The sequence below is a fragment of the Rhodococcus ruber genome (genome assembly GCF_027270735.1).
Lineage (GTDB): Bacteria > Actinomycetota > Actinomycetes > Mycobacteriales > Mycobacteriaceae > Rhodococcoides > Rhodococcoides rubrum_A.
This window is the reverse complement of sequence record NZ_JAPWIJ010000006.1, coordinates 284094-341316: the sequence shown is the minus strand read 5'-3', so window position 1 is coordinate 341316 and position 57223 is coordinate 284094. Positions and strand designations below refer to the sequence as shown.

Below are 57223 nucleotides of genomic sequence, written 5' to 3'. Positions count from 1 at the left end.
CCATCTTGCCCAGCTCGACATTGCCGACCACGTGATCGAGGGCCTGGAAGATGCGCTTGGGGGCGCCTTCCGGTCGCTGCAGCGTCGACGTGCGTGGCACATAACCAGGGAGGTACGTGCCGGTGTATCGGGATCGGTCCACCAACGTGTGCCGGGTGTCGCCGTAGGTCGCGATGGATGCGGTGCGGACCGTGCCGTGCTCGTCGGACATGTCGGTCGGCTCTTGCAGTACTCGCGCGCCCTGGGCCCGCGCATGTTCGATGCATCGGTCAACGTCCGGCACCGCGAGCGCGATGTCGACGACGCCGTCGCCGTGGCGCGTGTGGTGTGCCACCAGTTCGCTGTCGGGGTCGACTGCTCCCTTGATGACGAAACGCACTGCGCCCGATTTGAGTACGTATGCGTGGTGGTCGCGTTGGCCGGTCGTGGGACCCGAGTACGCAACGAGCTCCATGCCGAACGCGGACTGGAAGAAGTGCGCGGTCTGCATCGCGTTGCCGACCACCCACACGATGGCGTCCCAGCCACTGACCGGAAAGGGGTCGCGCTTGTCGTCGTACTCGACGAGTCCGACGAGCTGGCGGAGCTGGTCTGCGTCGAGGTCGGCCAGTCTTTCGTCGTCGTTCAGAATATTGTCGAGGCTCATGAAGTCTCCCTGGTTCAGGTGATGGATCGGGCGCGGCGACAAGAGTTTCGGCCGCCTTCGGTTCCAGCTGCGCGAACTGTCCTGATGACTCAAACATCGCCGGTGAGAGGCGTCAATCGACCCAAGTTTTACTATCAGTGCTGTACAGATGGACCAGGACTCAGAGCGGTTTGCTATACAATTCGCATAGCAAACTGGAGGTACGCGATGGAATCCACATTGGACGAGTTGGACCGAGCAATGCTCGCTGCGCTGCATGACAATTCGAGGATCGGCGTACTCGAGCTGTCGCGAACGCTCGGTGTCGCGCGTGCGACGGTGACGGCCCGTCTGCAGCGATTGGAGGACAGCGGCGTCATCACCGGCTATCAGCCTCGAATCGGTTTGGCAGCAGCCGGTTACGGAGTTCAGGCGTTCGTCACATTGGAGATTGCCCAGGGCGCGCTCGGCGACGTCGTTGCCGTCCTGGAGCAGATACCCGGGGTGTTGGAGGCATTCGCAACGACCGGAGCCGGAGACGTGTTGTGCCGGGTCGCAGCTGCCTCGCATGACGACCTACAGCGAACCCTGATCGTACTCAACCAATCTCGTACGATTGCGCGGTCCACGAGTGTGGTCGTGCTCTCGGAGTTGGTCGAGTTTCGAGCCATGCCATTGCTGAATACCGCCGAGCCCGAGAGAGCGCCGAAGGCACCTGCCTACCGGCGAACGCGCGACTGAATCGCGGTAACGAACGGGAAGGGCCCGACGACATGGTGTGCACGGGCAGCTTCGACAAGCCCCAACCGCTTGGAGGGCTCAATGTTCATACGCACCCGACGCTCGGCTCTATTGTGCGGTGTAGTTGCCCTCACGGCCGCTGTGGCGGGCTGCTCCGCGGACTCGCCCACAGCCACCCCCGCTACCCCCACCAGCACCGTCGCTGTCGCCTCGTCCGCTCCAGCCGGCGCATCGCCAACCGAGCCAGGTACCGGTGCAGCCGACCCGACCGCGGATCAGCAGACGACGGAACCCGACGTCGGCACGTTGCCGACCTCCGCATTCGGAGAGGGGTTGGGATACTCGTTCGATACCCCTAGCGGTCAGATTCAGTGTCGGGTGACCAGCTCGACGCTGGGCTGCCAAACACGTGGTCACCCGCATACGGTGACCACCGACAGCCTGTGCAAGATCTACCTCGGCCAAGAGCAGAGCAGGGCGGATCTGTTCGGGTATCTGGAAGGCGGGACGCTTCCGTGTGCAACCGTCACGCAGGGTGAGGCGTACCAGTCGCCACACACGCTGCAGTACGGCCAGCAAGTGACTTTCCCACTCGACCAAGGCATCTCGGTCACCTGTGGATCGGCGATCGACGGGCTCACCTGTACCGACACCGACCGGTCCAACGGTGCTGGGTTCTTTCTGTCGGTCGAGTCGTTCACGCAACTGTGAACTCGGTTGCTGCCTTCAGGCAGGCTGGATACGACCCCGAACGTCGCCGAAGCCGATGCGCGAACCGTTCGGCCCCGGCGCGCTAGCGGCGATGACGACGTCGTCGCCGTCTTCGAGGAAGGTGCGAGTCTCCGAGCCCAGAGTTACAGGCTCTGAACCGCCCCAGGTTAATTCGATGAACGCGCCACGCTGATTCTTCTCGGGTCCCGAGATGGTGCCCGAGGCGAACAGGTCACCGGTTCGGCTGCTCGCGCCGTTGACGGTCTCGTGGGCAAGCATCTGAGCGGGGGACCAGTACATCGCACTGTAGGGCGGGTTGGAGACGATGTGGCCGTTCCACGCGACGGTCAGATCGATATCGAGAGCCCAGGAACGAGTTTCGCGGAGGTACTTGAGCGGCTCAGGATCCTGCACCGGCGTCGAGACTCGCGCCTGCTCCAATGCGAGCAAGGGGACCACCCACGGAGAGATGGACGTCGCAAAACTCTTACCGAGATTCGGCCCCAGCGGCACGTACTCCCAGGCCTGGATGTCGCGAGCCGACCAGTCGTTGACGATGACGGCACCGAACACGTGCTCGGAGAATTGATCCGGAGAGATGGGACCATCCGCGGGGACGCCGACGACGAAGCCCATCTCGGCTTCGATGTCGAGTCGCCGACTCGGACCGAACGTGGGCGACGGCTCGTCGGGTGCCTTGCGTTGCCCTCGAGGCCGGGTGATGTCGGTGCCCGAGACGACGACCGTGCCTGCCCGTCCGTGATACGCGACGGGCAGGTGCTTCCAATTCGGTAGCAGCGGTTCGGCATCGGGCCGGAAGAGTCGGCCGAGATTGGAGGCGTGGTGCTCCGAAGCGTAGAAGTCCACGTAGTCGGCCACCTCGAACGGCAGATGCATCGTGACATCGGAAACGGGCGCGATTGCTTCCGCAGGGGTCTGGCCACCGGTGAGCATGTCGGTGACGGCCGTGCGTACTTCCACCCATCGACTGCGTCCGCGGGCCATGAACGCGTTCAGGCTCGCCGACGCGAATTCGGCGTCATCCAACGCTGCGTACAGGTCGATCACGTTGTCGCCATAGCGGACTCCCACACGCGCATCCGTGCCTCGAGTGCTGAAGATGCCATACGGGAGGTTGTCGATTCCGAACTCGGAATCGGTGGGAATGTCGATGTGCGTCACGAACGGCGCTCCTGATTCACGGGGGTGGGGCTCACTGAGGTGGGACGAGTCCGAGGCGGACGAGATCGTCGAGGGGTTCACTGATGCTGCAGGTGCCGAAGGAGGCGAAGGCGCGTTGGCCCTCGATCCCGGCGACGAGCCCGGCGAGGACGTCGGCATCTCGAATCGCCAGTATCTTCTCGAGCTCACCGACGCGAGCGCCGCTGTGCGCGGCTTCGGCCGCAAGGATCACGTTGAGGAAACCGTGCTGCTCGAACCCGTTGTCGGGATCGGTGTTACGGGCAGCATGGTGCAGACCCGCGGTGGCTTTGAAGTGGACCTCGCGCCGTGCCGCCTCGTAGATGGACGCAGCGAGTTCCCGTTCGTCCGGATACTGGTCGGCCGTGACGCCGCCGGTCCTGAATTTGGCGCGATACCCGAACTCGTCGACGGCGTCGAAGATGTCGTCTCGTCGGGAGTCTCGGGGAATTTCGACATAGATGTCGATGTCCTGAGTGATGGTGCGCAAGGCGTCGATTTTCGTGCCATCGGGTACTGCCACTTCGACGGCAACAACCGTCACCCCGGCGGTACGGTCGGCGACCCGCAGGCCTGCCTCCACGCTGCTCGGCCCTGCCGGTGCGGTCAGCGCCACCTCCATTCGAGCACCGAGGACGAGCTCGTTCACCCGGTCCATCGGAACGACCAACGGGCCGACGACGTCTGCGAAAGAGCTGGCCCGGTACGCGAGATGTTGTGCCACAGCAACATCGAGCGGTGCGTTGCCGGGAGGGAAGACAGCGGCGTCGTCGCACAGGCGATGGAAGAACTTTGGGATCATCGGTTCGGTCCCCGGCCGGCCCAGGTCCACGCGTATCCGGCGTCCTCACATGCGAGAGCACCTTCTCCGAGTTCGAGGGGGCGGAAGGTATCGACCATCACGGCCAGCTCGTCGAAGAACTCGGCACCGATGCTGCGTTCGTACGCACCGGGTTGCGGCCCATGAGCGTGACCGCCCGGATGTACCGAGATGGAACCCTGCCCGATTCCCGAGCCCTTGCGGGCCTCGTAGTCGCCGCCTACGTAGAACATGATCTCGTCCGAGTCGACGTTGGAGTGGTAGTACGGCACCGGAATTGCCAGCGGGTGGTAGTCGACCTTGCGCGGAACGAAGTTGCAGATCACGAAATTCGACCCTTCGAAGGCCTGGTGTGCAGGCGGCGGTTGATGCACGCGGCCGGTGATCGGTTCGTAGTCGGAGATGTTGAACGTGTACGGGTACAGGCATCCGTCCCACCCCACCACGTCGAACGGGTGATGCGGGTAGACGTATCGGGTCCCGACGATGCCCGTCGAACCGCGGTGTTTGACAAGCACTTCGACGTCACTGCCCTCGACGACCAGAGGCTCCGTGGGGCCGTGCAGATCGCGTTCGCAGTAGGGAGCGTTCTCGAGCAACTGGCCGTACTTCGACAGGAACCGCTTCGGTGGCGCGATGTGACTGTTGGCTTCGATGGCGTACGCGCGAAGTGGACCGTCCGGAATCCAACGGTGCGTCGTCGAGCGCGGGATGAGCACGTAGTCACCCTGCTGCGCCTGGAGAGCGCCGAACACCGTTTCTACGGTGGCAGAGCCGGATTCGATGTAGACCATCTCGTCGCCGATCGAATTGCGATACAGCGGTGAGGTTTTCGATGCGACGACATAGGACAGTCTGACGTCGGCATTGCCGAGGACGAGTCGCCGGCCGGTGACGACGTCGGTGTCCGCCACCGCGGATTCGGGAAACAGCTCGTGCAACTTCAGATGCCGCGGCACGAGTGGATGGTTGGGCGTCGTCGATTGATCGGGGAGTTCCCAGACCGTCGCATCGACGATTGCCGACGGTATGTGGCGGTGATAGAGCAGAGACGAGTCCGAGGAGAAGCCCTCTTCACCCATCAGCTCCTCGAAGTAGAGGTTGCCGTCTGGAGTTCGGTGCTGGGTGTGCCGCTTCGGCGGTATAGACCCGAGCTGCCGGTAGTAGGCCACGTCATCGCTCCTGTGTTCTGTTCACCACTTGTAGTAAATACATTAACTAAATAGTCGTGATCTACACAACCCTCAATTGCGTCCGCGGACGTCGAACTGGCTGCGGTTGGTGATGAGTTTGGTCAGCAGCATCACCAGAATCCGCTGCTCGGGTTCGGTGAGCACGCTTGCCCATGCGTTCTCTCGCTCGTTCTGTTCGGCGAAGGTCTCCACCATCTCGGCGTGCCCCTGCTCGGTGAGGGCGAGACGGACCGAACGACCGTCGGACTCGTCGGGCGTACTGGCGAGCAGGCCGGCGGTGATGAGTGTCTTGGACAGGTTCGAGACGGCCGCGCGGCTCATACCGGTCAGCTCCGCCGCGCGCTTCGGTTCGATCGGACCTGCCAGCCACGTGACGAACATCAGTCGAAACGACGACCACGACCAGCCTCGGGGGCGATGAACCGTCGCCTCCAAGTCGTAGGTCACGATGTTCGACGCCCGGTTGAGTGTCAGCAGAACCTCTGTGGCCAGTTGGTGCTCGAACCCGTAATCCCGGGCCAGTGTGGTGTTGGCGGTGTCGATGAACGACCAGAAATCGGGCTCGGGTGCGTCGGTCACGGATTCACTGTAACCACGAACTCATCTGATCAATGCCTTTATTACTCGACCAGGCACAATTCATGTCTGATCCCGGAGGGGCCATGATGGACCCATGAGCTCGAAGAACCTGTTCGGTGGCCCACGGACCCTGCTGATAGTGGCAGCAGTGGTCATCGTGATTGCACTTGTCGCTGCCGCCGCGACGCTGATCGTTCGCGCTGTGCTCGGACCGCCCGAGGGTGAGAACAAGTTCGAGATCAAGGGCTACTCGGTGGTCCAGGTCGATCCGCAGGTCAGCGACCTCGCGCTCGCCACACGCTAGCCGACTCTTCGGCGACTCGCGGGTCGTGTGTCTGCTGAAAGTTTCGCCCTCCGCGCGCGAATGTCTGCAGTGTCGCCGCCGGAACCTCCGCCTCCGGGACGGGCGCGCTCGTCCACTGGCAACTCCGAACGAAGATCATGTTCGACGCCACCGCATCGTCGCTGTGGTCTTCCCGCAGTGGGCCGGAAATTCGGCCGAGGAAGTATTCGCCACGTGCGGTTCGCGTCCAGACGAAGGATCCGTCCGGAACCTGCTCGAAGCGCTCGACCCGTCGTAGCGATCGTTCGTCGTCAGCCGACATTCCGCAGAGTCCGTAGGTGAGGGCACGCTCGACGCCGTCCCGCATCGGTGCGCGATAGACATCCGGCATACAGCCGAGCGTAGGACCCGAGGGGTGTACATACCTGTTGGTCCGTTGCACGATGTTCTCGAACAGCGGACGAATTCGACGAAATGGGGAGCATCGTGTTTTCGAGAAAGACAGCTATTCGTCTCGCGGCGGCACCGTTGGTGGCGGGAGCCCTGGCGCTGGGGTCGGCGGGCGTCGCGTCGGCCGCGACCACTACGGAGCTCAGGCCGGCACAGGCATTCGTTTTCTTCCAACACGGTGTCAGCTTCGGGTCGGGGCCGGTCGAGGCAAGGGCGACGGTGGGCATCGAGGCAGGGGAAGTCACGGTGACGACGGCGAGCAAGATTTCGGGTGCGGGTGACATGGGCTCGTCTGCGGTGAGCCTGCTGCCGGTTCCGGTGACCGTGGTGTGGACGAACATCGACAACGGCCGATCCGGTTCGGCGGGTGGGATATCGACCGAGCCGATCACTCTCGTTACCGGTGCGGGTCGTGTGGATCTCACGATCACGACGGACACTCTCAACCTGCCCGGTGGTGGCCGCGTCGTCGTGGAGTAGCCGTGCCTTCGGCGTGGATGTTGGGTGTAGCGGTAGCAACCTCGCGGACGTGGTGGACCACGTCATCGATACGGTGGGTCGACGCCGTACGGCACTGACGTGAGCGTCCACAATTCGCTCCCACAAACGGGAAAAGGTATTTCAGCACTGATAGTGGACGCTGAGGTCACCCATAGTGTGGTTCGGTCCCGACCGGCTGGTCCGATGTTGTCGTGATTGGACCCGAGTGGTAGGTTGAAGGTTCAACTTAAGCACTCGAAGGACCCCTCATGGCATCTGTCGTAAACCCGCCGATCGCGGGAGCAGCGTTCGACGCGTTTCTCGCCGAAACCGCACCCGCGAGCCGGTCGCAGCAGATGTGGACCCCGAGCGACGGGCCGATGCCCGCCCTGTACATCAGCCACGGTGCGCCCCCGGTCTTCGACGACGCACTCTGGATGGACCAGCTGTTCACCTGGTCGCAATCGATGCCCAAGCCCAAGGCGATCCTCATCGTCAGCGCGCACTGGGAAGAGGCTCCTCTGAGCCTGTCCGCCTCGGCGGCCGCGACCCCGCTGGTCTACGACTTCGGTGGTTTCGCTCAGCGGTACTTTTCGATGGAGTACCGCACACCCGAAGCCGAGGCCTTGGCCGCTCGCGTTGCTGCGGCAATCCCGGCGACGGAAAATCTGCACCGACACACCTCCCGTGGACTCGATCACGGTGCCTGGGTTCCGCTGAAGGTGATGTACCCGTACGCCGACGTCCCCGTTCTCCAGTTGAGCCTGCCGACCCACGCGCCCGACCGGCTGATGGCGATAGGCGCTGCGCTGAAAGAGCTTCGCGCCGAGGGAGTGTTGGTCATCGGTTCGGGTTTCATGACACACGGGTTGCCGTTCCTGTCGCGCGAGAACTTCGTGACCAACACCGTGCCGACGTGGTCGGAGGACTTCGATCTCTGGGCGGCCGACGCGTTGGCGCGTGGTGACGTCGCAACACTGGCGGACTTCCGCAGTGCCGCACCGGGAATGCCGTATGCCCACCCGACCGTCGAGCACTTCACGCCGCTGTTCGTCACGCTCGGTGCCGCCGAGAATCCGGAAGCCCCGGTGACCACGGCGATCACCGGCTTCCAGTTCGGTTTGGCGAAGCGGTCATTCGCGGTCGCGTGACGAACGGGCGCAACCCAGTGCACTTGGGATCGGTTCACTTCTGAATCTCTTTCGATTCGGGGATTGTTATCCACGCCACTTCGCTCTACAGTTCTGAGCACCATCTCGGACATCGGTGTCCAAGATGGACGGATGCGCTGTACGAACCGTCGCCGGGCGCGCGTCCCGTGGATCCCGTCCTCCGGCGCGAAGGAGTACACCCGTGTCTTCTGCCCGCTCTTGGACGCTGCGTACAGCGATCAGCGTGATGACCGCCGCTACGGCTTTCGCCGCCATGGCGACGCCCGCTGCTGCTGCACCCGATTCGCCCGAGGTGGCAATTCAGCCGCCTCTGGCACCGTTCACATGGCCGAAGATTCCGGAATTCGACACCGACTTCTACCTTCCGCCCGCCGACGTGGTGGCCGCGGCCGCGCCGGGCCAGATCATCGCCGCACGTCCGGTCGAACTGGCCACTCTCAACGTCATCCCCACGCAGGTCGACGCATGGCAGTTGTCGTTCCGGTCCAACAACGGTCGCGACGAGCCGATCGCTGCGGTGACCACGGTCATCCGGCCACGTGGCGTCCCCGCGGCATCGCGGCCCTTGATCTCCATCCAGTTGGCCGAGGATTCACTCGCCGCCTACTGCGCGCCCTCGTATGCGATGCGCGCGGGTGCGATTCCCTGGCCGGTGACGGGCGCGGTGACGTCGGGTGCTCAATTCCTCGAAGTACAAGCAGCGTTGGCGCAGGGGTGGGCGGTATCGGTACCCGATCATCAAGGTCCGAACAACTCGTTCGCCGCAGGGCCGGTCGCCGGTCGGATCACACTCGACGGTATCCGAGCGGCCGAGAATTTCGCGCCGATGCAGTTGGCAGGGGAGGCCACCAAGGTGGGGATGAGCGGCTATTCCGGCGGCGCGATAGCGACTGGACATGCAGCCGAACTGGCCGGACGCTACGCCCCAGAGCTCGACATCGTCGGAGTCACCGAGGGTGGAACCCCGGCTGAGCTCGGGGCACTGGTCGACAACGCGAACAACACACTCGGTTCGGGAATCGTCGCTGCCGGGATCATCGGTGCCAGTCGTGAAGATCCCGAGTTGGCCGATTTCGTCGACGAACACATCGATCCGCTCGGCCGGGCGTTGTTCGCGGCGAAGGACAATCTCTGTGTCGGTTACAGCTCGGCACTGCTGCCGTTCGTCAACCTGAAGGGCTTCCTGCACACCGACGGCGACCCGATTCAACAACCGGTGGTGAAGAAGGCCCTGTCTGCGATGCAGCTCGGCGGCACCACACCGAACATGCCGCTCTACGTCTACCATTCCAACCCGGACTGGCTGGTGCCGATCGGACCGGTCAACGCGATGGTCGATTCGTACTGCAGCCGTCCGGGTGCCGATGTCACGTACACCCGTGATCATTTCAGCGAGCACATCACGCTGGAGTTGATCGCTTTTCCGAGCGCGGTGCTGTGGATGCGCGACCGGTTCGCCGGTGTTCCTGTGGAGCCGGGTTGCCGAACGAACGACGTCGGCTCGATGGCGCTCGACACGCGTGCACACCCGCTCTTCGTCGACGCCGTAGGCGAGATAATCGCCGGACTGTTCGGTAAGCCGATCGGGGCGTGAGGGAACCGATCGGCGTACGGCAGGCGAGGTGTCGCTGGCGGTAGACTCCGCCGGTGACTGTCGCCGACGATCAGGGCCGCATCTACGCGGGACGATCGTCCGCCGCGCGAAAAGCCGATCGCCGCGCGCGGTTCTTGCACGCCGGGATCGAGGTCATGGGGGTACGCGGATATGCAGCCACCTCGGTTGCGCATATCTGCGCTGCAGCCGGTCTGGCACGCAGTCAGTTCTACAGTGAGTTCGCCAACCGTGAGGCGCTGCTCGTGGATGTGTACGACCTGATCCAAGACGACGCCCTGGCTGCAGTCGTCGCCGCACTCGACGGGCAACTCGACCGAGATCGACGCGCGCTGGTCGTCGCTGCGATGACGGCTTTGGTCGGATCGATCGGAGGGGACCCGCGCCGAGCACGAATTTCCTACCTGGAGATGCTGGGTGTCAGCGATGCCGTCGAGCAGCACCGGACGCGCCGTCGTGCACAGTGGGTACAGTTCTTCGAGAACACACTGCGCTCGGAAGTCGGTTCCGATTTCGTTCCGCCAGGTGGATACCGTTTGGCCGCAACGGCATTCCTTGGTGCTCTCACAGAGATCGTCTCCGACTGGTCGCGCACCGATCCCCCTCGCCCACCTATCGAGCACATCGTGGAGACGATGGTTGCCGTGCTGGGAGCGTTCGTTCCCGACCTGAACTGAACTGCAGCGTGTCGCGCAATACAGTGGACCGATGACACCTGCCACCGGTCCACTCGCAGGCCTCGTGGTCGCGGACTTCTCCCGTGTGCTCGCCGGCCCGTACGCGACGATGATGCTCGGCGACATGGGCGCAGACGTGATCAAGATCGAGCGACCCGGAACCGGTGACGACACCCGATCATGGGGTCCCCCGTACGACCCCGCCGGTACGGCAACCTATTTCAACTCGGTGAATCGCAACAAGACGTCGAGGTTCATCGACCTGCAGTCCGAGAGCGGCGTAGGCGAGGCGCGCGAGATCGTCTCGCGCGCGGACATCGTGATCGAGAACTTCCGAGCGGGAACGATGGACCGGCTCGGTCTTGGCTATTCGGCTGTATCGCAATCCAACCCGGGCCTGATCTATTGCTCGATCTCCGGCTTCGGCACCGGCGGAGGAGCTGCGCTCCCCGGTTACGATCTGGTGGTCCAAGCCGTCGGCGGGCTCATGAGCGTCACCGGCCCCGATGTCTCGACGCCCACGAAAGTGGGAGTGGCGATGGTCGATATCGTCACCGGTCTGCATGCGCTCAGCGGAATCCTTGCCGCACTGCATCATCGATCACAGACCGGCCAAGGTCAGCAGGTGCACACCTCGCTGATGGCGTCGGTACTGTCTGCACTGAGCAATCAGTCGGCGGCGTACCTCGGTGCCGGCGTCGTACCGGTTCCCATGGGAAACAAGCATCCCTCGTTGGTGCCGTACGAGGTGTTCGAGACCGCCGACCGACCGCTCGCGTTGGCAGTGGGCAACGACCGGCAATTCTCGGCGCTGACGGACGTGCTGGGAATCTCCGAATTGGTTGTGGACGAACGCTTCTCGTCCAACTCGGCGCGCGTCGAGAATCGAGATCAGTTGGTCGAGCTGCTGAACACGGCGTTGCAGACGCGGACCGCGGACGAGTGGTATCGGGAACTGATGGCCTGCAATGTTCCCGCTGGGCCGGTCAATTCGATCGAAGAGGCCTTCGCGTTCGCGGAATCACTCGGGCTGGAGCCACGGGTCCAGGTGCCGGGATCAGCAACCGACGCCGTCCGAAATCCATTGGACTTCTCGGCCACTCCGGTGAACTACCGCTTGCCGCCACCGCAAGCCGAATAGTCGACCTGCAACTCTCGCTCCACTCCGGGGCGTGAGTCGGCGAATCCCCGTCTGCAACCTCTTCAGTGGAGCAACCGTTGCAGCGGCAGCAACTCACTCCGCTAGTTCAACGCCCACTTGACCGACACGGACACGCTGACGGTCTGCTGCCCCGGTTCGATGGGCACCGCCGTGTCGAACGAAGGGGCGGACTCGCGGAAGGTCGTCGGCTGCTCCTGGCCGGTGATCGACTCGGTGATCGACAGAACGTCGCCGAGTTCTCCGCCTGCGAGCGATGCGTACTGCTCAGCGCGATCGCGGGCGTCGGCGAATGCCCTGGACCGGGCATCGGAGATCAGCTGGGAATCGTCGTCGATCTTGAAGGAGACCCCCGAGATGCGGGTCGCGTTTCCGCCGGCCGATGTGGCGTCGCCGAGGACTGCGGAGGCCTTCGACAGGTCCCGAACCGTGACCTGCAGTGTGTTGGTGGCCTGATATTCGGAGATGGCCGAGGTGCCGCCCGGCAGTGCGCCGGAGTACTGCGGATCGATCGACACCTGTTGGGTCTGGATGTCCTCGCGGGCGACGCCGGCTGCGATCACGGCGTCCGTGACGTCACTGACGGCAGAATTGGCCTGTTCGATGGCGGCGGTGACGTCCTCGGCCGTGGCCTGAACCCCGATCTGGGTCGTCAACGTATCCGGTGCACCCTGGACTTCCCCTACGCCGTTGACGTTCACTCCGGGGGGTCCATCGGGGGACGACGTCGCTGGGCTACTGCAGCCCGCGGTCAGGGCTACGGCCAGCAACAGGGCCGATGCGCACGATCCGAGCATCCATCGATTTCGACTCATCGCCGTAGTGTCCACCATGACAGGCGAATTGGAAAGGCTCAGGGCTTGCGGCACTCGGCGTCGAACGTCACGGTCACCTCGTCCACCACCTTCATGGCTCCGAACATCTGCGAATACGGAGTGATCTTGTAATCCGATTGGCGCACAGTAGTTTCGGACTCGATGTGCCATCGATCGCCGAGGTCGGTGGCGGTCACATCCACGGCGATCTCCCTGGACACGCCATGAATTTCTACCGTGCCTGCCAGTCGAAATCCCGAGTCGCCGGCGGTGATCTCCTCTGAAACGAATCGGATCGACGGATATCGGTCGGCGTCGAAACTCTTGAGCGCGTTTGCCTTCGCCACTACTTTCTCCGGTCCGATCAAGGGTGTGAGGCCACCCTCTCCGTGGACCACCTCGAGTGAACCCACCTCGGCGACGAGGGAGACCGCGGTGGGTGCGTCCCCAGACCATTCGACTGTCGCGGTCCAGGAGGTCACCGCAATCGTGAGGCGATGGCCCATCTTGGATGCCCGTCCGGTGACGTCCGTCCGAACGGCCAACTGCCCACCGTCCGATGAGTCGAGCGTCCAGGTCGCGGTAGTCATGCCTCGACTGTATCGGTCCCACAGAACCGAGGAAGGGACGCGACGCAGGTGGTTAGGGTGGAGCCATGTTCTCCAATTCCCCTCGAACATTCGTTGCCGACGCACTCCGCGGCTTCGTCGCCGCCACCGACGACATCACCTGGCATGCCGATCCCGGATTTCTCACCCGCCGGTATCGCATCTCCGACGGTCAGGTTGCCCTCCTGTCCGGTGGGGGATCGGGCCACGAACCGATGCATGCCGGATTCATCGGTCGTGGCATGCTCACCGGTGCGTGCCCCGGTCTGGTCTTCACTTCACCGAACGCCCTTCAGGTGCACGAGGCATCCAAGGCCGTGGACTCAGGCGGTGGAGTGGTGCACATCGTGAAGAACTACACCGGTGACGTGATGAACTTCAAGATTGCCCGAGAGTTGTTGCAGGAGGACGGCATTGTCGCCGACGTTGTTCTCGTCGACGACGACGTGGCAAGCGAGAGCGAGGACGGACCTGGTCGACGCGGCACCGCAGCGACCATCGTCGTCGAAAAAGTATGCGGCGCAGCGGCAGAACGAGGCGATAGCCTGCAGGCGGTCGTTGCGCTGGGGCGTCGAACAGCGGGGAACGCGCGCAGTATGGCGGTCGCGCTGAACCCGCCTACATTGCCTGGAGCGGACGAACCGTCGTTCGAATTGCCCAAGGAGGAAATCGAACTCGGTATCGGGATCCACGGAGAGCGCGGCACCGACCGCGTGCCCCGGCTGCCTGCCCAGGAGATCGTCGCCAAATTGACCGATCCGATTGTGGACTCGCTCGGATTGAACTCGGGTGAATCGGTGATCGCGATCGTCAACGGGCTTGGCGCAACGCACCCGCTCGAACTGCATCTGCTGTTCGGTGAGCTCTCGGCGTACCTGCACGGCAAGGGTGTCGAGATTTCCCGCTCACTCGTCGGAAGTTTCGTCACTGCACTCAACATGGGCGGAGCGTCGATCACACTCGTGCGCGCCGACGACGAGATGCTCGAACTGTGGGACGAGCCGACCGACGCTCCCGGTTGGCCCAACGCTCAGAGCCGGGGCGCGAAGCCGGTGGCCGAACGCGGGGCATTCGGGCCGACGTTCTCACCGTCCGACACCGGTGAGACGTCGGCATTCGTTTCCGAGTGGATCGGGTCGTGGGTGCAGCGTGTGCTGGACGAGGAGCCGGCCCTGACCGAGTTGGATCGCAAGGCGGGTGACGGCGACTTCGGAACGAACATGGTGGCCGCACTCGAACAACTCGATCTCGACGCCATCAAGGAAAACTACTCGGCGGCAACGGTATTCGAGTCCGTCAGCGAGGCATATCTCGGCCACGCAGGCGGTACGTCCGGCGCGCTGTTCGGCATCTGGTTCCGGCAGTTCTACCGGGCGATGCTCGAATCCGAGCCGGATCTCGCGGCTATCGGACAGGCCGCCCGGGCGGGACTGGACAGTATCACCGAACTCGGCGGCGCACGGGTGGGCGACAAGACGATGGTCGATGCCATCGCCCCGGCCGTCGAGGCGCTCGAGAAGGACGGCGGCACCGTGCAGGACGCTGCCGACGCCGCGAAGACCGGAGCCGAATCGACCAAGGACATCACCGCCAACCGCGGTCGCGCCAGCTACGTCGGCGAGGCCGCGCGAGGTGTCGTCGACCCCGGGGCGCTGGTCATGGCCTGGTTCTTCGAGGCGGCAGCTGGTTTTACCCCAGAGAGTTGAGAAAGACCGCCGCGATCGCTTCGAGGCCGGCCTGATCGTCGGCGTCGAAGCGGTTCGGTACAGGGCTGTCCAGATCGAAGACCCCGACCAGGGTCTCGCCCTGGTACAGCGGTACGACGACCTCGGAGCGAGTGTTGGCATCGCACGCGATGTGGCCGGGGAAGGCGTGGACGTCGGCTACTCGCTGTGTCTCGCGAGTGGTCGCGGCAGCGCCACACACCCCTTTGGTCAGAGCGATCCGTACGCAGGCGGGCTGACCTTGAAAGGGACCGACGACGAGTTCGGTGCCGTCGAACAGGTAGAAGCCGACCCAATTGACCTCGGGCAGAGCGTGATAGACCAACGCGGAGAGATTGGCGGCATTGGCGATCAGGTTCGACTCTTCGTATACGAGGCCCTTGGCCTGCTCGGCGAGCTGCTGGTACTGCTCTACCTTGGACCCGTTGAGTTCGGTCGCGGTGAAGGACATGCGCCGAGTCTAAGCGCACACCCCAGCACCACCAGATACGCCGACATGCCGCCCACCTGAACCCGCTGGGCAACACCGAGTCCGTGGTCGCCGGGAAGATTGTCGGCGATCAACAGCCACGCCGTTGCCAGGGTCGTGACCGCCAGCACCGCGACACCGAGCGTCCGAAGCAGGGGATAGCCCTCATAACGGAATGCAGCGAGCGTGAACGCGATCATGACCGTGAAGATCGCGAACACCGCGATGGTGCTGGTGAGTGCGTGCAGGTGATGGAGTTGCGGGAACAATCCGCTGGGCTCGATCGGACAGCTCGGATCGTCGGCGGCCACACACTCGAGAGGAAGTTTCGCGTCGGCGATGGTGGCGATACCGAAGATGCCCGACGCGATCCAGCCGGTGACGACGAGCCGTCGCCGCGCTGTCGCGAGGAAGCCGAGGACAGCAGCGACGATCATCAGTGACCCCGTGACGACGTCTGCGGTGGAAAAGAATTCGCGGTACGGCTGATCGCGGGCGTCGAGTTCGCTGAGAAACGATGTGGTGGGGTCGAGACCGGTGTCCAAGAAGAATTCGGCCACCCATGCGGAATACAGCAGTCCGGCGAGGATCAAGCAGACCGCCACTACGGCTCGGCGGATATCAACGCCTTCAGTTCTCGAACACACCGACCAAGGCTAACCAGTGAGCTCGTCGGCAGCTGCCACCGCCAGTGTGACGGCGGAGTCGCAGTCGTCCGCCATGACGGACAGCTCGGGAACTGTGCGGGCGTAGCGCGCGGCAGAGTCGTCGTTACCGGGCAGGCCGAGAACGGGGTTGCCCAACACGATGTCGGCCGAGCACACCGAATCCGAGTCGCGTGTTTCGACGGTGTAGCCGCCCTGCTGGACAGTCTTGCGGTCCGTCGACCGCAGTTCGGTGTCGACGTAGGAGAGCGTGACGTCGAGCATCATGAGGTTGTCCTCGAACGTTGCCGAGGACGCCGTGAAATGGCAACGGTACGGATCCGATGGAGGGTTCCAACGGCCCACCGTCCACGTTGCGGGTAGGTGTTCGAGGACGGCACACGGATCTTTCATGGCCAGCGGAAGGTTGTACTTGGAATCGGCCCGCAAAGGTGGATCGTCCAACAGGCCGAGTGCGGTCTCGGCGACGGTTGTCGCAGCGGCACACGCGTCCCCGACGGCGCGATAGACGTCGATCGTGGCGAACCCGCGCCCGGATTCGGTGAGGAAACCGTCCATGGCCCCCGGGGTGGCACCGTCGAACTCGCCGCGAAGCGGAAAGCCGACGCGGCACGAACCCGGCGACGAGTTGTCTTGATACACCTGTTCGTCACCGATCATGATCTGCTCGTAGTCCGGATCGTCGGACGTCGGTTGATATCCGTTCAGATCGATGGAGACGGAGTCGGTTGCGCTCGATGTCGCGGGTTTCAGGCTGGCCGAGCACGTGCTCAACTCGCCATCTGGGCGAAGCTGCACCACGGTGCCGAGGGCAGCGAGATCGTCCTCGGTGAGAAAGCCACACGGATCGAGACTGCGTACGAATTCTGCTGTGTCGGCCAGATACCGGTCTGCTTCCGACATCTCGAATCCGTACTTGTCCTGTGGCGAAAAACTGCCGGTGGGCGACGAACTGCCTGCGGGGAACGCGCTGCCGAGCAACACCACCGCGCATCCGCTCGTCGAGACCGACATCGCCAGCGCCACCGCCGCGAGCAACCAATTTCTACGCACCGTCATTCGTCCCCCGTACTCGAATCAACCGATCATGGGGTTGGACGCGCGGGGACGGGAAAGGGTTTCAGTCTCCAGTAAGTTCGTTCTCAACTCGGTCGGCGGCGAGGGCGGGGTCCTCGTGTTCCCAAATTCGTACGACGCGCCAGCCCTCCGCGAGAAGCTTCTCGTCCGTGTCGCGATCGCGCGCGACGTTGGCCGCCAATTTGTCGGCCCACCATTGCGCGTTGTTGCGGGGCTTGGTGGCGTGTATCGGGCAGCTGTGCCAGAAGCAGCCGTCGACGTAGACCGCTACCTTGCGTCTGGGGAACACCAGATCTGCTCGACGCCGCATGCCCTTCAGTGGAGCGCGATCGACGAAATACCGCAGACCTCGGCGGTGCAGTGCCCGCCGCAGCGCGACCTCCGGTTTGGTGTCGCGGCGTCGTTGCTTGCTCAGCCGAGCACTGGTCTTGGCGTCGGTGACGGGGCGTTCGGCCATCACACCGGAACCCGCTCGGCGTATCCGCCCATGCGCTCGAGGTGGGCATCGAGATCGTCGAGAAATCCCGGAGCGAAACGGAGGCTGCCGGCCCGGGCCCGCTTGAGAAATCCGGCGGTCGCGCGCGCGGAGAGCAGCTTCGAGTCGTCCAGAAAGCCGATCAGGTCCTCGTAGGGCTCGTGTACCGGCATGCTCGAGATCGTCACCTTGAACGTCGTCCGGTCGCGTCCCCAGGCCGCCGTCGGCCAGGCCTGGCCAGGCAGAACAGCCACATCTTTCGAGGCGTCGTAGGGCTTCGGGTCGTCCAGAGCGCGTGCTGCCCATGACGCCATCCGCACACTGACGGCATTTCCGACGAGCTTCCAGCGATGCCCACTCCGGACGCCGGGCTGCTGGACGGAAGGCAGCGTCCAGTCCGGATCGAATCCCTGCAGGCGCTCGGCCCCGATGATGCCGGGTGTGACTATCTCCCCGGACGGCAACCGCACGGCCGGGGGACTGGCGATGCCGAGCGAGGATCCGCCCTTGAGCGTGGGGACCGCGTTGACGGCCCAGCCCAATCCGCGGATTCCCTCGGTCCAGTAGAACCCGCACGGCTGGGTGCTCGGATCGCCGTCGGGCAACGGGCCGGCATCCTGGGAGAACAGCACTTCACGAGGATCGTCGGTGCGCGAGGCCAGCATCACCACCCGCTGCCGACGCTGCGGCAATCCGAACGCTCGTGCGTCGACGACGCGATACGCCCACATGTAACCGAGGTCCTCGAGTGCGTCGGTGATGTGCCGCATGGCGGCCCCGCGGCCGAGTTGCAGCATGAAAGGCACGTTCTCGATCAGCAGCCAGCGTGGGCCTTTGCGGCGCGAGACCAACCGAAAGACCTCGTCGACCAGGCCGGATCGGGCCCCGGTGATGCCCGCTGTCCGTCCTGCCTGGGAGAGGTCCTGGCACGGAAAGCCTGCCGCTACCAGTTCGGTGCCGGCGGGCAGGCTGCGGAGTGTGGTGACATCGCTGTGCAGAGGGACGTCGGGCATGCGGGCGGTGAGGACGGCTTGCGCTCCGGGATCGACCTCGCACAGCAACTGCGTCGACCAACCCGCCTCGGCCAACCCCAGCTCGAGCCCGCCGATTCCCGCGAACAACCCGACCATCGACCGTGCGCTCACGTATGCCCTTCTCTCGCCCGACGGTCCTACGGTACTCGAGAGTGGTCGGCCTTGACCTCGACCAAGCTCGAGGTTCCACACTGGAATGACCGGGGCCGAAAATCGGTTGGAAACTGAGCCTGTGCAATGAAATCATCCGGGCACAGCAGAAGGAGAACAACACGTGTCCACGGGTGTGCTCGACACCGAAGCCCGAACCGTCGATCAGCCGAACCCGAAAGTAGTGCGTACCGCCACATCGCTGCAGCGTTTCGCGCCGTTCCTGGCCCCGTACAAGTGGTTCTACATCGGCTCGATCGTGGTCTCGCTGATTGCGACCATGACCGGTCTGGTGATTCCACTGGTGATGCAACGCGTCATCGACGGCCCCATCACCGATCGCAATTTCTCTGCTGTCTGGTGGCCCGCGGCATTCGTCCTGTTGCTCGGCACCATCGACGCGGCCGGAATCTGGGTGCGTCGTTACCTGGTGTCCAGGCCTTCGAGTCAATTCGAGATCACCGCTCGTGCAACAGTATTCGACAAGTTGCAGCGGCTCTCGGTCGCGGCGCACGAAAGTTGGGAATCGGGGCAGCTGCTCTCGCGCGCCATCGCCGATCTCGGTTCGCTGCGCCGATTCATGGCCTTCATCGGCCCGTTCATCATCATCAACGCCGTCACGCTCGTTGTGGGTATCGGCGTATTGCTGGTCCAGTCCTGGCAATTGGGGCTGATCATGCTGGTGACGTCGGTGCCACTGGTCATCGCCTGCACCAAGTTCGAGACGCTGTACCGCGTCGTGGCGCGTGACGCTCAGGATCAGGCGGGCGATGTCACGACGACGGTGGAAGAGTCCATTCAGGGCATTCGTGTTCTGAAGGCCTTCGGTCGAAGTGCGCACCTGGGCAAGCAGTTTCTTCGGCAGGCTCGCACTTTGCGCGACACCGAGTTGAAGAAGGTGCGCTACCTCGCGATCATCTGGGCCGTCATCGTCGGGCTGCAACCGATCACCATCGGCGCGATTCTGGCCGTGGGGACGTACTCGATCGTGCAGGGCACGATGACGGTCGGCACGCTCGTCGCGGCCATTGCCATCGTCACCTTCCTGTTGTGGCCGATCGAGTCGTTCGGCTACCTGTTGGCCGAACTGAACAATGCACGTACGGCAGCGGATCGTTACTGGGAGATCATGGACACTCCCGAAACGGTCACCGATCCCGACGATCCCGTCGAACTGCCCGAAAGGATCCGTGGCCGAGTGCAATTCGACCGCGTGGGATTCACCTTTCCCGACGCGTCCTCGCCGCTGCTCACCGACGTCAGTTTCGTGATCGAGCCGGGGGAGACCGTTGCGCTCGTCGGGAACACCGGCAGCGGAAAGACTGCGCTGACCAACCTGGTTCCTCGCCTGTTCGACGTCACCGAGGGGTCCATCACGATCGACGGTATCGACGTGGCTTCGATGCGATTGTCGGACTTGCGTTCGATCGTGTCGGTGGCGTTCGAGGATCCGGTGCTGTTCTCGGCCAGTGCGCGCGAGAACATCGCGCTCGGTTCTCCCGGCGCGTCCGATGCCGAGATCGCCGAGGCGTTGGAGATCGCGCATGCAACGGATTTCGTCGAGCGGCTGCCGTGGGGTCTGGCCACTCGTATCGGCGAGCAGGGCATGAGCCTGTCCGGCGGACAGCGCCAGCGGCTCGCCTTGGCGCGCGCGGTGCTGGGCAAGCCGCGGGTGCTGGTGCTCGACGACCCACTGTCCGCGCTCGACGTGGACACCGAAGCGAAAGTGCAGAAGGAGTTGCGACGGGTGTTGGCGCATTCGACGACAGTGCTGGTGGCACACCGGCCGTCGACCGCTGCGTTGGCTGACCGCGTGCTCTATCTCGAGAACGGAACAATTGTGGAGCAGGGAACACACGAGGGACTGTTGGCGTCGTCGCCGCGGTACCGCGAGGTGATGGGGTCGATTCATGAGTGATCAGAGCTCCACCGAGGATTGGCGGGGCGTCGGCGGGGAGGAATCCGAGGTCGACGCCACCGGAAACCTGGTGCTGGCCGGACGTTCTCGTCGCTTGCTGGCATCACTGGTGCGCCCGTACAAGAAGCAGGCCCTGCTGTCGTTTCTGATCATCCTGGTCGACAACATCACCTACGTGGCGGGTCCACTGTTCATCGCCTATGCACTGGACAACGGCGTCGGCGCTGCGGGGCAGGGTGATTGGGGTCCGTTGCTGTGGGCGGTCGGCGGCTACACCGGTTTCGGTCTGCTCGGAATGTTCACCACCTATGCGTTTCTCACCGTCTCCGGTCGGCTGAGTCAGAACATTCTGTACGACCTCCGCGGCCGGGTGTTCGATCATGCCCAGAAGCTGAGCCTGTCGTTCCACGAGAAATACACCTCGGGACGGCTGATCTCGCGACTGACCAGCGATGTCGAGTCTCTGCAGACCTTGCTCGAGAGTGCGCTCAACGATGCACTGACGGCCATCCTGTCGATGGTGTCGATCGCGATCATCCTGGTGTATCTCGATGTACCGATGGCGCTGATCGTGCTGGCCGGCTTCGTTCCGCTGGTGCTCGTCACGCGGTGGTCGCAGCGTCGCCAACGCCAGGGCTACCGTCGAACACGGGTGGCGATCGCGCGCGTCGTGGTCCATTTCGTGGAGTCGATGGGCGGCATTCGCGCGGTGCAGGTGTTCCGACGCGAGGGCCGCAACGACGCCATTCTGAGCACCGAGGATTCGGAGTATCGGGACGCCACCACCGCGGCGCTGCGCGGCATGGCGAGCTACACCGGCATCGTGCGCTGGATCGGCAACGTCACGCTGGCGATCATCCTGGTGTTCGGTAGCTGGCGAGTGATCAACGGCCACATGGACATCGGCGTACTTGCGGCCTACGTGCTGTATCTTCGGCGGTTCTACGGCCCGCTCGACGAGTTGGCGATGGTCTTCAACGCGTACCAGTCCGCCGCGGCTGCGCTGGAGAAGATCTCCGGCGTGCTCGAGGAAGAACCGTCGGTGATCGCGCCGAAGAACCCGGTCGAGATCGGAACGGTGAAAGGCGACATCACGTTCGACGACGTGCACTTCTCCTACGGATCCGAGCGCGTCGTGCTGCCGGAGTTCTCGCTACACGTGCCCGCAGGGCAGGTGGTCGCGATGGTCGGGGCCACCGGAGCCGGAAAGTCGACACTGGCAAAGCTGTTGGCGCGCTTCTACGATCCGACGGCCGGAGCCGTGCGACTCGACGGCATCGACATGCGTGAGATCAGCGACGAGGATCTACGCCGCAACGTCGTCATGGTGACGCAGGAGTCGTTCCTGTTCTCCGGTTCGGTGGCGGACAACATCCGTCTCGGCCGCCCGACGGCGACCGATGCAGACGTGCGGGCTGCGGCCGACGCCGTCGGACTGACCGAGTTCATCGCGTCGCTGCCCGACGGCATCGATACCGACGTACGCAAGCGCGGTGGCCGATTGTCCTCGGGCCAAAGGCAATTGGTGGCCTTCGCGCGGGTGTTCCTGGCTGCGCCGTCGGTGATCGTGCTGGACGAGGCAACTTCGAGTCTGGACATCCCGAGCGAGCGGCTGGTGCAGCGTGCGCTCGAGACCATCCTGCAGGGGCGAACGGCGCTGATCATCGCGCACCGCCTGTCGACCGTGTCCATTGCAGATCGCGTTCTGGTCATGTCCGATGGCGACATCGTCGAGGACGGAACTCCCGAGGATCTGATCGCGGGAGAGGGACGCTTCGCTCACCTGCACGAGGCGTGGGAAGACTCGCTGGTCTGATTTCCGTAACGCCTCGTCGGTCTCCGGCGAAATGACCTGTATGAGAAGAACATTTGTAGCGGCAACACGAGTTGCCACCGTCGTCGTCTCAGGTCTGGCCTTTTCAGCAATCATCGGCGCAGGCGTTTCCCATGCTGATACCCAGGATTGCTCCATCGCCCACGATGCCTTCGGCGCGTCGGCAACGTGTCACGACACCGGTGCCCCTCCGGGTAGGGAGTACGTACTGATCACCGAATGCTGGGGCTTTCACTTCGTCCCCAATCGCTTTCCGATCCCGGCGGTCGGTCCCTACACCTCGTCGAGCCGATCTTTCGTGCCGACAGGTCAGGCGTCGGGCAATTGCAGTTCGAGCTGGGGTCAGCCGACGTCGACCCTCGGTGTGGTCACCGGTGCCCACGTGGAGATCTATCGCCAGTGAGATCGGTCCGGTGACCGGCTGATCAGGTCCAAGGGGTGATGGGCGGCTTGACCCACATGATCTTCTCGTCGGCGTGCTGGGGCGTCGCGCCGTCGTGACCGGGGTGTTCGGCCGCCCACGCGGATTTGCGGTCGAGCAACTCGGCCACGATGGTCCAGGTTTCCATCGTGCTCGGTGGGTGCAGGTCTGCCGCGCGAGCGAGCTTCCTGCGGACGGCGTCGGTGAGATCGAGCAGTTCGGCACCGGTGATGCCGCGATCCCAGACGTAGCGCGCCAGTGCCGTCGCTTTGTCCTGTCGACTCTTGGCGGCCTGTTCGGAATGCGCGAAATCGAACTGTCCGCCGCCTGAGTTCTCTGTCGTCACAGTCATCACCTTAAGTAATGTGCGGGAAAAGGCACGTCCGCTTGTTCTCGAGGGGGGTTCGTCGCCTACCGTAGATGGGTGATCACTCAAGAATCGGGTGCCGAGCATGCCTCCGTCCCTGCGTCCGACTCCACCGACGCGAAAACCTGGCCCTCGATCCTGACGTGGCGAGCGCACGATGTGCCGCGCATGGAGTCCGTGCGCGTTCAGCTCTCCGGCAACCGAATCAAGGCTGCCGGACGCATCATCGGTGCCGCGTGCGCCGACCATCCCGCTTTCAGCGCGTCCTACGACCTGGTGACCGACGAATACGGCGTCACCAAGCGGCTGTCGGTGCGCACCTCGCTCGCCTCCGGTGATCGTCAGGCGTCCGTGAGTCGAGACGACGAGGGCTACTGGATGGTGGAGAACAGTGCCAGCCATCAGCGCTCGACCTACAGCGGCGCTCTCGACGTCGACATGGTGCTCAGTCCGTTCTTCAACACGCTGCCGATCCGTCGATTCGGTCTGCACACCCAGGTCCAGGACCTCGAAGTGCCGACGGTGTACGTCAACCTCCTCGACCTCAGCATCCAGGAGGCCACGCTGACCTACAGCAGTGGTTCCGAAGGCATCCACGTCATCTCGCCGGTGTCGACGTCGTCCGTCACGGTCGATGCCGAAGGATTCGTTCTCGATTACCCCGGACTGGCCGAACGGATCTGACGCACGACGCCGCCGCGTCGACCTGCGTCCTGCAGTTTCTCTCGCCACCCCGGCTCGCCCGGGGTGACGTCGGTGATCTCGAAGCGCTGATGCTGCTCGTACTGCATCCGCGCTGCGTTTCCGGCGTCGACCAGCGTTTTCGTCGAGCCGTCGTCCAGTTCCGTGCGGGCCGCCGAGAGAGCGTGCATCGCTTCGTCGAGCGCGGTGCGTAGCGCGGCTGCGTTGCCCTCGGTCATCGCCCGGACGAGAGTCGGCGACGACGACGCCACCCGCGTCCCGTCGCGGAACGAGCCCGCAGCCAGGCCCAACGCCAGCGGTCCGCCTGCCGCCCCCACGATTGCCAGGGCCTCGGCCAGTAGATGCGGTAGGTGAGAGATCCGGGCCACGGCGCGATCGTGCTCGACGCTCTCGGCCGGCACCACCACCGACCCGCAGTCCAGGGCGAGCCGGGCCACGCGGACCCACACGTCGGCGTCGACTCCCGGGTCCGTGGACACCACCCACACCGCGTCGGCGAACAGCGTGGGGTCGGTGGCAGACCAGCCCGAATGATTGGTGCCCGCCATCGGATGCCCGCCGACATAGCGCGCCTGCAGTCCGCGAGCAGTCACCGCGGCCGCAACCTCGGCCTTGACGCTGACCACATCGGTGAGCGGAGCCGAGGGCGCGTGCTCCGCGACGGCGGCCAGAATGGAATCGACAGCGGGCATCGGGACGGCGACGACGATCAGCGCATCTTCCCTCGATGCCCTGGTCAATGCCGCTGTCAGGTCGGTACCGACGTCGTATCCGTCGGCTGTGGCACCGGCGATCGCGTCGGCCGATCGGTTCCACCCCCACGCCTGACGGCCTGCGTCGTGCGCGGCGCGCAGAATCGACCCGCCGATCAGTCCGAGGCCGAGAACGCACACCGAGGAAGAAGTCACCCGACCAGATTGGCACAGGTGGGTGCCGTAGGCGGGAGGTGGACTTCGAATACCGACCCATACCGGACTACCGTTGCGCGCATGGCCGCACAGCGCGCGAAAGACAATCGTGCATCCGCATCGGAGTACGACGACCTCGAGGGATTCGGCGTTGCAGTTGTCCGAGAGGACGGCAAGTGGACCGTGACGCCGCTGTCCGACGACGCATTGACCAGCCTGTCGGCGGCAGAGACCGAATTGCGTGAACTTCGCAGCTCGGGTGCCGTGTTCGGGCTGCTCGACGTGGACGAGGAGTTCTTCGTGATCCTGCGTCCGGCGCCGAACGGCACGCGCCTGCTGCTGTCCGACGCGGTCGCCGCAGTGGACTACGAAATCGCTGCGGACGTTCTCGATGCGTTGAACATCGAGATCCCTGACGTCGACCCCGACGAACTCGACGACATCGAACCGTACGAAGAAGGCGACCTCGCCCTGCTGGCCGACCTCGGACTACCCGAGGCCGTGCTGGGCATCATCGTCGCCGAGACCGACGACTACCCCGACGAGCAGTTGCAGTCCATCGCCGAACGTCTGGGCTTCGAGGACGAGTTCGCCGCAGCGGTGAACAAGCTGCGACGCTGACCGGTGGTGGTATCCGACGCGGACATGATCCGCGCAGCGCTCTCGGCCGCGGCCGAGGCATCGGATGCCGATGTACCCGTCGGAGCCGTCGTGTTCGACGCCTCGGGACGTGAGATCGCCCGGGCCTGCAATGCACGGGAGGCGTCGGGCGACCCCACCGGACACGCGGAAGTGATCGCATTGCGTCGAGCAGCGGCGGTGCACGGTGACGGTTGGCGACTCGAGGGCTGCACCCTGGCCGTCACGTTGGAACCCTGCACGATGTGCGCGGGGGCGCTGGTGCTGGCCCGCGTCGGCGCTGTGGTGTTCGGCGCGTGGGAACCCAAAACCGGAGCTGTCGGCTCGCTGTGGGACGTCGTGCGCGACCGCCGCCTGACCCACCGACCACAGGTTCGCGGCGGGGTACTCGAAGCCGAATGCGCCGAGGTGTTGACGCAATTCTTCTCTCGCCAGAGATAACGATCTCGTCACATGGTGGCCCCGATGTCCAATTTTGTGGAGGGTGGAGGACAGAGCGCAACGCTGCGCTCCGAACTTGCGAAGGAGACACTCATGGGACTCGGCGACAAGATCTCGAACAAGACCGAAGACCTCGGCGGCAAGGCGAAAGAAGCCGCAGGTTCGGCCACCGGAGACAGGGACCTCGAAGCAGAGGACAAGGGCGACCAGACCTCGGCAGCATTCAAGGACGGTGCCGAGAAGGTCAAGGACGCAGCCTCGAACATCAAGGACAAGCTCACCGGCAACTAGCCTGAGCTGGCGATTTAGCCTCAGGCCCGCATTCCGGTACAGTCTTCTGCGGTGGCGTGTCCGAGCGGCCTAAGGAGCACGCCTCGAAAGCGTGTGAGGGTTCACCCCCTCCGAGGGTTCAAATCCCTCCGCCACCGCCAAGAACTCCCCACCCGATCCGTCGGGTGGGGAGTTTTTTTGTGCGCTGGGTGTCGTGGGTGTGCGGCCGGGCCGAGGTCGGGCGCAAACGCGCGCGCATTCGTCGTACGCGTGCGGATTCGCTGCCTAGACCGCGCGCGTATGGCAAACGCGCGCGCGTTTGCGGGATCACCGGGGCCCCCAGCGACTCAGACGCTCAGCATTGCCCCGCACCGGCGGAGTCGAGTCCACGCAGAATCTGTTCCTGATCACTGGGCGGCACGGTGTTCCAACTCGGGGCGGTGGTCATTTCGTTGCGCAGACCCTCGACCGACTTGGCGCGATCGGAGATTCCGGTTTGTTCGAGCGCATCGATGGACGGCAGAAATTGGGTGCAGGTCTGCTGGTACAGCGCTTCGCCGGTGACGCCCGAGGTCGGGGCATCGGGTTCAGCGGCAGGCGGAGCCTCGGGAACCGGAGTGTCGGCAGGGGCGGGGGCCGGAGCGTCGAGCGTGGTGCTGGCGGGGACTGTCGTGGAAGCCGCGGCAGAGGTCGTCGTGCTGGCCGCGGCGGAAGTGCTCGACGCGCCCTCGGTCGACGGATCGTTGCTGCATCCGGCAACCGAGACGGCCACGATCAGCCCGAGCAATCCGGTCGCGATTTTTCCGTTCATCGCAACTGTGTACCACCCCGGCAGAACCGCCGACGTCAGAGCAGGGTCTGCGCACGGCCGGTGATGGTGCTCAATGCCGTCGACCAGGCGCGGTTCTTGGGGTCGAGAAACGCGCCGTGCCCGGCTCCGGGCAGTACGACGAGTTCGGTGTCGGTGCTGCCCGCCTTCGTTGCTGCATCGACGTAGACACGGCTCTGATTGACCGACACCGTCTGATCGGCATCACCGTGCAGCGCAGTCAGCGGGACATCGAGGGGGAGATATTCGATGGGCGACGCGATCTTGTAGCGGCCCGGTACTTCGTTCGGCATGCCGCCGAGGAAGACCGGCACGAACTTGTCGTTTCCGAGTGTGGCCGCCCGCTTCATGTCGAAGACGCCGGCCATGATGGTGGCGCTACGCGGCTTGATCCTCGGTTCCGCTCCCGGCGCATCGACCGGCATCAGGTGTCGAGCGGCCACCCAGGCGGCGAGCTGCCCGCCGGCCGAGTGTCCGGCGATGTGGACGCGATCGAGATCGAGCCTCCCGTCGGCTGCGTCCTGCACGACTGTTGCGAGTGCCTCGGTGGCGTCGTCGACGTCGGAGAGAGTGTTGGCCCAATTGTTCGGTCCGCGCCGATATTCGACGTTCCAGACGGCGATGCCTTCGTTGGCGATGGCCGTCGACATCTGCTGGAAGTACGACAGGTCGAGGTTCTCCTGCCACCCGCCGCCGTGAATCATCACCACCACCGGGAGTGAGGTGGCGTCGTTGTCGGGGAGGTAGAGATCGCCGATGTTGTCCGGATCGAATCCGTACTTCAGTCGGACAGGGTCGCCGACAGGGCCCGAGACCGGTTGCAGTGCAGCCGAATAGGTTTCGGCCGTACTCGGTGAGGAGTCGGTGTCGGTGGAGCTGCAGCCGACCAGCGTCACAGCGAGCAGGCCGGAGAGGAAGTGACGACGGTTCACGCGCGCTGTGCCGTCCAATCGAGCAGGTCGTCGAGCGGCCAGGTGTTGATCACTCGCTCCGCGGGCACACCGCGGGCCTCGGCGCGGATACAGCCGTAGCCCTGCCAGTCGAGCTGGCCGGGTGCGTGCGCATCGGTGTCGATGGAAAACAGGCACTCGCGTTCGAGCGCGATGTCGATGAGGCGCTCGGGTGGGTCCTGGCGTTCGGGCCGGGCGTTGATCTCCACTGCGGTACCGAATTGGCGGCAGCCCTCGAACACCACGGGTGCGTCGAATGTCGATTCGGGCCTGGTGCCGCGACCGCCCTCGACGAGCCGTCCGGTGCAGTGGCCGAGGACGTCGACGTGCGGGTTCGCGATGGCGGTGACCATGCGTTTGGTCATTGTCTTGGAGTCGGCTCGCAAGTTGGAGTGCACGCTCGCTACCACCACGTCCAGCTCGGCGAGCAAGCCTTCGTCCTGGTCGAGTGACCCGTCGTCGAGGATGTCGACTTCGATTCCGGTGAGGATGCGGAACGGTGCGAGCCGTTCGTTGAGTTCGGCGACGATGTCGAGTTGGGCGCGCAGACGCTCGGCGGTGAGGCCGTTCGCGACCTTCAGGCGCGGGGAATGATCGGTCAGCGCGCAGTACTCGTGGCCGAGCCTGGCCGCGGTACGCATCATCTCTTCGATGGGGCTACCGCCGTCGGACCAGTTGGAATGGGTGTGCAGATCACCCTTGAGTGCGGCGCGGAGGTCGTTGTTGCCGATGGGTTCGGCAGCGTTTCGTTGCTCGGCCAGATAGTCCGGAACGTCCTGTGTCAGAGCCTGACGAATGATCAGCGAGGTCTTGGCTCCGATGCCGGCCAGTGAGGACCAGCTGTCGGCCTTTTCGTGCTCGGATCGTTGTGCAGGACCGAGAGATTCGACGACATCAGCGGCTCGCCGATAAGCCTTGACGCGGTGGGTGTCCGAGCGTGAGCGCTCGAGCCAGTATCCGATCTCTCGAAGTGCGTCCACCGGATCCATGCGTTCCATTGTGCCTGTCGGCCCCGACACGTGCGCACGGGGTAAACGGACAAAACTCTCAGGGAGTTGCCAGGTCGCTCATCTCCCATTGGCTTGAAGCTGCAACTATCATCGGCAGTCATGACCAAGAAATGGTGGATCGTAGGCGTTGTTGTCGTTGCGCTCGTAGCGCTCGGGCTGTACTTCGGGCCCAAGATCTACGCGTCGTTCCAAGAAGACGCCGCCCCGGCGGCGACCGTCGACACCTCGGGCGCGCAGGCGGCGACGACCGAGGATCTGAACGGAACATGGACCGTCACCCCAGGCGACGCGTCGAACACCACCGCGGCGGGCTACACCGTCGACGAGGTACTCAACGGCTCCGACGTGACCGTTGTCGGGTCGACGCCCGAGGTCGGCGGTTCGGTCACCATCGCAGACAACTCCTTGACCACCGGTGAGGTTGTGGTGCAGACGAATTCGATCACCACCGACAGTGACCGCCGAGACAGCCAGTTCCGCGGCAACATCTTCGACACCGCGACGTATCCGACGGCGACGTTCACGATCGACTCGCCGATCGATCTGGCCGGCCTCCCCAAGGACGGAACCACCGAAACCGTCACGGCCGAAGGCACATTGACGCTCAAAGATCAGACGCGACCCGTCTCGGTGGAGATGCAGGTACTGCAATCCGGCGACACGCTCATCGCTTCGGGTGCCATTCCGACGACATGGGCCGATTACGGCGTCGAACCGCCGTCACTCGGCTTCGTCACCGTCGAGGACTCGGGCACCGTCGACTTCCTGATCAATCTGAGCCGGCAGTAGCTCGTTCTCGTGGGGCCTGCGGCGTCCATCCCGGCGGTCCCACAAGATATCCGACGCGTTCCTTCCACGACCGCGATGCCGCAACATCCCGTGCGATGTTGCGGTATTCGTGCGTCTGGAGGGTCCAGATGTTGAACGTGTCGACAGGTTTGGTCAATCCGTAGTTCGGCCGCTCGACCTCCTCGGCGTAGCTTCCGAACAGCCGATCCCAGATGATGAGGATTCCGCCGTAGTTCTTGTCGAGGTACTGCGGGTCCCGGCCGTGATGGACGCGGTGATGGGAAGGCGTGTTGAAGACGTACTCGAACGGGCGCGGCAGCCGGTCGATGCGCTCGGTGTGCACCCAGAATTGATAGACGAGGTTGATCGAGAATCCGACGAACACCATCCACGGCGGCATGCCCAACAGGGGGAGCGGCAGCCACATGATGACCTCGCCGCTGTTGTTCCACTTCTGTCGCAGCGCTGCGGCGAAGTTGAAGTACTCGCTCGAATGGTGGGACTGATGCGTCGCCCAGATGATTCGAGTCCGATGCGCGATGCGGTGGTACCCGTAGAACAGCAGGTCGACGCCCAGGATCAGAATCACCCAGGTGTACCAGGCGTCTGCGGGAAGGTGCCACGGCGCGAGATAGACGTAGATGGCCGTGTAGCCGACCAACGCCAGCGCCTTCCATGCGGTGGTGGTCGCGATCGACACCAAGCCCATGCTCAAGCTGGAGCGCGCATCCCTGGTGGAGTAACTGCCGCGTACACCGTCTTCGAGCTTCGCGGCCGCGATCCATTCGATCGTCAGTAGCAGCGCGAACGCGGGGATGGCCAGCGCGACGGGATCGCGCAGCGGTTCGGGCAGTGCATTCCACGCCGAGCCGATCCACTCGCTCATCGAACCTCCAGTGCGTGACAGTAATGGAGGAAGTGTAACGCTGACTGTCCGACTTTCCTACGGCTCGTACCGTGGGATGGGCGCACCTGTCGGCCGAGAGAGCGGAGTGGGACTTGTTGGAGAAAATCACGTCGACGATCGGACAGGTGGGCGAGGCCGCGTTGGGTGTCGTCGGAATTCGGGTCGGTACCGAGGAACCGCCGCACACGAGCCGTCGACTGACCGACGCGGTGGAGATCCGTCGTTACGAACCACGCATCGCGGCGCAGACCACCGTCGACGCAGATGAAGAAGAGGCACGCCAGGAGGGTTTTCGTCGCCTGGCCCGGTACATCTTCGGTGGAAATGGGGGCAAGCAGAAGGTCGCGATGACCGCTCCCGTCAGTCAGTCGCCGAAAGGCTCGCAGAAGATCGCGATGACGGCCCCCGTGTCGAGCACGCCCGGCAGCGGCGGCTGGGTCGTCCGGTTCTTCATGCCGTCGAAGTGGACGATGGACACGCTGCCGAAGCCCGACGACGACCGCGTGACGTTGACGTCGGTTCCGGCGGAGACGGTGGCTGTACTGCGTTTCAGCGGTGGGCGCGGCCGGGACGACGTCGAACCGCAGATGGCGGCGTTGACCGAAGCGCTGCGTGCACACGACATCGAGATGCTGGGTGAGCCGATGACCTGGTTCTACGATCCGCCTTGGACCTTGGCACCACTGCGTCGCAACGAAGTGGTCGTGGTGATACCGGAAGATTCCTGACGGGCAGCTGCTCGCTAATTTCCTACCGAAATGATAGGAATTGACGGTGCACATCACGGCGAGGGCGGACTACGCAGTGCGGACGCTCATCGAACTGGCGGCGGTCGGCGGGCAGGGCCCCGCGAAAGCCGAGGCGCTGGCCGCCGCGCAAGGTATTCCGCACAAGTTTCTCGAGTCGGTGCTTTCGGATCTGCGTCGTGCGGACCTGGTCTGCAGCAGGCGGGGGCCCGACGGCGGCTATTGGTTGGCGCGGGAGGCGTCGGACATTTCTGTTGCCGATGTGATCAGGGCCGTCGAGGGTCCGCTGGCGTCGGTGCGTGGTCAACGGCCCGAGGATGCCGAGTACGCCGGCCCGGCCGAGCCGCTCACCCGGGTGTGGCTGGCGGTGCGCGTCAATTTGCGCGCGGTTCTCGAGGCGGTGTCGCTCGCGGATATCGTCGAAGACGATCTGCCGGGGTTCGTGAAAGAGCTGGTCAGCGAGCCGACAGCATGGGCTCGTCGATGATCTGAGTCACACCGACGGCAAGGTGTGGCGCGATCGACAAAATTGCACGTCTCTGCAAACTTGCAGAACCGTGCAAGTTCCGTACTTTGGTAATCGTGACTTCTCCGACGGGCCTTCGTGATCTGAAGAAGGCCGCTACCCGCGACGCTCTCGGTCTGGCGGCCGTGCGTCTGGGAAAGCTGCACGGCTTCGACGCGGTCACCGCCGACGCCATCGCGCACGAGGCGGGTGTCTCCACCCGCACGTTCCACAACTACTTCTCCAACAAAGAAGAAGCGGTTCTGCATCACATCGAGGTCTCGGCACTCGAATGGTTCGAGCTGCTGCGTGCGCGGCCGTCGACGGAGCCGATCTGGGATTCGTTGCGGCACATAGCAATCAACCTTGTCGCTGATCCCGGCAGGGACCTGGAGGATACCTTCGCGGCGGCCCGCCTCATCGAGGCCAATCCCGCATTGATGGCCCGCAAGCTCGAAATGCATCACTCCCTGACCCGCAAACTCGGCGAGGCCATCGCCGAGCGAACCGGTACGGACATCGACACCGATCTCTACCCCAACCTGCTGCAGATGGCCGTCGGCGGTGCCGTGACGTCTGCATTGAACATCTGGATCACCGATCCCGCAGGTGCGTCGACACCGAAGGCCCTCATCGAAGACGCCTTCGACCAACTCCGCGCTGGACTTCCCGAGCCCAAGGGTCATTCCGCAGGCTCCACTCCCGAGCCCAAGGGTCATTCCGCAGGCTCCACTCCCGAACCTCATCCCAACCCCGACTCGTCCGAACACAACCGAGGAGCTTGACAGTGGCCACCTATCTCTACCGAATCGGAAGATTCGCGTACCGACGCAAGGGCATCGTCCTCGGACTGTGGCTGGCGATTCTGATTCTCGCTGCCGTGGGCGCATCAACGCTGTCCGCGCCGACGGTCAACTCGTTCAGCATTCCGGGAACACCCGCTCAGGCTGCACTCGACCTGCAGAAGGAGCGGTTCGGTGGCGCCGAGGACCCGCTGCAAGCGGTCAACGCCGAGTACGTCTTCCAGGCGCCGGAAGGCCAATCGCTCGATACCCCGCAGTACACCTCCGCCATCGACGCCACGATCGCTGAGATCGAGAAGATCGACGCGGCAAAGCCGGCGGAAGGTGCACCGCCACTTGCCAATCCGGTCGCAGCCAACCAGTCGATCATCGAGCAGTACACCAAGGCGGCCACCGAGGCAGGCACCCCGGCCGACCAGATAGCGGCCGATGCGGCCGCCACCTCGCCGCTGAGCCCAGACGGCAACGTGGGTACCGTCACCGCGCCGATCAATGTCGATCTTGCCGACGTCACCGATCAGATTCGTAGCGATCTCGACGCCGCCGCGCAGCCGGCCCGCGACGCAGGCTTGAACGTCATTCTCGGCGGCACCGTCGCGCAGGAGAATCCGTCACCCGGTGGAAGTTCGGAGATCGTCGGTCTTGCCGTCGCTGCCGTCGTTCTTCTCATCATGTTCGGCTCGGCTGCTGCTGCCAGCTTGCCGCTGATCACTGCGATCGTCGGCATCGGAATCTCGAGTCTGGCCATCACCACTGCCTCCGGGTTCGCGAGCCTGTCTTCGTTCACCCCGATTCTCGCCATCATGATCGGTCTCGCAGTCGCGATCGACTATTCGCTGTTCATCCTGGCGCGATACCGGCACGAGCTCACGCTCACCGACGACCGTGAAGAAGCAGTCGGACGGTCGGTCGGAACCGCGGGCTCAGCCGTCGTGTTCGCAGGCGCAACGGTGCTCATCGCCCTCGTTGCCCTCCGCGTGGTCGGCATCCCGTTCCTGTCTCAGATGGGCCTGGCCGCAGGTTTCGCGGTGTTCGTTGCCGTCTTGATCGCATTGACCTTCCTGCCCGCCATGCTCGGCGTCTACAAGGGCAAGGCCTTCGCGGGCAAGCTCAAGTTCGTCAACACCACCGACCCCGAGGACCCGGAGGCCAAGCCCACCAACGGACTTCGGTGGGCTCGATTCCTGGTCAAGAGGCCGATCCTCGGACTCGTCGGAGGCATCGTGCTCCTCGGCGTCATCGCCGGGCCGACCACCGGGTTGTCTCTCGCACTCCCGTCGATCGCCACCTCGGACCCGTCCACGCCTGCCCGTCAGGCATACGACGTCACCGAAAACGCCTTCGGGCCCGGACGTAACGGTCCGCTGCTCGTCATCGCCGATGCGTCAGGCGTCGCCGAGGCCGATCGCACTGCGTCCTTCGGCAAGGTCATCGAGACGATCACCGCCCAATCCGACGTCACGAATGCGCAGATCGTCGCCGTCAACCCGGCGGGTGACACCGCTCAGATACTCGTCACCCCGTCGAGCACACCCAACAGTGACCAGACGAAGGCGCTCGTCACCAACCTCCGCGACGCCGAGAGCGGATTGGAGGAGAGCTCGGGCGTTTCCTACGGAGTGACCGGCGAGACCGCGATCGGGATCGACATCTCGGAGCGATTGCAGAGCGCGCTGATTCCGTACCTGGCTGTGGTTGTCGGACTGGCGTTCGTGCTGCTGATGCTGGTGTTCCGTTCGATTCTGGTACCGCTCACCGCGACGGTCGGGTTCCTGCTCAGCGTGCTCGCCACCTTCGGAGCGACGGTGTTCATCTTCCAAGAGGGCGGGCTGGGCCTGATCTCCAACCCGCAGCCGATCGTCAGCTTCATGCCGATCTTCCTCATCGGTGTGGTGTTCGGTCTCGCGATGGACTACCAGGTGTTCCTCGTCTCGCGTATGCGTGAGGAGTTCGTCCACGGAGCCGCTGCCAAGGATGCCGTCGTCAACGGCTTCAAGTACGGCGCACGCGTGGTCACCTCGGCTGCAGTCATCATGATCTCGGTGTTCGCCGCGTTCATCGCCGAGCCGGACTCGTTCATCAAGTCCATCGGCTTCGCGCTCGCTGCGGCCGTGTTCTTCGACGCGTTCGTGGTGCGCATGGTGCTGATTCCGTCGGTGATGGCTCTACTGGGCGACAAGGCCTGGTGGCTGCCGAAGTGGCTGGACAAGATCCTGCCCAACGTCGACATCGAAGGTGCCAAGCTGAAGACGGCTCCGGAGAAAACCCTGTAGTTCCTGGGCTGAACCCGGTCGGCCGAAGATTGCCCGCAACACTCGAAAAACGGAGAGACTGTCATCCATGTGTACGAGTAATCTTCGGCCATCATGCTGATTCCGCTGCTTCGCACGTATCTGGCTCCGTACAAGATGCCGATCGTCGCCCTGATCCTGCTGCAACTCGTCGCTACGTTGGCGGCGCTGTTCCTGCCCAGCCTCAATGCCGACATCATCGACAAGGGCGTCACCACCGGCGACACCGGTTACATCCTGTCCGCCGGCGGACTGATGCTGCTGGTCTCGGCAGTGCAGATCATCAGCTCGGTGGCCGCGGTGTTCATCGGTGCTCGCGCGGCCATGGGCGTCGGACGTGACCTGCGCGGTGCGATTCTGCACCGCGTCGGCACGTTCTCGGCTCGTGAGGTCGGCCAGTTCGGTGCGCCGTCGTTGATCACCCGCAACACCAACGATGTTCAGCAGGTGCAGTTGGTGATCGTCATGGGGTTCACCATCGTGGTGATGGCACCGATCATGTGCGTCGGTGGCATCGTCATGTCGCTGCGCGAGGACCTCGGCCTGTCCTGGATCCTGTTGATCGCGGTCCCGGGGCTGGCGATCTCCATGGGCCTGATCATCGTCAAGATGGTGCCGGCCTTTCGCTCGATGCAGAAGCGGATCGACGCCGTCAATCGTGTTCTGCGTGAACAGATCACCGGAATTCGAGTGGTGCGGGCATTCGTCCGAGAGGACTTCGAGGTCGACCGGTTCGGAGCGGCCAACACCGCACTCACCGACACCGCATTGCGTGTCGGTCGGTTGATGGCCTTGATGTTCCCGACGGTCATGCTCATCAGCAACGTGACCAGCGTCGCTGTCATCTGGTTCGGTGGCCATGCCATCGATCAGGGCACCATGCAGATCGGCTCTCTCACAGCTCTTCTGAGCTACATCATGCTCATCCTCATGTCGGTGATGATGGCCTCGTTCATCGCGATGATGGTGCCCCGCGCGTCGGTGTGTGCCGATCGCATCAGTGAGGTACTCGCCACCGAATCCTCGGTCGTGTTGCCGGACAAGCCCAAGACGTTCGCATCCTCGCCGGGAACGGTCGAGCTCGTGAACGCCGAATTCTCTTTCCCCGGTGCCGAATATCCGGTGCTCTGCGGAGTGAACCTGAGGGCCGAAGCAGGCAAGGTCACCGCGATCATCGGCGGTACAGGCTCCGGAAAATCAACGCTCGTCAACCTGATTCCGCGACTCATCGACGTCACCGGCGGCGAGGTACGCGTCGGCGGAGTCGATATCCGTGAACTCGATTTGGATCTGTTGCGCTCCGAGATCGGGTTGATTCCGCAGAAGCCGTACCTGTTCTCGGGCACCATCGCCAGCAATCTGCGATACGGCAAATCCGACGCCACCGACGCGGAACTGTGGGAGGCACTCGAGATCGCCCAGGGTGCCGACTTCGTTCGGGCCATGCCCGAGGGACTGGAAACACCCGTCGCACAGGGTGGTACGACGGTCTCCGGTGGTCAGCGTCAACGTCTCGCCATCGCCCGGGCGCTGGTGCGCAAGCCCAGCATCTACCTGTTCGACGACTCGTTCTCCGCACTGGATCTGACGACCGATGCCAATCTGCGCGCCGCACTGAAGCCGGTGACACGTGATGCGTGCATGATCGTTGTCGCTCAACGCGTCTCGACCATCATCGACGCCGACCAGATACTCGTACTCGACGACGGAAAGCCGGTAGGTGTGGGTACCCACGACCAATTGATGGCCGATTGCCCCACCTACGCCGAGATCGTCGACTCGCAGCGCGCCGTGGCCGGTGCACTGTGACCGCGCAGCAGGAGAAGACGGACGAGAAGGACGACGCAGCCGTCGCGAAGGCTGTGGTGCCGGGAACCAAGGCCCGTAATTTCAAGGGTTCGTTCAAGCGATTGGTCGGCCTACTCGCTCCCGAGAAGGTGCTCCTGTCGGTGATGCTGGCCTTCGGTATCGCCAGCACCGTGCTCACCGTGGCCGCGCCGACCGTGCTCGGCCACGCGACCGACCTGATCTTCAACGGCGTCGTCGGCCGCGAGCTGGATCCCGGTCGGACGAAAGACCAAGCGATCGAGCAGCTGCGGGCCGAGGGGAACGACTCCATCGCCGACCTGCTGTCCGGGACGGATGTCATCCCCGGTGCCGGTATCGATTTCGGTGCGGTCGGAACCGTCCTGATGTGGGTCCTTGCGCTGTACGTGCTCTCGTCGCTGTTGGCCTGGGGGCAGGGCTACATCCTCAACATCGCGTTGCAGCGTCGAATCCTGTTGCTGCGCGGCAGCGTCGAAGCCAAGGTGCATCGACTGCCGCTGAAGTACTTCGACAACAATGCCCGCGGTGAGACGCTCAGCCGCGTCACCAACGACATCGACAACGTCTCGACCAGCTTGCAGCAGACACTCAGTCAGTTGATCACCGGTATTCTCACCGTGCTCGGCATCCTCGGTGTGATGATCTGGATCTCGCCTCTGCTGGCTCTCGTTGCGGTGCTGACCATTCCGGCGTCCTTCGCGGTGACCGCCGTCATCGCCAAGCGTTCTCAGCCGCACTTCGTCGCGCAGTGGAAGCACACCGGAAAGCTGAACGCCCAGATCGAGGAGACCTACACCGGCCACGAGATCGTCAAGGCCTTCGGTCGGCAGGAAGAGGTGGAGCGCGAGTTCGGTGATCGCAACGAAAAGCTCTTCCAGTCCAGCTTCCGAGCCCAGTTCATCTCCGGCATGATCATGCCCGTCATCATGTTCCTCGGAAACATCAACTACGTGGTCATCGCCGTCGTCGGTGGGCTGCGGGTGGCGTCGGGCACGCTCAGTCTCGGTGAAGTGCAGGCCTTCATCCAGTACTCGCGCCAGTTCACTCAGCCGCTCACTCAGGTCGGTGCGATGGTGAACCTCATCCAGTCCGGTGTCGCCTCCGCCGAGCGCATCTTCGAGGTGCTCGACGCCGAGGAAGAGGATGCAGATCCGGCCGATGCGGTGCGGCCCATCGAGCGCCGGGGACGCGTCGAATTCGAAAACGTCTCCTTCGGCTACTCGGCCGACCGCCCACTGATCGAAAACCTCTCGCTGGTCGCCGATCCCGGCCACCTGGTTGCGATCGTCGGTCCGACCGGTGCGGGAAAGACCACATTGGTCAACCTCATCATGCGGTTCTACGAGATCGACTCGGGCCGCATCACTCTCGACGGCGTCGACACCAGGAAGATGACCCGCGAAGAACTGCGCGCTCGCACCGGCATGGTGCTGCAGGACACCTGGTTGTTCGGTGGAACCATTCGCGACAACATCGCCTACGGCGACCCGAGTGCCAGCGAAGAGGAAATCCTCGAGGCCGCGCGAGTGAGCTACGTGGACCGGTTTGTGCACTCTCTGCCCGACGGCTACGACACGATCATCGACGAAGAGGGCAACAACGTCAGCGCCGGTGAGAAGCAGCTCATCACCATCGCCCGAGCCTTCCTGGCCAAGCCGTTGATCCTCATCCTCGACGAGGCCACCAGCTCCGTCGACACCCGAACCGAGCTGCTGGTGCAGAAGGCCACCGCGAGGCTACGCAGCGATCGCACCAGTTTCGTTATCGCGCACCGCCTCTCGACCATCCGGGACGCGGACACGATCGTGGTGATGGAGAACGGCAGCATCGTCGAGCAGGGCAATCACGAGGAACTGCTCGCGGCCAGGGGTGCGTACTTCCGCCTGAATGCGGCTGGCTCCGCAGTGGCAGGAACAAGTGCCTCATAGGGCACTTGACCGCGCCACTGCCGCGCAGCGGCATACTGACGCGGTGAGTTTCTCCAGTTTCGGCTTCGATATCGGCACCCGGCTCGACGGTGAGCTCGGGCGCACCGGCACCATCCACACCCCGCACGGTGACATCGCTACCCCCGCGTTCATCGCGGTGGGCACCAAGGCGACCGTCAAAGCGGTGCTGCCGGAGGCCATGAAGGAACTCGGCGCGCAGGCGGTGCTCGCCAACGCGTACCACCTGTATCTGCAGCCGGGCTCGGACATCGTCGACGAGGCAGGTGGGCTGGGCAAGTTCATGAACTGGGATGGTCCGACGTTCACCGACAGCGGCGGATTCCAGGTCATGTCGCTCGGCGTCGGATTCAAGAAGGTCATTTCGATGGACGCCACGCGAGTGCAATCCGACGACGTCATCGCCGAGGGCAAGGAGCGCCTCGCCCACGTCGACGACGACGGTGTGACGTTCAAATCCCATCTCGACGGCTCCAAGCATCGATTCACTCCCGAAGTGTCGATGCAGATTCAGCATCGGCTCGGCGCCGACATCATGTTCGCGTTCGACGAGCTGACGACGCTGATGAATACCCGCGGCTATCAGGAGATGTCGGTCGACCGAACCCAGGCGTGGGCGAAGCGATGCGTCCTCGAACACGAACGGCTCACGGTCGAGCGCGCCGACAAGCCGTACCAAGCGTTGTTCGGAGTGGTGCAGGGCGCGCAGTACGAGGATCTGCGACGCAAGGCCGCGCACGATCTCGAGACGATCACCGGCGAAACGGGCCGTGGCTTCGACGGCTACGGCATCGGCGGTGCGCTCGAAAAGCAGAACCTCGGCACCATCACTCGGTGGGTGAACGAGGAACTGCCCGAACACAAGCCGCGGCACATGCTCGGAATCAGCGAACCGGACGATTTTTTCACCGCCATCGAGAACGGTGCCGATACCTTCGATTGCGTCAATCCCTCACGCGTGGCACGCAATGCGGCGATCTACGTGCCGACGGGCCGCTTCAACATCAACACTGCCAAGCATCGACGCGACTTCACCCCGATCGACGAGAACTGCGACTGCTACACCTGCGCGCACTACACCAAGGCCTATATCCATCACCTGTTCAAGGCCAAGGAAATGCTCGCGTCGACGCTGTGCACCATCCACAACGAGCGCTTCACGGTCAAACTGGTCGACGACATTCGCGCCTCGATCGAGCAGGGACGCTTCGCAGAATTCAAGACGGAGTTTCTGGGTCGCTTCTATGCGCGGAAGACTGCGTGAGCTGAGCTTCGAGCTCCGAAATCCGCTGTAGCAGTTCCTGTTCCCGTTCTGCAGCTTTGCGCTGGTGCACCTCGGACAGGTCCGCGAGGTAGGCCGCGTCGTAGCGGGGGATGATGCTGCGGGTGCAGTTCCAGTCGAAGGCCTCGACGTCGATGACGACGCTGCGCTCGCAGGTGGCGGCGACTGTGAGATCCCCGATTTTTCTCAGTCGGTTCAGTAGTTCGGGATCATCTGCGGCCTCGATGGTTCGTGCCCGGCCGTAGAGCTTGAGGCGTTGGCGCAGAGGGTAATCGACCAAGAACACGGCGACGCGATCGTCGTGATCGAGATTGGCCGCCGTGACGTACTGATGGTTGCCTGCGAAATCGGCGAAGCCGAGTGTGCGGTCGTCGAGGACCTGCAGGAACCCCTTCGGTCCGCTTCGATACTGAATGTACGGCCAGCCGGTCTCGGCGACAGTGGCGATCTGGAACTGATCCACCGCGCGAATCATGGCCTTCTCACGAGTGTCGAGAGGCGTCGGGCCGTCGTCGGGTCGTTCGGTCTGGGAGCCATAGGCGGTGTAGCTGCCGTCGATCTTCTGCCTGGCAATCGCAGCAGGCCCGAATATCAAATGGTGATAGTGGTTGCTCTGCGGCACGAATGAATTCTATGTGCTCTGTCCCAGTTACGAGACTGGGACAGAGTGTCTCTCAACCAGGTCCTGGGCCAGCTGGCCGATGCGTGTGCGGGCGGTCTCTGGAGCGAGGACCTCGATGTGGTCGCCGAACTGGAGGAGCTGACGAACCGACTCGACGTCGGGGTAGCGGATGACGACGGTGCACAAGCCGCTTTCGGGGTCGGAGACATTTTGGATGCGTTTGCCGAGGATGCGGAGCGCCAGGTCGATGCCATTCTGTGGCAGCCTTACGGTGACGCTCACGCAACCTCGTGTCTCGGTCTGTTCTTTCAGCTCGGCCCATCTGGTGCGGAGGGTTTCGTCTGGTCGGAGAGCAGCTGGTGCGTCGAGTTGTTCGTAGGCAGAGAGCCGTTCCAGAGCGAACAGCCGGCCTTTCCCCTGGTCGTCGGCGACGAGATACCAGCGGCCTGATTTCGCCACGATCCCGTACGGGTCGACCACCCGCGTCGAGGCCTGATTCTCGGAGCTGCGCCGGTACTGGATTCGCAGTCGTCCCCGGTGTCGCAGGGCCGAGGCCAGATCCGATACGTCGACCGCTGCCTCTGAGTCGGCAAACCATGCGGTGCCGTCGACCAGCACTAGGTCCGCCAGCTGCAGCATGTTCGGCGACGTAGGCGCTGCAGCCTGTCGGGCGGCGATCTTGCGCGCGGCCGACTCCCACACTGCAGAGAGGCCCAAGCGTTCGAGTTGTGCGCTGTCCAAACCGGCTACCGAGAGGGCCTCGAGCTCCGGGGGTTCCAGATGGGATGCATTGAGCCGAGCACTGTGCAGCAAGACGATTCCGCCGTTGCGCCCGCGTTCGGCATAGACGGGCACGCCTGCTGTCGAGAGTGCCTCGACGTCCCGCAGGACAGTCCGCCGAGACACCTCCATACGCTCGGCGAGTTCGGTGGTGGTTATGCGCGGGCGTGTTTGTAGGAGCAGCAAGAGGTGCAGCAGTCTCGAAGCCTTCATGCTGATCGATGTTCGCAGAGAAAGGTGACAGGTTCTGTCCTGATCAGCCGATCAACTGGAGCAGTACCGACAATCAGACGATTCGAGGAGCACTTCGATGCCTGCCCCCAACCTGTTCCTGATCGGCGTCTGCGACGCCCAGGCCGCCACCGCTTTCTACAGCGATCTCTTCGAGATCGAACCGACTTTCACCAGTCCCCACTACGTGGCTTTCGAGGCTGCCCCCAGTGTCCTGTTCGCGTTGTGGACTGGCCATAGCGAACACGCTGTCCAGAGCACCCCTCGGACGACCGAGGTCGGACTCATGGTGCCGGGACCACCGGAGGCGATCGACGAGATATTCACGAAGTGGGTCTTGAAGGGAGTTCACGTAATGCAGGAGCCGCACGACGCTGTATTCGGCCGCACCTTCGTAGTCGCGGACCCCGACGGCAACCTCATTCGAGTTTCCCCGGTGGACTGAGCTTCACGACACCTACCAACTACTCAGTTCTCGATGGGCCGACCACGCGTTGGTCGGCCTGTCAGCCTTTCCTGAGCTCAGACATGTCACATCCGAACGGCTGCGCTCACCCGCTGTCAGGCTGCAGAAATCGGCCAGATCAGATGAGAAAAAATGAGCGATATTGTTTTCGAGGCAATCGGCGAACTGCAGGTCGAAGCGACGAGCTCCGCCACATCGGATGACGAGCCACATGCTCAGTGCGATTCTGCCCATCGACGGAGGACATATTGCCGAGAATCTCAGGCATTACCACGTGCTACCGACAGGCTCGCTTTCCCGAATCCTTATGCAGGGCAATAGTTTTCGATTCGACTATCATTGCCAGTCGAATGTATGTTCGATACACTTGACCCCATGACCACCGCGATCTGGCAACTGAGCGAGGCAGAACTCCTCGCCGACGCCACCGCGGTCTCACATCAGATCCAACTCCTCGAAGCCCGCCGGATCGCGCTCGTCGCCGAGATCGACACCCGCGTGAGCCGCGAGAAACTCGGCTTCCCCGGACCCGCAGGGTGGCTCACCTCCACCACCCTGCTCTCCCCGGGCAAAGCCACCAAGATCGTCGCCCTCGCCCGCGGACTGAAGAACTTCCCCGACATCGCCGACGCCGTCAACACCGGGCGCATCTCCGTCGACCACGCCGCCCTGATCCTCACCTTCGCCGAAACGCCACCGAAGAACCTCCCGCAAGAAGGCCAGGACGTCGCCAGAGCAGCATTGCTGACCGCCGCCACCGGGCCCGACGCCCGCACCGGCCCACTGCGCGCAGCGATCACCCGCCTCCACGACACCTACGGCGGCAAGACACCACCTGCCGAAGACACCGACCGCAACGAACTCTTCGCCTCCACCACCCTCAACGGACGTCTGGTGGCGAAGATGGATTTCGATGCGATCACCGGCGAAAAACTGCTCACCGCCCTCTCACCGTTGACCGAACCCCGCCCCGCCGCCGACGGCACCCCCGACGAACGCAGCCCCGCCCGACGCCGCGCCGACGCCTTCGGACACATCCTCGACCGCTACCTCGCCTCCAGTAACCGACCCACCGAAGGCGGAGAAAAACCGCACGTCAACCTGCACATCCGGTTACAAGATCTCACCGACCTCCACGGCACTGCAGCAGGCGCAGGTGTGAACAGCAACGAGAACGACAGCACCACAATCGAATCCGACTGCAGCAATGGTGGCGACGGCATCGGCAGCAGCGATGATTGTGCCAGTGGCATCGGCGATAGTGGAAGTGGCGATGGCCGTGACGGCGCCACTGGCGCCACCGCGGATCGGCGTGCGTATCGGGATTTGTTCGGTGACGGCACCACCGTCGGATGGCTCCCGTGGATGGGACCACTCTCCCGTGAGACGTCTCGGCAACTGGCGTGCGACTGCATTCTGACCGCGATCGTCATGGACGAGAACGGTTCCCCGATCAACCTCGCCCGCACCGCCCGCACCGTCACCGCCAAACAGAAACGCGCCCTCACCGCCCGCGACCACGGCTGCGCGTTCCCCGGCTGCGGCAAACCCGCAGCCTGGACCGAAGGCCATCACATCTGGCATTGGGGTGATGGTGGACCCACCGACATGGACAACCTCGTCCTCCTGTGCGGATTCCATCACCGACTGATCCACCACAGTGACTGGGAGGTGTTCATCGGCACCGACAACCACCCGTGGTTCGTCCCGCCGGCGACCGTCGACCCCTCCCGACAACCGCGACAATCGCACTCCCGAGCAGGTCCCCACATCACCTGACCCGGCTATCGAAACACCGCCCAGAAGACGACACCAGCCCCGCACCGAGAACACGGTGTGGGGCTGGACGAGGTCGGGGCGGAGTGCCTCCGTTGAATTGCTGAGGTAGCCTATTACTACTGAGTGTGTAGTACATGGATTGCAGTGGGGGGACCACGATGTTCGACGACGCCATACCTGTGAGTTCGTCCCAGGCCGACATCTGGCTGGCCCAGCAGTTCATGCCCGACGTGCCTTTCGCCATTGCGTACTTCGTGGACATCGTCGGTGCCGTCGATGTCGACGCGTTGGCCGAGTGCGGTAGCAGGGCGCATCGCGAGTTCTCGTCGTCGACCATGCGGATTGTCGAGGTCGACGGCACTCCGATGCAGCGATTCGTGGACGCGGAGACCGAGGCGGTGGAGATTCTCGACTTCCGTGAACACGACCGTCCAGCACACGCGGCCCGACAGTGGATGAACGACGACTGTCGAACGCCCTTGTCGATGTACGGCCAGTTGGTGCGACTGCGCGTTCTCCGTGTCGGGGACGATCGTGTGTTCTGGTACACCAGAGCCCACCACATCGCGCTCGACGGTTATGCCTCGATGAAGGTGCTCGAGCGGGCGGCGGCCCTGTATGCCGCGGTGCAGGGCGGCGTCGAGCCACCACGGATCGACCCGACGACTCCGGCGGCCCTTCTCGCCGAGGACGAGCGCTACCGCGCGTCGGCCCGTGCGCAGCGCGATCGGTCGCACTGGGAGTCCGCTGACCTGGCTTACGCGGTGCCTTTGGACCCGACCACCCAGCCTGCGTCGGTGCCGATCGTCGTCGGGGAGGATCGTTCCATTTCTCCGACCGTTCGAGGTCATGCGACGTCGACCGTGGTGATCGCGGCATTCGCTGCCTTCCTCTCGCGCATGAACGATGTAGACGACGTCGATCTGTCTCTGCCGGTGTCGGCGCGGCCGACAGCACTGCTGCGCGGGGCTGGGTCATCTTTGTCGCATGTAGTGCCGTTGCGGTTGCCGGGCGTCGGATCGGCGACGGTGAACAACGTGATCAAGTCGACCGAGGTGGCGATCGGTGCCGTACTCCGGCACCAGCGCAGCAGCCCACCGGTATCCGAGAGCGGGAATGCCCTGCACGCAGGGCGTTTCGGTCCGACGATCAACGTGATGATGTTCGCGAACACCGTGGCCGTCGGGGACTTCGACGGCGAGATCGACATTCTGACCACAGGCCCGGTGTCGGATCTTGCCGTCAACATCTACCCAGGTCGAGGTGGAGCGCGTCCGCGCATCGACTTCGAGGCCAACCCTGCCGCGCACACGCCGAGCGATCTCGCTCGTCACCACGAACGGTTCCTGCACTTTCTCGACCGCTTCGCCGAATCCGGTTGCGGTGATACGGCCGTGGCCGATCTCGAACTGTTCCTGCCCGGAGAGCCCGATGCAGCGCCCGCCTCGGTGGGTGCGGCCGTGACCGAGCGTACATCTCTGAACGAGACGCTGGGCGCGGCAATCACCAAGTACAGCAACCGAATTGCGATCCAGGATGCGGAGGTGATGGTCACCTACGCAGACTTGGACACGAGGGTCGCCGCACTCGCATCCGCCTTGAGTGCCCGAGGAATCGGTACCGAGGACCGGGTCGCCGTTCGCATCGGCCGATCCGTGGAGGGGGTCGTGGCGTTCTGGGCAATCGCACGAGTGGGTGCGGTGTACGTTCCGGTCGACCCGAACCACCCCCGCGAGCGAGCGCAGTTCGTGGTGCGTGACAGCGGAGCGGTGTTGGGACTGTGTACGGGCGGCGGCGAGAACGGTGAGGTGGAGTGGCTGAACCTCGATGACGTTCTCGCGGAGGGAGGCCCGGACGATGAAGCCGCGCCGACGACACCGCACCACGCGGCATACGTCATCTACACCTCCGGCTCCACCGGCACTCCCAAAGGCGTTGTCGTCACCCACGGTGGCATCGCCGCTCTGGTGCAACAGATCAGGAGCAGCTACGACCTGAACGTCGAGTCGCGAGTCTGTCACCTCGCCTCGCCCGGATTCGACACCGCCATCGTCGAGGTGCTGGCCGCAGCAACCGCGGGCGCGGCCGTGGTGATCGCGCAGGCAGGGAGCTACGCGGGCGCTGAACTGTCGGGTTTGATTGCTCAGCAGGCGGTTACACATCTGCTGATCACGCCCTCGGCTCTGGCGACGTTGGATCCTGCGGCACTGGCGGGTGTCGGGACTGTCATCATCGGCGGTGAGGCGGCACCGCAGGACACGGTCGACCGCTGGTCGGTGGGTCGTCGACTGCTCAATGCCTACGGCCCCACCGAAACGACGTGCAGTGTCACGATGACGGCATCACTGAACCCGGGCAGTGCGGACGGAATCGGTCGAGCCATGGTGGGGGCGGTGATTCACCTCCTTGATCGCACGCTGCGGCCGGTCCCGTCGGGTGCGGTCGGCGAAATCTACATCGAGACGCCCGGCGTCGCGCGCGGATATCTCGGTCGCACCCCGGATACAGCGGCTCGCTTCGTCGCAGACCCGTTCAGCAGTAACGGGCGTCGGATGTTCCGCAGCGGAGATCGGGCGCGTCTGCGCGGCGACGGCACGCTGAAGTTCCTCGGCCGCACCGACGATCAGATCAAGATCCGGGGAAATCGCGTCGAACTGGGTGAGGTGGACGCAGCGCTGCGGGCGTGTCCGGATGTCGCTGCGGCATCATCGGCATTGCGTCGCAGTCGGACTGGGGATCTGCGTATCGACGGGTATGTCGTTGCCGCGCGCACCGGACACGTGCTCGACACCGAGCGCATGCGCAAGGATCTCGCTGGGCGATTGCCCGCCCACATGGTGCCGGCGACCCTCTCGATTCTCGACGAGATTCCGCTGACGATCAATCGAAAGGTCGATCGCGGGGCACTTCCTGTCCCGAGCCCGACCACTCCGACGACCGGTACTCCGATCGAGCCGTCCGGTGCCACCGAGGAGATGGTGGCGGCGGCATTCGCGCACGTGCTCGGAAGGGACGGCATCGATTGCGCTGCGTCGTTCTTCGATCTCGGCGGCGACTCGCTGGCGGCGACCAGAGTCGTCGCATCGGTGCGGGCCGAGGCCTCTGTGGACGTCGGCGTGCGAGACCTCGCCGGTGCCCCGTCCGTTCAGGCCTTGGCTAGATGTATTGATGAGCGTCGTTTGGTTGGGCGGCAGCAGAATTCGCGGCCCGAACGAGGTATGGCAGAGGGGGTAGTCGCAATTCCGCTCGCGCCGCAGCAACGCCACATCGACCGAAGTGCAGCGCTGCCGCTGTCCAACCTGCCGTTCACGGTCACGATGTCCGGGCAGTTCCACGCAGCGGCAGCCTTGCAAGCGATGACCAATCTGATCGATCGGCACCACACCCTGCGAACGCGCTATCCGGATGTCGACGGGGTTCCGTCGCAGGTTGTCGAGCCGGATTCGGCGAGGGCGGTACCGAACCTGGACGTTGTGGACTTCGATGACGCCGCGGTAGTGCAGACGCTCGAGCACCCCTTCGACGTGCGTACCGAGTTCCCGATCCGGGCTCGACTGTTCGCAGTGGGGCCCGATCACCACGTTCTCGCGTGCACCGTGCACCACAGTGCAGCGGACGGTTGGTCACTGGGGCTGTTGGCGTCGGATTTCGTACTGGCGTATCACGCCAGGATTGCCGGCACGGCACCGTCGTGGCCCGAATTGCCCTTGCAGTACGCCGATTACAGCGTCTGGGCCGACGACCGTGATGTGTCGGCCGACATCGAATTCTGGCGCGGGGAACTGGCGGGTGTCCCCAGCGGCACTGAATTGCCGTTGGACCGCCCTCGTACGCAGGACTGGGACTTCTCCGGCGCACGCACGTCGCTTCGGTTCGACGCAGACACCACCGAGAAAATGGCCGATCTGGCGCAGCGATGCGGGACTGGACGATTCACCGTGCTTCGCGCCGCACTGCTGATTCTGCTCGCCCAGACGACGGAGTCCGCCGACATCGTCATCGGAACCCCGGTTGCCGGTCGCGACGACCCGAGACTCGAGCAGCTCGTCGGTACCTTCACCAATACCGTCGCCATCCGGACGAAGATCACCGCGGCCACGACCGTCGAGGACGTCGTGCAGTTGGCCCGTGCCAGCGAACTACGGGCCTTCGACCATGCCTCCGTTCCGTTCGAGGACGTCGTCGCCGATCTCTCTGCTGGCTCGTCGGATGGGCGGCACCCGATCTTTCAGGTGGCGCTGTCGTTGGACGTCTTTGCGACCCAGACGCTCACCATGGGGGACGTCCGCTTCGAGATCACGCCGCGGCCGATCGATATCGCCAAGTGCGACCTTCATTTCCATGTCACCGAACATCGAGACGGCGAAGGTAACACCGGAGTGGAGCCCGCGGAACGACCCAGGGGCGCTATCGAGACTGCGGTCGATGTCGTCTATCCCACGGCATTGTTCGACGCGAATTCCGTTGTTGCACTGGGGGAACGTCTCGAGCAGATCATGCATGCGATGGTCGCAGAACCCGACTCGGCGTGGCGGGCGCTGGCTACACCCGAACCGTCGGCGCAACTACTACATGGTGTGTAGCATGTTCGGTGCGTGAGGTGCACGCGACTTCGAAGCAAGCGGGAGAACTCATGTCCACCTTCAACGGTCTACCGGCCCACATTCTGCTCGTTCACTTCATCGTGGTGCTGGCACCGTTGACCGCGTTGCTCGCCATTGCTGCCAGTATCTGGTCCGGTGTGCGCAGCAGGCTCGTGTGGCTCATCGCGGCCCTGGCGGTGTTCACGCTGGTGCTGACTCCGCTGACGACCGAAGCAGGTGAGTGGCTCGAAAAGCGCGTCCCCAAGACCGCGGCGGTAGAACAGCACACCGAGATCGGTGACTGGATGATCTACTTCTCCGTCGGTCTGGTCGTCGTCGCCGCGGCACTGGTGTTCCTGCATCTGCGTGAGCGTCGCGGCAACGCGCCTGTGCGGTGGCAGTCGATTGCGGTGGTCGTCTTGGCAGTAGTGATCGGAGCGACCACAATCGTTCAGGTGTACAGAATCGGAGAGTCCGGCGCTCGCGCCGCGTGGGACGACGTATCGGCGACGGCCGTCGATGAGTGAGCCCGAGCCGAGCCTGCACGAGCACGAACCGCACGGAGATCTGTCCGGTCGACTGAACTGGCTGCGGGCCGGAGTGTTGGGTGCCAATGACGGCATCGTCTCCACCGCCGGTCTGGTCGTCGGTGTCGCGGCCGCCACCACCGACCGAGGATCGCTGCTGACCGCGGGTGTCGCCGGCCTTGTCGCGGGAGCGGTGTCCATGGCACTCGGCGAGTACGTCTCGGTGAGCACTCAGCGTGACGCAGAGCGTTCGTTGCTGATCAAAGAGCGCCGAGAGTTGGAAGAGCAACCCGAGCAGGAATTGGCCGAGCTCGCGGCTCTGTACGAGGCCAAGGGCCTGTCGGCCGATACTGCGCAGACCGTTGCTCGCGAACTCACCGAACACGATCCGTTTGCCGCACACGTGGACGTCGAATTGGGAATCGACCCCGATGCGCTGACCAATCCGTGGCAAGCGGCTGCGTCGTCAGCGGTGTCGTTCATCAGTGGTGCGCTCTTGCCGTTGCTCTCGATCCTGCTTCTGCCTGCTTCGCAACGTATTCCGGTCACCTTCGTCGTCGTTTTGCTGGCTCTGGCGTTGACCGGAACCATCAGCGCACGCCTCGGTGGAGCGCCGAGTCGCCCCGCGGTGACTCGAATCGTGATCGGTGGTGCGATCGCGATGGCGGTCACCTATGCGATCGGCCAATTGGCGGGCGTCGCGGGTATCTGACCGAGGTCAGCGGAAGATCGAGGTGGGGGCTTCTCCGGTTTCGGGTGCCACCACGTCTTGGACGACGTCGAACAAGGCCACCGAGATGACGGTGAACGCGAGAACGAGAACCAGTCCGGCGGCGAGGATTCCGCGGTCGGGGCGGTGCCGTGGTGGTTCGCTCAGTGCCTGCACGCGGCGCACGACGTCGCCCCCGGTACTGGCGAGAGTGCGGGTTCCATGGTCGAGGTGGGCCCGCAGCAAAGCAGTTCTGGCAATGGCAGACAACGCATCTCGACGGCCCAGCGCCGCCGCGCTCTCGTCTGCTTGACGCTCGGCCGCGTGCCGCACCTTGGCGGTCAAAGGCCCGAGAATCGGATCGATCAGGGCTCCGATCTCGCACATCTGGATCCACACGCTGTGACGGTGCCGCAGGTGAGCACGCTCGTGTTCGATCACCGCTTGTAACTCGTTGTCCGACAGCGCTTCCGCCAAACCCGTGGTGATCACGACGGCACCTCCGCCGGAAGGAACGGCGAAGGCGTCGGGAACATCGGAGTCGACCACGACGATGCCGCCGGTCGCCCGTGCCTCGTCACCGAATTCGGATGCGATGGACGTACTGACCGCAACGCGTCGAACATGGCGAGCCACCTCGACCGAGCGCCAGAGCATCCACGCGCAGAGGACAAGTCCTAGCGACACCCACACAACCTGAGCCGACGCCAGAAGGACCGCGGCAAGCGCGGCCAGGGATGCTGCGACTGCAAACGCGGTGACCATCGACAGGATGGGGAGCAGAACGACAGCGGTCGACGGGTTGAGTCGACGGTCGATGTGGTCGGCTCCGAATCCCAGCAGCAGCGACAGCACCCACGGCAGCACGGCCACGATCAGGAGCAGAGTCATCGATGCTGCTCGGCTGCGTCCGACTTGGCCAGCAGCTCGCGCAGCGTCGCCTCGTCCTCGGGATCGAGTGCGGCCACGAAGTTGGCCAATACATCCGCTCGTTCGGCTCTCGTGTCGAGTTCGGTGCGCATCCGCATCGCGGCCCGAAGTGCTGGGATCTCGTCGACCGGGGCGTTGAGGGTGTAGACGAAGGAACGCCCGCGCCGCTCGCGATCGACGAGGCCTTTGCCATGCAGACGCACCAGCGCGGTCATGACAGTGGTGTGGGCGAGATCGGAGCCCAGATGCTCGCGGGCCTGGGCCACCGAGAGTTCCGTGTGCTCGCCGAGCAACTCGAGGATCGACTCCTCCAACTGTCCGGACGCTCTACGCACTTCGATTCCTCACTCGAGTCGGCTACTTCGAGGATAGGTGACGGGTGGCATTCGTGAAACCTGATATGTCATAGATCTAGCGGACGGCACGATCCTGTCATACGGTGGACTCACCAGCCCACCACCTCGAGGACGATCCGTGAGCGTCGAAGCCAATACTCGCGCGATAGAAAAGACTGTCGTTACCGACTTCAGTGACCGCATGAGCTACGGCTCGTACCTGGACCTCGACACGTTGCTCAGCGCCCAGAAGCCGGTGAGCATCCCCGAGCATCACGACGAACTGCTGTTCATCATTCAGCACCAGACCACCGAGCTGTGGCTCAAGCTGGTACTGCACGAGACGCTGGCCGCGCGTGCGGCTCTGGATGCCGACGACATCGGCACCGCACTCAAGTGCGTGGCCCGGGTCAAGCACATTCAGAAGACGCTGACCGAGCAGTGGTCGGTGCTGGCCACTCTGACGCCGACGGAGTACTCGCAGTTCCGCGACTTCCTCGGCAACTCGTCGGGCTTCCAGTCCTATCAGTACCGGGCCGTGGAGTTCGTGCTGGGCAACAAGAATGCGGGCATGTTGAAGGTCTTCGAGTCCGATCCTGCTGCGCATGAGCTGCTTTCGACTCTGCTGCACGAACCGAGCCTGTACGACGCCTTCTGGCAGTCGTTGGCGCGTCAGGGGTACGACGTGCCGGCATCGGCCCTCGACCGTGACGTGACAACGGCATACACGTTCAACGAGGACCTGATGCCGCTGATCAAGTTCGTCTACGAGAACCACACCGAACACTGGGCGGTGTACGAGGCCTTCGAGGAGCTCGTCGACTTGGAGGAGAACTTTCAGCTCTGGCGCTTCCGTCACATGCGCACGGTGCTGCGAACCATCGGAATGAAGAGCGGGACCGGAGGGTCGAGCGGTGTCGGATTTCTGCAGAAGGCACTCGAACTCACCTTCTTCCCCGAATTGCTCGCTGTCAGAACGGAAATCGGACGATGACGGAACACGCACTCGAACTCGACGACAAGGATCCACTCCGCAGCTACCGCGACAAATTCCTCGGCAGTGACGACCCGTCGATTACCGCGTATCTCGACGGCAATTCGCTGGGCCGACCCACCAAGGCGAGCGTCGAACGGATCAACACGTTCATGACCGATGCCTGGGGTGGACGTCTGATCCGCGGCTGGGACGAGCAGTGGTTCGATCTCCCCGTCACCATCGGCGACGCCCTGGCCGACGCCACCCTCGGGGCTGCGCCCGGCCAGACCACCATCGGCGATTCGACGACGGTACTGCTGTACAAGCTGGCGCGGGCGGCGATCGCCATGCGGCCGGGTCGCACCGAGATCGTCATCGATCGTGACAACTTTCCCACCGACCGATACTTGCTCGAAGGTATTGCGGCCGAATCGAATATGACTCTGCGATGGATCGAGACGGACCGCCGCGGTGGTATTGAACCGGAACAACTCGCCGAGGTGGTGGGGGAGAACACCGCCTTGGTGGTGATCACCCACGTCGCCTACCGATCCGGCTTCCTCGTCGACGTGACCGAGGCGACGCGTATCACGCACGAGGCCGGCGCGCTGATGCTGTTGGACGTGTGCCATTCCGTCGGGTCGGTACCGCTCGAACTCGATTCCTGGGGAGTGGATCTGGCCGTCGGGTGCACCTACAAGTACCTCAACGGAGGTCCGGGTTCACCGGCCTTCGCGTACGTGCGCAGCGATCTTCTCGACGACTTCGTGCAGCCGATCTGGGGGTGGATGGGCCGGGCCGATCCATTCGAGATGGCGCAGGGTTACGTTCCGGCACAGGGTATTCGGCGCGTCATCAGCGGCACACCGTCGGTCTTCGGGATGATCGCGATGCAGGACACCATCGAGATGATCGCCGAGGTCGGGATGAACGCGATACGCGCGAAGTCCGTCGCGCTGACCGAATACGCCCTCGAGCTGGTCCGCGAGATGCTGGTACCGCTCGGGGTGGAGATCGCCTCACCCGAGGACTCGAATCGACGCGGCGGTCACGTCACCATCGACCATCCCGAGTTCAAGGCCATCACCGCTCGTCTGTGGGAGCAGGGTGTCATCCCGGATTACCGCGCGCCACACGGTATTCGCCTGGGGTTGAGCCCACTGAGTACCTCGTACCAAGAGGTGTATCTGGGAATCGTGGCTATCCGTGACGAACTCCGCGCCTAGCACTGCCGGGGCCATCCTCGACGACTTCGACTCTCGTCCGGGCAGCGCCACCTCGTTGGTGCGCACGGTGCTCGGGGCCTACGTTCGACCGCTCGGAGGGTGGTTCGCCATCGCCGATTTTGTCGTGTGGATGGACGCGCTCGGGGTGCCACCGGAGAGCACTCGCATCGCAGTGACCAGGTTGAAGAAGAAGGGCGTCGTCGAATCCGGTAATCGTGAGGGTCGCACCGGCTATCGGATCACCGAGCAGGCCGACGCGATGTTTGCGCGCGGCGACGGTCGGATCTTCGGCTTCCGGCGGATGGCCGACGGCGATCCGTTTCGGTTGATCTCGTTCACCATCCCCGAGACCCAACGCGCGGCTCGACACCAGCTGAGGCGTCGCCTCACCGGAATAGGCTGTGGCACAGTCTCACCCGGTCTGTGGATTGCACCCGAGTATCTCGCGGCGGAGGCCGCTGCCATCGTCGACGCGTTGGATCTCTCGCAGTACGTGACGACCTTCGTCGCGTCCGAGATCGCGGCTCCCGCCACGCTGCGTAAGAGTGCCGAGTTGTGGTGGGATCTGACCGGCATCGCCGATCGTCATCGGGCATTTCTCAAGGCCTTCGACGGCGGGTCCGCGGCTCGGAATCCCCGCGACGCGTTTGTCACGTTCGTCCCGTTGCTCGACGAATGGCGCGTCATTCCCTACGTCGACCCTGGTCTTCCGCCATCGATGACACCGGAAGACTGGCCGGGCACCCGGGCCGTCGCCACGTTCGAGACGGCCCGGGAGCGTTACTTCGACCTCAGTATGGAATGGGTCGCGTCCTAGCCATCTTGGTACGACGGCTCGCGCTTCTTGATGTAGGAGATGACGCGGTACGTGATCGGCATGACGATGACCTCGGCCAGTGTCTTCCACAGGAATCCGACGATGACGTAGTTGATGAAGTCGGTCCAGGTGCTGATGCCGATGACTCCGGCGGCGATGGAGCAGAAGATCAGAGTGTCGAAGAATTCGCCGACGATGGTCGACCCGATCAGTCGCGCCCACAGGTGCTTTTCCTTGGTGCGTTCCTTGATCTTGACCAGCACGACGGAGTTGAGGAGCTGTCCGACGGTGTAGCCGGCGAGACCGGCGAGGACCAGTCGGGGCACGACGCCGACGACGCTCTCGAGGGCGGCCTGGTTCTCGTAGAACGAGGCGGCGGGGAGTTCGATGGCGATCCAGAAGCACACGGAGGTGAGCAATAGGGAGCCGAAACCGAGATAGATCGCGCGACGCGTGGCTTTGAAGCCGTAGACCTCGCTGAGCACGTCGCCGAGGATGTAGGCGAGGGGGAACAGAAAGAATGCGCCGTCGGTATTGATCGGCAGGATTTGGAACGGTCCGAGCATGACGTCGGACGAGGCGAAGAAGGCGACACCTTTGCTGGCGGCCACGTTCGAGATCAGCAGCGTCGCGACGAAGAGCGCCACGATGGGGGCGTAGTACCCCTTGCTGATGTGAGCGAACGTGGCCTGCCCAGACTCGGTGCCGCCGTTGGCGGCGGTGTGTTCGGTAGTAGTCACCCCTGGATCCAAGCACCGAGACGACGATGGGCGCGAATCCCGGGGTGAGGGATGCGCGCCCATCGAGGCGGACTACAGGTCAGGCGACGTTGCCACGCACCGTGACGCGGTAAGCGTAGGTACCGGCGATGATCGTGATCGGAATGGTCACCAGCAGACCGAGGCCGAGGGGGATCGCACCGACGATGTTGAGGCCTACCAGGGCGAGAGCGAGCACAAAGAGAGTCCCACCGTTGGACGCGATCGCCTGAGCGCTCGCCTTGATGGCGGGGATCGGCTCGTCGCCGCGGTCGATGACGAACTGGAAGGTCCACCACGTGAAGAACGTGATGACGATGCCGGGGATGATCAGCAGGACGAAGCCGATGCTGGTTGCAATGCCGACGAGGATGCCGGCGATGATGACGGCGGCGACGTTGCCGAATTGGAAGAAGGACCCGAACGCGGGCTTGACCCCGTCCACCTCGTGCAGAGCGCCGCGGACGAGCGCCGCCTGGATGAGGAGTGCGACGACACCGACGATGATGCTGAAGACCAGGCTGAGGACGATGCTGTCGGAGCTCAGAACGAAGTTCAGGACGCCCTGGATGATCGCGGCGATCAGGACGATGCCGATCCAGACGAGTGCGTTCTGCTTGAACTTCTCGAACGCATAGCCGATGGCTGTTCCCACGGATAGCTGCGTCGCCATCGGCGAGTTACCGAACGACGGAGGCGGCGGGTAGTTGCCCTGTGGGGGTGGTGGGTAGCCGCCGGGTGGCGGATAGCCGCCTTGCTGGGGGTAGTCGCCGGGAGGAGGCGGGTAGTTCCCGGGCGGCGGGTAGTTGCCTTGCGCGGGTGGTGGGTAGTTGCCGGGTGGTGGGTAGCCGCCGCCCTGCGGCGGGGGATAACCACCGGGGTTCTGTGGATCCTTGTCGGGGTCGTAGCCGCCTGAGGTCATGGTGTCCTTCTCCCTCGGGATGGGTTGTCGCGGTCACTGTACGTCCGATTCGTGCGCAGTTGGGTCCTCTCGCGTTGCAACGTGATCTCGATCGGTTCGTGGTCAGCCGATCGAGGGGTCGAACACCCACGGTTCGCGTGGTACCAGCGTCGGCTTCCACTGTTCGAGCAGTTCCTCGGCGTTCTTTACGTCCTGCACACCGAGGGAAGCGGTGATGAGTGCCCACGCATCGGGTCGTTCACGCAGCGTCACCGCGCCGTCCCGTTTGGCCAGACGCTTGCCCTCGACGTTGAGTGCCAGGGGCACATGGACGTACGTCGCGGGGGTCAGGCCCAGGAGTTGAGCGATGTAGCCCTGCCGCGGCGCGGAGGTGAGAAGGTCGTCGCCGCGCACGATCTGGTCGACGCCTTGCGCGCCATCATCGACGACGACGGCGAGGTTGTAGGCGGGCACACCGTCGGATCGACGCAGGACGAAGTCGTCCACCTGGCCTCGGAACAGGCCGTGCAGCTGATCGACGATGGTGAATTCGGTTACCTGCGAACGCAATCGAATGGCAGGTGGGCGGTCCTTCGCTGCTCTCTGGTCTGCGGTCAGATTTCGACATGTTCCGGGATACGCGCCGTCGGGAGCGTGGGGTGCGGATGCGGCCTGTTGGATTTCCCGACGCGTGCAGAAACATTCGTACGTCAGCCCGGCGGCGGTGAGCGTGCGAATCGTGGCGTCGTAGATTTCCCGACGCTCGGATTGCCGCATGATCGGCCCGTCCCAATCGAGTCCGATGGCGGCGAGGTCGTCGAGTTGGCGCTGCTCGGATCCGGGTTTCACGCGATCGAGGTCTTCCACGCGCATGAGGAAGCGTCGTTCGGTGGAGCGGGCGAAGAGCCAGGCCAGTAGCGCGGTTCGCAGATTGCCGAGATGAAGATCGCCGGAGGGACTGGGAGCGAAGCGGCCGGCGGGCATGGGGACAACTCTAGGTCGCGTGCTGCAGTAATTGCTCGAGGTGGAGCAGTGAGGTCGCCTCGAGGTCCGGGGCCGTGAAGTGCTGCGGGTAGGTGGTGCCCGTGCGGTTGATCCAGGCCGTGGACAGTCCGGCACGGTGGGCACCGTCGATGTCCCAGGGGTGGACGGCGACGAGCATGGCCTCGTGGGGTTCGACGCCGCACCGATCGAGTGCGTATCGATACGACTGCGCGGCGGGCTTCCATGCCCCGGCTTGGTCGACGGACAGCAGCATCTCGACCTGCTCGAGTACTCCTGCGCCTTCGAGCAGTTTCTGAGCAACGCCGACCGCGCCGTTGCTGAGGGTGGTCAGCCGGATCTCGAGCGCAGCCAGTGCTCTGATGCCGTCTGCTACATCGGGATGCACGTCCAGGCTCATGAAACCGCCCATGATGTGCTCGACGGCGTCGTCGATCCCTCGATCCAGCGCCTCAGGCGGCAGCATCACTGCAAGTA

58 protein-coding genes, 1 tRNA gene and 1 pseudogene (2 of these 60 only partly in view) are annotated in these 57223 nt (G+C 63.9%); 33 read left to right on the top strand and 27 right to left on the bottom strand.

What is annotated here, in order from left to right:
- Positions 1–646, bottom strand: the 5' portion of a protein-coding gene (hppD, locus tag O4220_RS16470; protein ID WP_269606046.1) for a 4-hydroxyphenylpyruvate dioxygenase. The gene continues 560 nt to the left of window position 1, outside the view; 646 of the gene's 1206 nt are visible here — the first part of the coding sequence; it begins with the start codon at positions 644–646; the stop codon falls past the left edge of the window.
- Positions 647–853: 207 nt separating this feature from the next.
- Between hppD and O4220_RS16465 the strand changes: the two genes are divergently transcribed.
- Entirely contained in the window at positions 854–1366 is a 513-nt protein-coding gene (locus O4220_RS16465; protein ID WP_269606044.1) for an Lrp/AsnC family transcriptional regulator, read from the top strand.
- Between the two features lie 81 nt (positions 1367–1447).
- Positions 1448–2077 carry a hypothetical protein gene (locus O4220_RS16460; RefSeq protein WP_269606042.1) on the top strand — a complete coding sequence of 210 codons (630 nt, stop codon included), beginning with the start codon at positions 1448–1450 and terminating at the stop codon, positions 2075–2077.
- Positions 2078–2092: 15 nt separating this feature from the next.
- On the opposite strand, the gene fahA is transcribed toward O4220_RS16460, so the two are convergent.
- The 4 genes from fahA to O4220_RS16440 all read right to left on the bottom strand — a co-directional run bounded on the left by fahA (position 2093) and on the right by O4220_RS16440 (position 5869).
- Positions 2093–3259 carry a fumarylacetoacetase gene (gene fahA / locus O4220_RS16455; protein ID WP_269606040.1) on the bottom strand — a complete coding sequence of 389 codons (1167 nt, stop codon included), beginning with the start codon at positions 3257–3259 and terminating at the stop codon, positions 2093–2095.
- Positions 3260–3290: 31 nt separating this feature from the next.
- Positions 3291–4079, bottom strand: coding sequence for a hypothetical protein (locus tag O4220_RS16450; protein WP_269606038.1), 789 nt, complete (start codon positions 4077–4079; stop codon positions 3291–3293).
- Positions 4076–5269 (bottom strand): homogentisate 1,2-dioxygenase, encoded by a 1194-nt coding sequence (locus O4220_RS16445; RefSeq protein WP_269606036.1) that lies wholly within the window; start codon positions 5267–5269, stop codon positions 4076–4078. Before O4220_RS16445 ends, O4220_RS16450 begins: the two co-directional genes overlap by 4 nt.
- Before the next feature lie 72 nt (positions 5270–5341).
- Positions 5342–5869, bottom strand: a complete 528-nt coding sequence (locus O4220_RS16440) for a MarR family winged helix-turn-helix transcriptional regulator (protein WP_269606034.1) — start codon at positions 5867–5869, stop codon at positions 5342–5344.
- Between the two features lie 94 nt (positions 5870–5963).
- Between O4220_RS16440 and O4220_RS16435 the strand changes: the two genes are divergently transcribed.
- Complete coding sequence (locus O4220_RS16435) at positions 5964–6173, top strand: hypothetical protein (protein WP_094693806.1); 210 nt, start codon at positions 5964–5966, stop codon at positions 6171–6173.
- Here the strand turns inward: O4220_RS16435 and O4220_RS16430 are convergent.
- On the bottom strand, positions 6145–6543 hold the full coding sequence (locus O4220_RS16430; protein ID WP_269606027.1) for a GAF domain-containing protein: 399 nt from the start codon (positions 6541–6543) through the stop codon (positions 6145–6147). The two genes, O4220_RS16435 and O4220_RS16430, sit on opposite strands and share 29 nt — an antisense overlap.
- A gap of 95 nt (positions 6544–6638) precedes the next feature.
- Here O4220_RS16430 and O4220_RS16425 point away from each other — a divergent pair, with 95 nt between their 5' ends.
- From O4220_RS16425 to O4220_RS16405, 5 genes are all read left to right on the top strand, one after another.
- Positions 6639–7082: a hypothetical protein gene (locus tag O4220_RS16425; RefSeq protein ID WP_269606025.1), complete on the top strand. Its 444-nt coding sequence runs from the start codon at positions 6639–6641 to the stop codon at positions 7080–7082.
- A 269-nt stretch (positions 7083–7351) separates the two neighbouring features.
- Positions 7352–8233 carry a dioxygenase gene (locus tag O4220_RS16420; protein ID WP_269606023.1) on the top strand — a complete coding sequence of 294 codons (882 nt, stop codon included), beginning with the start codon at positions 7352–7354 and terminating at the stop codon, positions 8231–8233.
- A 247-nt stretch (positions 8234–8480) separates the two neighbouring features.
- Positions 8481–9848 (top strand): lipase family protein, encoded by a 1368-nt coding sequence (locus O4220_RS16415; protein ID WP_420030410.1) that lies wholly within the window; start codon positions 8481–8483, stop codon positions 9846–9848.
- Between the two features lie 53 nt (positions 9849–9901).
- Entirely contained in the window at positions 9902–10543 is a 642-nt protein-coding gene (locus O4220_RS16410) for a TetR/AcrR family transcriptional regulator (protein WP_269606019.1), read from the top strand.
- Between the two features lie 31 nt (positions 10544–10574).
- Positions 10575–11684: a CaiB/BaiF CoA transferase family protein gene (locus O4220_RS16405; protein ID WP_269606017.1), complete on the top strand. Its 1110-nt coding sequence runs from the start codon at positions 10575–10577 to the stop codon at positions 11682–11684.
- Positions 11685–11785: 101 nt separating this feature from the next.
- Here the strand turns inward: O4220_RS16405 and O4220_RS16400 are convergent, their stop codons facing one another.
- The gene (locus O4220_RS16400) at positions 11786–12517 is read right to left on the bottom strand and encodes an SIMPL domain-containing protein (protein WP_269606015.1); all 732 of its coding nucleotides are present in this window, start codon (positions 12515–12517) and stop codon (positions 11786–11788) included.
- Positions 12518–12555: 38 nt separating this feature from the next.
- On the bottom strand, positions 12556–13107 hold the full coding sequence (locus O4220_RS16395; protein WP_269606012.1) for a YceI family protein: 552 nt from the start codon (positions 13105–13107) through the stop codon (positions 12556–12558).
- Positions 13108–13172: 65 nt separating this feature from the next.
- Here O4220_RS16395 and dhaL point away from each other — a divergent pair, with 65 nt between their 5' ends.
- On the top strand, positions 13173–14831 hold the full coding sequence (gene dhaL, locus O4220_RS16390) for a dihydroxyacetone kinase subunit DhaL (protein ID WP_269606009.1): 1659 nt from the start codon (positions 13173–13175) through the stop codon (positions 14829–14831).
- Here the strand turns inward: dhaL and O4220_RS16385 are convergent.
- From O4220_RS16385 to O4220_RS16365, 5 genes are all read right to left on the bottom strand, one after another.
- Positions 14815–15300 carry a GAF domain-containing protein gene (locus O4220_RS16385; protein WP_269606007.1) on the bottom strand — a complete coding sequence of 162 codons (486 nt, stop codon included), beginning with the start codon at positions 15298–15300 and terminating at the stop codon, positions 14815–14817. The two genes, dhaL and O4220_RS16385, sit on opposite strands and share 17 nt — an antisense overlap.
- Positions 15261–15965 (bottom strand): DUF998 domain-containing protein, encoded by a 705-nt coding sequence (locus O4220_RS16380; protein WP_269606005.1) that lies wholly within the window; start codon positions 15963–15965, stop codon positions 15261–15263. Before O4220_RS16380 ends, O4220_RS16385 begins: the two co-directional genes overlap by 40 nt.
- Before the next feature lie 9 nt (positions 15966–15974).
- Positions 15975–17042, bottom strand: a complete 1068-nt coding sequence (locus O4220_RS16375; protein WP_269606004.1) for a hypothetical protein — start codon at positions 17040–17042, stop codon at positions 15975–15977.
- A gap of 61 nt (positions 17043–17103) precedes the next feature.
- Positions 17104–17517 (bottom strand): very short patch repair endonuclease, encoded by a 414-nt coding sequence (locus O4220_RS16370; protein ID WP_269606002.1) that lies wholly within the window; start codon positions 17515–17517, stop codon positions 17104–17106.
- Positions 17517–18665, bottom strand: a complete 1149-nt coding sequence (locus tag O4220_RS16365) for a DNA cytosine methyltransferase (protein WP_269606342.1) — start codon at positions 18663–18665, stop codon at positions 17517–17519. The genes O4220_RS16370 and O4220_RS16365 overlap by 1 nt, the downstream gene beginning before the upstream one ends.
- Positions 18666–18843: 178 nt before the next feature.
- Between O4220_RS16365 and O4220_RS16360 the strand changes: the two genes are divergently transcribed.
- The 3 genes from O4220_RS16360 to O4220_RS16350 are packed head-to-tail and all read left to right on the top strand — an operon-like array spanning position 18844 to position 22874.
- Positions 18844–20637 carry an ABC transporter ATP-binding protein gene (locus tag O4220_RS16360; protein ID WP_269606000.1) on the top strand — a complete coding sequence of 598 codons (1794 nt, stop codon included), beginning with the start codon at positions 18844–18846 and terminating at the stop codon, positions 20635–20637.
- Positions 20630–22453 carry an ABC transporter ATP-binding protein gene (locus tag O4220_RS16355; protein ID WP_269605998.1) on the top strand — a complete coding sequence of 608 codons (1824 nt, stop codon included), beginning with the start codon at positions 20630–20632 and terminating at the stop codon, positions 22451–22453. Before O4220_RS16360 ends, O4220_RS16355 begins: the two co-directional genes overlap by 8 nt.
- A 40-nt stretch (positions 22454–22493) precedes the next feature.
- The gene (locus O4220_RS16350) at positions 22494–22874 is read left to right on the top strand and encodes a hypothetical protein (protein WP_269605996.1); all 381 of its coding nucleotides are present in this window, start codon (positions 22494–22496) and stop codon (positions 22872–22874) included.
- Positions 22875–22896: 22 nt separating this feature from the next.
- Here the strand turns inward: O4220_RS16350 and O4220_RS16345 are convergent, their stop codons facing one another.
- Complete coding sequence (locus O4220_RS16345) at positions 22897–23244, bottom strand: hypothetical protein (RefSeq protein ID WP_269605993.1); 348 nt, start codon at positions 23242–23244, stop codon at positions 22897–22899.
- Between the two features lie 183 nt (positions 23245–23427).
- On the opposite strand from O4220_RS16345, the gene O4220_RS16340 reads away from it, so the two are divergent.
- Positions 23428–23943 carry a putative glycolipid-binding domain-containing protein gene (locus O4220_RS16340; protein WP_032380655.1) on the top strand — a complete coding sequence of 172 codons (516 nt, stop codon included), beginning with the start codon at positions 23428–23430 and terminating at the stop codon, positions 23941–23943.
- On the opposite strand, the gene O4220_RS16335 is transcribed toward O4220_RS16340, so the two are convergent.
- A complete protein-coding gene (locus O4220_RS16335) occupies positions 23916–24887 on the bottom strand; it encodes a prephenate dehydrogenase (protein WP_420030409.1) in 972 nt (323 codons plus the stop codon). The genes O4220_RS16340 and O4220_RS16335 overlap by 28 nt on opposite strands.
- 63 nt (positions 24888–24950) lie before the next feature.
- Here O4220_RS16335 and O4220_RS16330 point away from each other — a divergent pair, with 63 nt between their 5' ends.
- The 4 genes from O4220_RS16330 to O4220_RS16315 all read left to right on the top strand — a co-directional run bounded on the left by O4220_RS16330 (position 24951) and on the right by O4220_RS16315 (position 26380).
- Positions 24951–25490 (top strand): tRNA adenosine deaminase-associated protein, encoded by a 540-nt coding sequence (locus O4220_RS16330; RefSeq protein WP_008712456.1) that lies wholly within the window; start codon positions 24951–24953, stop codon positions 25488–25490.
- Between the two features lie 24 nt (positions 25491–25514).
- Complete coding sequence (locus tag O4220_RS16325) at positions 25515–25949, top strand: nucleoside deaminase (RefSeq protein WP_269606338.1); 435 nt, start codon at positions 25515–25517, stop codon at positions 25947–25949.
- Positions 25950–26042: 93 nt separating this feature from the next.
- On the top strand, positions 26043–26240 hold the full coding sequence (locus O4220_RS16320) for a CsbD family protein (protein WP_269606336.1): 198 nt from the start codon (positions 26043–26045) through the stop codon (positions 26238–26240).
- Positions 26241–26290: 50 nt separating this feature from the next.
- Positions 26291–26380, top strand: a tRNA-Ser gene (locus tag O4220_RS16315).
- Positions 26381–26574: 194 nt separating this feature from the next.
- On the opposite strand, the gene O4220_RS16310 is transcribed toward O4220_RS16315, so the two are convergent.
- Genes O4220_RS16310 through O4220_RS16300 form a run of 3 tightly spaced genes read right to left on the bottom strand, consistent with a single transcriptional unit; the run spans position 26575 to position 28987 of the window.
- Positions 26575–27030 carry a hypothetical protein gene (locus tag O4220_RS16310; protein ID WP_269605989.1) on the bottom strand — a complete coding sequence of 152 codons (456 nt, stop codon included), beginning with the start codon at positions 27028–27030 and terminating at the stop codon, positions 26575–26577.
- 35 nt (positions 27031–27065) lie between these two features.
- Complete coding sequence (locus O4220_RS16305) at positions 27066–27980, bottom strand: alpha/beta hydrolase family protein (protein ID WP_269605987.1); 915 nt, start codon at positions 27978–27980, stop codon at positions 27066–27068.
- Positions 27977–28987: a PHP domain-containing protein gene (locus tag O4220_RS16300; protein WP_269605985.1), complete on the bottom strand. Its 1011-nt coding sequence runs from the start codon at positions 28985–28987 to the stop codon at positions 27977–27979. The genes O4220_RS16305 and O4220_RS16300 overlap by 4 nt, the downstream gene beginning before the upstream one ends.
- A gap of 120 nt (positions 28988–29107) precedes the next feature.
- Between O4220_RS16300 and O4220_RS16295 the strand changes: the two genes are divergently transcribed.
- Positions 29108–29797 carry a YceI family protein gene (locus tag O4220_RS16295; RefSeq protein WP_269605983.1) on the top strand — a complete coding sequence of 230 codons (690 nt, stop codon included), beginning with the start codon at positions 29108–29110 and terminating at the stop codon, positions 29795–29797.
- On the opposite strand, the gene O4220_RS16290 is transcribed toward O4220_RS16295, so the two are convergent.
- A complete protein-coding gene (locus O4220_RS16290) occupies positions 29778–30683 on the bottom strand; it encodes a sterol desaturase family protein (RefSeq protein ID WP_269605980.1) in 906 nt (301 codons plus the stop codon). The two genes, O4220_RS16295 and O4220_RS16290, sit on opposite strands and share 20 nt — an antisense overlap.
- A gap of 113 nt (positions 30684–30796) precedes the next feature.
- Between O4220_RS16290 and O4220_RS16285 the strand changes: the two genes are divergently transcribed.
- From O4220_RS16285 to tgt, 7 genes and pseudogenes are all read left to right on the top strand, one after another.
- Positions 30797–31432: an SOUL family heme-binding protein gene (locus O4220_RS16285; RefSeq protein WP_420030408.1), complete on the top strand. Its 636-nt coding sequence runs from the start codon at positions 30797–30799 to the stop codon at positions 31430–31432.
- A 46-nt stretch (positions 31433–31478) separates the two neighbouring features.
- On the top strand, positions 31479–31937 hold the full coding sequence (locus O4220_RS16280; protein WP_032379935.1) for an RrF2 family transcriptional regulator: 459 nt from the start codon (positions 31479–31481) through the stop codon (positions 31935–31937).
- Between the two features lie 95 nt (positions 31938–32032).
- Positions 32033–32632: pseudogene (locus tag O4220_RS16275) on the top strand (TetR family transcriptional regulator); the annotation flags it as partial.
- Positions 32633–32742: 110 nt separating this feature from the next.
- Complete coding sequence (locus tag O4220_RS16270) at positions 32743–35031, top strand: MMPL family transporter (RefSeq protein WP_269605975.1); 2289 nt, start codon at positions 32743–32745, stop codon at positions 35029–35031.
- 93 nt (positions 35032–35124) lie between these two features.
- Positions 35125–36858, top strand: coding sequence for an ABC transporter ATP-binding protein (locus O4220_RS16265; protein WP_269605972.1), 1734 nt, complete (start codon positions 35125–35127; stop codon positions 36856–36858).
- On the top strand, positions 36855–38804 hold the full coding sequence (locus tag O4220_RS16260) for an ABC transporter ATP-binding protein (protein ID WP_420030403.1): 1950 nt from the start codon (positions 36855–36857) through the stop codon (positions 38802–38804). Before O4220_RS16265 ends, O4220_RS16260 begins: the two co-directional genes overlap by 4 nt.
- Before the next feature lie 43 nt (positions 38805–38847).
- Complete coding sequence (gene tgt, locus O4220_RS16255; protein ID WP_269605970.1) at positions 38848–40086, top strand: tRNA guanosine(34) transglycosylase Tgt; 1239 nt, start codon at positions 38848–38850, stop codon at positions 40084–40086.
- Here the strand turns inward: tgt and O4220_RS16250 are convergent.
- Positions 40040–40726, bottom strand: a complete 687-nt coding sequence (locus tag O4220_RS16250) for a pyridoxamine 5'-phosphate oxidase family protein (RefSeq protein WP_269605968.1) — start codon at positions 40724–40726, stop codon at positions 40040–40042. The two genes, tgt and O4220_RS16250, sit on opposite strands and share 47 nt — an antisense overlap.
- Positions 40727–40753: 27 nt before the next feature.
- Positions 40754–41719: a helix-turn-helix transcriptional regulator gene (locus O4220_RS16245; protein ID WP_269605965.1), complete on the bottom strand. Its 966-nt coding sequence runs from the start codon at positions 41717–41719 to the stop codon at positions 40754–40756.
- A 97-nt stretch (positions 41720–41816) separates the two neighbouring features.
- On the opposite strand from O4220_RS16245, the gene O4220_RS16240 reads away from it, so the two are divergent.
- The 5 genes from O4220_RS16240 (at position 41817) to O4220_RS16220 (ending at position 49804) form a co-directional block, all read left to right on the top strand.
- Positions 41817–42182, top strand: coding sequence for a VOC family protein (locus O4220_RS16240; protein ID WP_269605963.1), 366 nt, complete (start codon positions 41817–41819; stop codon positions 42180–42182).
- Between the two features lie 396 nt (positions 42183–42578).
- Positions 42579–43982, top strand: a complete 1404-nt coding sequence (locus tag O4220_RS16235; RefSeq protein WP_269605961.1) for an HNH endonuclease signature motif containing protein — start codon at positions 42579–42581, stop codon at positions 43980–43982.
- A gap of 179 nt (positions 43983–44161) precedes the next feature.
- Positions 44162–48565, top strand: coding sequence for an amino acid adenylation domain-containing protein (locus tag O4220_RS16230; protein WP_269605959.1), 4404 nt, complete (start codon positions 44162–44164; stop codon positions 48563–48565).
- Positions 48566–48615: 50 nt separating this feature from the next.
- Positions 48616–49092 (top strand): DUF2231 domain-containing protein, encoded by a 477-nt coding sequence (locus O4220_RS16225; RefSeq protein WP_269605957.1) that lies wholly within the window; start codon positions 48616–48618, stop codon positions 49090–49092.
- Entirely contained in the window at positions 49085–49804 is a 720-nt protein-coding gene (locus tag O4220_RS16220) for a VIT1/CCC1 transporter family protein (RefSeq protein WP_269605955.1), read from the top strand. Before O4220_RS16225 ends, O4220_RS16220 begins: the two co-directional genes overlap by 8 nt.
- Positions 49805–49810: 6 nt before the next feature.
- Here the strand turns inward: O4220_RS16220 and O4220_RS16215 are convergent, their stop codons facing one another.
- Positions 49811–50692, bottom strand: coding sequence for a M56 family metallopeptidase (locus O4220_RS16215; RefSeq protein ID WP_269605953.1), 882 nt, complete (start codon positions 50690–50692; stop codon positions 49811–49813).
- Entirely contained in the window at positions 50689–51066 is a 378-nt protein-coding gene (locus tag O4220_RS16210) for a BlaI/MecI/CopY family transcriptional regulator (protein WP_269605951.1), read from the bottom strand. Before O4220_RS16210 ends, O4220_RS16215 begins: the two co-directional genes overlap by 4 nt.
- A gap of 139 nt (positions 51067–51205) precedes the next feature.
- On the opposite strand from O4220_RS16210, the gene O4220_RS16205 reads away from it, so the two are divergent.
- From O4220_RS16205 to O4220_RS16195, 3 genes are read left to right on the top strand one after another with little or no spacing between them, the layout of a single operon-like run.
- Positions 51206–52060 (top strand): tryptophan 2,3-dioxygenase, encoded by an 855-nt coding sequence (locus tag O4220_RS16205; protein WP_269605950.1) that lies wholly within the window; start codon positions 51206–51208, stop codon positions 52058–52060.
- Positions 52057–53268 carry a kynureninase gene (gene kynU / locus O4220_RS16200; protein WP_269605948.1) on the top strand — a complete coding sequence of 404 codons (1212 nt, stop codon included), beginning with the start codon at positions 52057–52059 and terminating at the stop codon, positions 53266–53268. Before O4220_RS16205 ends, kynU begins: the two co-directional genes overlap by 4 nt.
- Positions 53249–54085, top strand: a complete 837-nt coding sequence (locus O4220_RS16195; protein ID WP_269605946.1) for a PaaX family transcriptional regulator C-terminal domain-containing protein — start codon at positions 53249–53251, stop codon at positions 54083–54085. The genes kynU and O4220_RS16195 overlap by 20 nt, the downstream gene beginning before the upstream one ends.
- Here O4220_RS16195 and O4220_RS16190 read toward each other — a convergent pair.
- The 4 genes from O4220_RS16190 to O4220_RS16175 all read right to left on the bottom strand — a co-directional run.
- Positions 54082–54825 (bottom strand): queuosine precursor transporter, encoded by a 744-nt coding sequence (locus O4220_RS16190; RefSeq protein ID WP_269605943.1) that lies wholly within the window; start codon positions 54823–54825, stop codon positions 54082–54084. The two genes, O4220_RS16195 and O4220_RS16190, sit on opposite strands and share 4 nt — an antisense overlap.
- 79 nt (positions 54826–54904) lie before the next feature.
- Positions 54905–55765, bottom strand: coding sequence for a hypothetical protein (locus O4220_RS16185; protein WP_269605941.1), 861 nt, complete (start codon positions 55763–55765; stop codon positions 54905–54907).
- A gap of 102 nt (positions 55766–55867) precedes the next feature.
- Entirely contained in the window at positions 55868–56728 is an 861-nt protein-coding gene (gene gluQRS / locus O4220_RS16180) for a tRNA glutamyl-Q(34) synthetase GluQRS (protein ID WP_269605939.1), read from the bottom strand.
- 10 nt (positions 56729–56738) lie between these two features.
- Positions 56739–57223 carry the 3' portion of a haloacid dehalogenase type II gene (locus O4220_RS16175; protein WP_269605937.1) on the bottom strand. It continues 229 nt past the right edge of the window, so only the last 485 of its 714 coding nucleotides appear in the window; its start codon lies off the right edge, out of view; the stop codon is at positions 56739–56741.

Excerpts from the sequence above, each read along its gene's own strand:
- O4220_RS16465 (WP_269606044.1), top strand. The coding sequence starts at position 854 with ATGGAATCCACATTGGACGAGTTGGACCGAGCAATGCTCGCTGCGCTG.
- O4220_RS16460 (WP_269606042.1), top strand. The coding sequence starts at position 1,448 with ATGTTCATACGCACCCGACGCTCGGCTCTATTGTGCGGTGTAGTTGCC.
- O4220_RS16450 (WP_269606038.1), bottom strand. The coding sequence starts at position 4,079 with ATGATCCCAAAGTTCTTCCATCGCCTGTGCGACGACGCCGCTGTCTTC.
- O4220_RS16435 (WP_094693806.1), top strand. The coding sequence starts at position 5,964 with ATGAGCTCGAAGAACCTGTTCGGTGGCCCACGGACCCTGCTGATAGTG.
- O4220_RS16430 (WP_269606027.1), bottom strand. The coding sequence starts at position 6,543 with ATGCCGGATGTCTATCGCGCACCGATGCGGGACGGCGTCGAGCGTGCC.
- O4220_RS16420 (WP_269606023.1), top strand. The coding sequence starts at position 7,352 with ATGGCATCTGTCGTAAACCCGCCGATCGCGGGAGCAGCGTTCGACGCG.
- O4220_RS16415 (WP_420030410.1), top strand. The coding sequence starts at position 8,481 with ATGACCGCCGCTACGGCTTTCGCCGCCATGGCGACGCCCGCTGCTGCT.
- O4220_RS16405 (WP_269606017.1), top strand. The coding sequence starts at position 10,575 with ATGACACCTGCCACCGGTCCACTCGCAGGCCTCGTGGTCGCGGACTTC.
- O4220_RS16400 (WP_269606015.1), bottom strand. The coding sequence starts at position 12,517 with ATGAGTCGAAATCGATGGATGCTCGGATCGTGCGCATCGGCCCTGTTG.
- O4220_RS16395 (WP_269606012.1), bottom strand. The coding sequence starts at position 13,107 with ATGACTACCGCGACCTGGACGCTCGACTCATCGGACGGTGGGCAGTTG.
- dhaL (WP_269606009.1), top strand. The coding sequence starts at position 13,173 with ATGTTCTCCAATTCCCCTCGAACATTCGTTGCCGACGCACTCCGCGGC.
- O4220_RS16385 (WP_269606007.1), bottom strand. The coding sequence starts at position 15,300 with ATGTCCTTCACCGCGACCGAACTCAACGGGTCCAAGGTAGAGCAGTAC.
- O4220_RS16375 (WP_269606004.1), bottom strand. The coding sequence starts at position 17,042 with ATGACGGTGCGTAGAAATTGGTTGCTCGCGGCGGTGGCGCTGGCGATG.
- O4220_RS16370 (WP_269606002.1), bottom strand. The coding sequence starts at position 17,517 with ATGGCCGAACGCCCCGTCACCGACGCCAAGACCAGTGCTCGGCTGAGC.
- O4220_RS16365 (WP_269606342.1), bottom strand. The coding sequence starts at position 18,665 with ATGGTCGGGTTGTTCGCGGGAATCGGCGGGCTCGAGCTGGGGTTGGCC.
- O4220_RS16355 (WP_269605998.1), top strand. The coding sequence starts at position 20,630 with ATGAGTGATCAGAGCTCCACCGAGGATTGGCGGGGCGTCGGCGGGGAG.
- O4220_RS16350 (WP_269605996.1), top strand. The coding sequence starts at position 22,494 with ATGAGAAGAACATTTGTAGCGGCAACACGAGTTGCCACCGTCGTCGTC.
- O4220_RS16345 (WP_269605993.1), bottom strand. The coding sequence starts at position 23,244 with ATGACTGTGACGACAGAGAACTCAGGCGGCGGACAGTTCGATTTCGCG.
- O4220_RS16340 (WP_032380655.1), top strand. The coding sequence starts at position 23,428 with ATGGAGTCCGTGCGCGTTCAGCTCTCCGGCAACCGAATCAAGGCTGCC.
- O4220_RS16330 (WP_008712456.1), top strand. The coding sequence starts at position 24,951 with ATGGCCGCACAGCGCGCGAAAGACAATCGTGCATCCGCATCGGAGTAC.
- O4220_RS16325 (WP_269606338.1), top strand. The coding sequence starts at position 25,515 with ATGATCCGCGCAGCGCTCTCGGCCGCGGCCGAGGCATCGGATGCCGAT.
- O4220_RS16320 (WP_269606336.1), top strand. The coding sequence starts at position 26,043 with ATGGGACTCGGCGACAAGATCTCGAACAAGACCGAAGACCTCGGCGGC.
- O4220_RS16310 (WP_269605989.1), bottom strand. The coding sequence starts at position 27,030 with ATGAACGGAAAAATCGCGACCGGATTGCTCGGGCTGATCGTGGCCGTC.
- O4220_RS16300 (WP_269605985.1), bottom strand. The coding sequence starts at position 28,987 with ATGGATCCGGTGGACGCACTTCGAGAGATCGGATACTGGCTCGAGCGC.
- O4220_RS16295 (WP_269605983.1), top strand. The coding sequence starts at position 29,108 with ATGACCAAGAAATGGTGGATCGTAGGCGTTGTTGTCGTTGCGCTCGTA.
- O4220_RS16290 (WP_269605980.1), bottom strand. The coding sequence starts at position 30,683 with ATGAGCGAGTGGATCGGCTCGGCGTGGAATGCACTGCCCGAACCGCTG.
- O4220_RS16265 (WP_269605972.1), top strand. The coding sequence starts at position 35,125 with ATGCTGATTCCGCTGCTTCGCACGTATCTGGCTCCGTACAAGATGCCG.
- O4220_RS16245 (WP_269605965.1), bottom strand. The coding sequence starts at position 41,719 with ATGAAGGCTTCGAGACTGCTGCACCTCTTGCTGCTCCTACAAACACGC.
- O4220_RS16240 (WP_269605963.1), top strand. The coding sequence starts at position 41,817 with ATGCCTGCCCCCAACCTGTTCCTGATCGGCGTCTGCGACGCCCAGGCC.
- O4220_RS16235 (WP_269605961.1), top strand. The coding sequence starts at position 42,579 with ATGACCACCGCGATCTGGCAACTGAGCGAGGCAGAACTCCTCGCCGAC.
- O4220_RS16225 (WP_269605957.1), top strand. The coding sequence starts at position 48,616 with ATGTCCACCTTCAACGGTCTACCGGCCCACATTCTGCTCGTTCACTTC.
- O4220_RS16220 (WP_269605955.1), top strand. The coding sequence starts at position 49,085 with ATGAGTGAGCCCGAGCCGAGCCTGCACGAGCACGAACCGCACGGAGAT.
- O4220_RS16215 (WP_269605953.1), bottom strand. The coding sequence starts at position 50,692 with ATGACTCTGCTCCTGATCGTGGCCGTGCTGCCGTGGGTGCTGTCGCTG.
- kynU (WP_269605948.1), top strand. The coding sequence starts at position 52,057 with ATGACGGAACACGCACTCGAACTCGACGACAAGGATCCACTCCGCAGC.
- O4220_RS16185 (WP_269605941.1), bottom strand. The coding sequence starts at position 55,765 with ATGACCTCAGGCGGCTACGACCCCGACAAGGATCCACAGAACCCCGGT.
- gluQRS (WP_269605939.1), bottom strand. The coding sequence starts at position 56,728 with ATGCCCGCCGGCCGCTTCGCTCCCAGTCCCTCCGGCGATCTTCATCTC.